General features: G+C 74.0%; 35 protein-coding genes. 3 read left to right on the forward strand and 32 right to left on the reverse strand.

Going from position 1 to position 41,439, the window contains the following annotated elements; translation table 11 throughout:
• Together K6U79_03555 and K6U79_03560 are read right to left on the reverse strand one after the other, a co-directional pair.
• The coding region (locus tag K6U79_03555) for an ATP-binding protein (protein ID MCL6521432.1) at positions 1 to 577 on the reverse strand (577 nt) is incomplete at its 3' end.
• A gap of 104 nt (positions 578 to 681) precedes the next feature.
• A complete protein-coding gene (locus tag K6U79_03560) occupies positions 682 to 3,528 on the reverse strand; it encodes an AAA family ATPase (protein ID MCL6521433.1) in 2,847 nt (948 codons plus the stop codon).
• A gap of 337 nt (positions 3,529 to 3,865) precedes the next feature.
• On the opposite strand from K6U79_03560, the gene K6U79_03565 reads away from it, so the two are divergent.
• Positions 3,866 to 4,489, forward strand: coding sequence for a methyltransferase domain-containing protein (locus tag K6U79_03565; GenBank protein ID MCL6521434.1), 624 nt, complete (start codon positions 3,866 to 3,868; stop codon positions 4,487 to 4,489).
• 85 nt (positions 4,490 to 4,574) lie between these two features.
• Here the strand turns inward: K6U79_03565 and K6U79_03570 are convergent, their stop codons facing one another.
• The 4 genes from K6U79_03570 to K6U79_03585 form a co-directional block, all read right to left on the reverse strand.
• On the reverse strand, positions 4,575 to 6,545 hold the full coding sequence (locus K6U79_03570; protein MCL6521435.1) for an EAL domain-containing protein: 1,971 nt from the start codon (positions 6,543 to 6,545) through the stop codon (positions 4,575 to 4,577).
• A gap of 16 nt (positions 6,546 to 6,561) precedes the next feature.
• Entirely contained in the window at positions 6,562 to 8,652 is a 2,091-nt protein-coding gene (locus tag K6U79_03575) for a methyl-accepting chemotaxis protein (protein ID MCL6521436.1), read from the reverse strand.
• A gap of 109 nt (positions 8,653 to 8,761) precedes the next feature.
• Positions 8,762 to 9,700 carry a DUF4097 family beta strand repeat-containing protein gene (locus K6U79_03580; GenBank protein ID MCL6521437.1) on the reverse strand — a complete coding sequence of 313 codons (939 nt, stop codon included), beginning with the start codon at positions 9,698 to 9,700 and terminating at the stop codon, positions 8,762 to 8,764.
• A gap of 49 nt (positions 9,701 to 9,749) precedes the next feature.
• Positions 9,750 to 11,000, reverse strand: a complete 1,251-nt coding sequence (locus K6U79_03585; GenBank protein MCL6521438.1) for an MFS transporter — start codon at positions 10,998 to 11,000, stop codon at positions 9,750 to 9,752.
• A 210-nt stretch (positions 11,001 to 11,210) separates the two neighbouring features.
• Here K6U79_03585 and K6U79_03590 point away from each other — a divergent pair, with 210 nt between their 5' ends.
• Positions 11,211 to 12,107 (forward strand): alpha/beta hydrolase, encoded by an 897-nt coding sequence (locus K6U79_03590; protein ID MCL6521439.1) that lies wholly within the window; start codon positions 11,211 to 11,213, stop codon positions 12,105 to 12,107.
• 13 nt (positions 12,108 to 12,120) lie between these two features.
• On the opposite strand, the gene asnB is transcribed toward K6U79_03590, so the two are convergent.
• The 12 genes from asnB to K6U79_03650 all read right to left on the reverse strand — a co-directional run bounded on the left by asnB (position 12,121) and on the right by K6U79_03650 (position 25,879).
• On the reverse strand, positions 12,121 to 14,145 hold the full coding sequence (asnB, locus tag K6U79_03595; GenBank protein MCL6521440.1) for an asparagine synthase (glutamine-hydrolyzing): 2,025 nt from the start codon (positions 14,143 to 14,145) through the stop codon (positions 12,121 to 12,123).
• Positions 14,146 to 14,386: 241 nt separating this feature from the next.
• Entirely contained in the window at positions 14,387 to 14,827 is a 441-nt protein-coding gene (locus tag K6U79_03600; GenBank protein ID MCL6521441.1) for a type II toxin-antitoxin system VapC family toxin, read from the reverse strand.
• On the reverse strand, positions 14,824 to 15,099 hold the full coding sequence (locus tag K6U79_03605; GenBank protein ID MCL6521442.1) for a type II toxin-antitoxin system prevent-host-death family antitoxin: 276 nt from the start codon (positions 15,097 to 15,099) through the stop codon (positions 14,824 to 14,826). The genes K6U79_03600 and K6U79_03605 overlap by 4 nt, the downstream gene beginning before the upstream one ends.
• A gap of 222 nt (positions 15,100 to 15,321) precedes the next feature.
• A complete protein-coding gene (locus tag K6U79_03610) occupies positions 15,322 to 16,350 on the reverse strand; it encodes an NAD(P)-dependent alcohol dehydrogenase (GenBank protein ID MCL6521443.1) in 1,029 nt (342 codons plus the stop codon).
• A 90-nt stretch (positions 16,351 to 16,440) separates the two neighbouring features.
• The gene (locus tag K6U79_03615) at positions 16,441 to 17,115 is read right to left on the reverse strand and encodes a bifunctional 4-hydroxy-2-oxoglutarate aldolase/2-dehydro-3-deoxy-phosphogluconate aldolase (GenBank protein ID MCL6521444.1); all 675 of its coding nucleotides are present in this window, start codon (positions 17,113 to 17,115) and stop codon (positions 16,441 to 16,443) included.
• Between the two features lie 28 nt (positions 17,116 to 17,143).
• The gene (locus K6U79_03620; GenBank protein MCL6521445.1) at positions 17,144 to 17,920 is read right to left on the reverse strand and encodes an IclR family transcriptional regulator; all 777 of its coding nucleotides are present in this window, start codon (positions 17,918 to 17,920) and stop codon (positions 17,144 to 17,146) included.
• A 50-nt stretch (positions 17,921 to 17,970) separates the two neighbouring features.
• A complete protein-coding gene (gene dgoD, locus K6U79_03625; protein ID MCL6521446.1) occupies positions 17,971 to 19,119 on the reverse strand; it encodes a galactonate dehydratase in 1,149 nt (382 codons plus the stop codon).
• Positions 19,120 to 19,152: 33 nt separating this feature from the next.
• Positions 19,153 to 20,103 carry a hypothetical protein gene (locus K6U79_03630; protein ID MCL6521447.1) on the reverse strand — a complete coding sequence of 317 codons (951 nt, stop codon included), beginning with the start codon at positions 20,101 to 20,103 and terminating at the stop codon, positions 19,153 to 19,155.
• An 89-nt stretch (positions 20,104 to 20,192) separates the two neighbouring features.
• Positions 20,193 to 21,404: a substrate-binding domain-containing protein gene (locus K6U79_03635; GenBank protein MCL6521448.1), complete on the reverse strand. Its 1,212-nt coding sequence runs from the start codon at positions 21,402 to 21,404 to the stop codon at positions 20,193 to 20,195.
• A gap of 42 nt (positions 21,405 to 21,446) precedes the next feature.
• Positions 21,447 to 22,322 (reverse strand): MBL fold metallo-hydrolase, encoded by an 876-nt coding sequence (locus tag K6U79_03640; GenBank protein ID MCL6521449.1) that lies wholly within the window; start codon positions 22,320 to 22,322, stop codon positions 21,447 to 21,449.
• Positions 22,323 to 22,337: 15 nt separating this feature from the next.
• Positions 22,338 to 23,291, reverse strand: coding sequence for an ABC transporter permease (locus K6U79_03645; protein MCL6521450.1), 954 nt, complete (start codon positions 23,289 to 23,291; stop codon positions 22,338 to 22,340).
• The gene (locus tag K6U79_03650) at positions 23,288 to 25,879 is read right to left on the reverse strand and encodes an ATP-binding cassette domain-containing protein (GenBank protein MCL6521451.1); all 2,592 of its coding nucleotides are present in this window, start codon (positions 25,877 to 25,879) and stop codon (positions 23,288 to 23,290) included. Before K6U79_03650 ends, K6U79_03645 begins: the two co-directional genes overlap by 4 nt.
• A gap of 249 nt (positions 25,880 to 26,128) precedes the next feature.
• On the opposite strand from K6U79_03650, the gene K6U79_03655 reads away from it, so the two are divergent.
• Positions 26,129 to 27,133 carry a glucose 1-dehydrogenase gene (locus tag K6U79_03655; protein ID MCL6521452.1) on the forward strand — a complete coding sequence of 335 codons (1,005 nt, stop codon included), beginning with the start codon at positions 26,129 to 26,131 and terminating at the stop codon, positions 27,131 to 27,133.
• Positions 27,134 to 27,380: 247 nt separating this feature from the next.
• Here the strand turns inward: K6U79_03655 and K6U79_03660 are convergent, their stop codons facing one another.
• The 14 genes from K6U79_03660 to K6U79_03725 form a co-directional block, all read right to left on the reverse strand.
• Entirely contained in the window at positions 27,381 to 27,596 is a 216-nt protein-coding gene (locus K6U79_03660) for a hypothetical protein (protein MCL6521453.1), read from the reverse strand.
• Between the two features lie 168 nt (positions 27,597 to 27,764).
• Positions 27,765 to 28,646: an IclR family transcriptional regulator gene (locus K6U79_03665; GenBank protein MCL6521454.1), complete on the reverse strand. Its 882-nt coding sequence runs from the start codon at positions 28,644 to 28,646 to the stop codon at positions 27,765 to 27,767.
• 17 nt (positions 28,647 to 28,663) lie between these two features.
• Positions 28,664 to 29,725 (reverse strand): zinc-binding dehydrogenase, encoded by a 1,062-nt coding sequence (locus tag K6U79_03670; protein MCL6521455.1) that lies wholly within the window; start codon positions 29,723 to 29,725, stop codon positions 28,664 to 28,666.
• Between the two features lie 29 nt (positions 29,726 to 29,754).
• Complete coding sequence (locus K6U79_03675) at positions 29,755 to 30,897, reverse strand: CapA family protein (GenBank protein MCL6521456.1); 1,143 nt, start codon at positions 30,895 to 30,897, stop codon at positions 29,755 to 29,757.
• An 18-nt stretch (positions 30,898 to 30,915) separates the two neighbouring features.
• Positions 30,916 to 31,830, reverse strand: a complete 915-nt coding sequence (locus tag K6U79_03680) for an ABC transporter permease (protein ID MCL6521457.1) — start codon at positions 31,828 to 31,830, stop codon at positions 30,916 to 30,918.
• A 43-nt stretch (positions 31,831 to 31,873) separates the two neighbouring features.
• Entirely contained in the window at positions 31,874 to 32,818 is a 945-nt protein-coding gene (locus K6U79_03685) for an ABC transporter permease (GenBank protein MCL6521458.1), read from the reverse strand.
• A gap of 57 nt (positions 32,819 to 32,875) precedes the next feature.
• Positions 32,876 to 34,558: an ABC transporter substrate-binding protein gene (locus K6U79_03690; protein MCL6521459.1), complete on the reverse strand. Its 1,683-nt coding sequence runs from the start codon at positions 34,556 to 34,558 to the stop codon at positions 32,876 to 32,878.
• Between the two features lie 60 nt (positions 34,559 to 34,618).
• Positions 34,619 to 35,839 (reverse strand): dipeptidase, encoded by a 1,221-nt coding sequence (locus K6U79_03695; GenBank protein ID MCL6521460.1) that lies wholly within the window; start codon positions 35,837 to 35,839, stop codon positions 34,619 to 34,621.
• A gap of 625 nt (positions 35,840 to 36,464) precedes the next feature.
• On the reverse strand, positions 36,465 to 36,857 hold the full coding sequence (locus tag K6U79_03700) for a restriction endonuclease (protein MCL6521461.1): 393 nt from the start codon (positions 36,855 to 36,857) through the stop codon (positions 36,465 to 36,467).
• A 363-nt stretch (positions 36,858 to 37,220) separates the two neighbouring features.
• The gene (locus K6U79_03705) at positions 37,221 to 38,174 is read right to left on the reverse strand and encodes a YeeE/YedE family protein (GenBank protein ID MCL6521462.1); all 954 of its coding nucleotides are present in this window, start codon (positions 38,172 to 38,174) and stop codon (positions 37,221 to 37,223) included.
• A 124-nt stretch (positions 38,175 to 38,298) separates the two neighbouring features.
• Positions 38,299 to 38,538: a hypothetical protein gene (locus K6U79_03710; protein MCL6521463.1), complete on the reverse strand. Its 240-nt coding sequence runs from the start codon at positions 38,536 to 38,538 to the stop codon at positions 38,299 to 38,301.
• Between the two features lie 302 nt (positions 38,539 to 38,840).
• Positions 38,841 to 40,064, reverse strand: a complete 1,224-nt coding sequence (locus tag K6U79_03715; protein MCL6521464.1) for a hypothetical protein — start codon at positions 40,062 to 40,064, stop codon at positions 38,841 to 38,843.
• Between the two features lie 36 nt (positions 40,065 to 40,100).
• Positions 40,101 to 40,565 carry a phage tail protein gene (locus K6U79_03720; GenBank protein MCL6521465.1) on the reverse strand — a complete coding sequence of 155 codons (465 nt, stop codon included), beginning with the start codon at positions 40,563 to 40,565 and terminating at the stop codon, positions 40,101 to 40,103.
• 121 nt (positions 40,566 to 40,686) lie between these two features.
• Positions 40,687 to 41,439 (reverse strand): MFS transporter (locus K6U79_03725; GenBank protein ID MCL6521466.1); only part of this gene is annotated, 753 nt, incomplete at its 5' end.

Raw genomic sequence — 41,439 nt, forward strand, 5'->3', positions numbered from 1 at the left:
CCGGCCAGAGCTCGGCGGGCGGCCGGCGACCGGCGAGCACGGCGCAGGTCCCCGGCCCCAGCCGCTCCAGGAAGCGCTCCCGGAAGAGCGGCTCTTCGCCGCCCAGGCGGTCGTAGTCGTCCACCAGGAGCGCCAGCCCCCGCTCCGCCGCCTCGCGCGCGGCGGCCGCCGCCAGCCGCTCCAGGCGCGTCTCGGGCGCTTCGCCCGGCGCGGGTGCCAGCGCCAGCGCCCGCTCCAGCCGGTCGAGCAGCAGCACCAGGGCGCCGCCCTCGCTCCCGGCCTCCGCCGCCAGGGTCAGCGGGCGGCAGGCCGCCTCCTCCGCCAGGCGCCGGCAGGCGTTCAGAAGAGCCGACTTGCCCGCGCCCGCCGGGCCGTGGACGTAGACCAGCGCGGGCCTGGCGCTCGCCTCCTCCAGGGCCGCGCGGACGGCGCGAAGCTCGCGCGTGCGGCCGACGAAGAGCGCCGCCTCCGACTCCCGCACCAGCTGCCCCAGGGTGAGCGTCCCCTCGGCCGGCGTCGCCCCCACCTCCCACCGGAGGCCGCCCGTGGCGGCCCGCGTCGGGGCCCATGCTGCCATGGCGCCCCCCGACCCGGCATCGGGAAGAGCCCGCATCCGCGACGCTCCGCGAGACGGACCGGGAGATGGGGGATTCTCCCCAACCCGCCCGCGGCGCCCGCCCCTCAGGCGCCCAGCCCGCTTCGCGTCGCCCAGAGCGCCAGCGCCGTCCGGTTGGGCAGGTCCAGCTTCTGGAAGATGTTGCGCAGATGGCGGTCGACCGTGCGCGGGGAGATGGCGAGGCGGGCGGCGATCTGGCGGTCGGTCAGGCCCTCGGCCACCAGCGCAGCCACCTCCGCCTCGCGTGCCGTCAGCCCGTTCGGCAACCCCCGCCCGGGGGCGAGGCCGTGGCGCGCCAGCTCCACCTCCGCCGCCGCCAGGGCACCGGCGGCCGGCGTCTCCGCCAGAAGCGCCCGGGCCGCCTCCAGGTCGGCCGCCGCGGTCGCCGCCGTCGCGGAGCGCCCCGCCAGGAGGGCGGCGCGCTCCAGCCGCACCAGGGCCGCCTGCAGGGGAAAGCGGCAGCGCTCCGCCCGCTCCATCGCCTCGGCCAGGGAGGCGGCCGCCACCCCCTCCTCGCCGCGCTCGCGGGCCAGACGGCCGACCAGGCGACCGGCGCGGACGAGCGTGTAGCTGGAGCCCGAGAGGCGGGCGTCCTCCAGCGCCTCCCGGGCCGCCCGCCAGGCGGCCTCCGCCTCGCCGCGGCGGCGGTGGTAGAGCGCCCGCGCCACGCGCACGTTGGCGCGGAAGAAGGCGGCCCGGGCCAGCGGCGGCCAGGCCTCGGCCGCCTCCAGCCACGCCAGCGCCCCCTCCTCGTCGCCCAGCGCCACGCAAAGCTCGGCGCGGAGCGCGTGGGCGAGGACCAGGAAGTTGTGGCTGACGGGCACGGGGTCTTCGGGGCGGAAGGGCGGCACCGACTCCAGCAGGGGTTGCGCAGCCGCGGCGTCGCCCAGGTCGAGCAGGATCCAGCCGGCGTACCAGCGGAGCGAGCCGCCGAAGCTCTCGGGGTGCTGCCGGGCGCACTCCAGCACGTCGCGCCGGGCGCCCGGCCAGTCGCCGCGGAAGTAGCGGTAGACGCCCGCCAGGCTGTAGCCCGGCGGCATCAGGCCGAGACCTCCGCGGGCGGCCAGCTCCTCCTCGAGCCGACCCAGCTCCCCCGCCACGGCGTCCACCGCGGTCGCCGGCATCGCGGGACCGACCAGCAGGAGCAGGAGCTGGTTGGCCTTGAGGCGTGCCGCGTTGCGGATGTCGCCCAGGCGCGCCGCCCGCTCCGCCGCCTCGCCGCACATGGCGGCCGCCCCGGCGAAGTCGTCCGAGGTGAAGGCCAGGATCATGCCCACGTTGAGCAGGTCGTGGCTGGCGCTGGGCCGCTCGCGCGCCGCCAGGCGGCGGAAGAGGCGTTCCGCCTCCTCGGCCTGGCCGCGGTGGGCGAGGACGCCGACGCAGGCCGCACCCGCCCGCGGGTAGCCGGCCACCTCGCCGAAGAGCTCCCGCTCCAGGCGCTCGAAGCGCGGGTCGCCGCGCAGCTCCTCCTGGGCGGCCATCACCGCCTCCGCCTCCTCCAGGGCGCCGCGCTCCTCGCGCACCACCGCCAGCCAGGCGAGCAGGTGGCGTGCCCAGACCTCCACCGCCCGGTCGCCCGCCTCGGTCGCCGCCGCCAGCGCCTGCCGGAGCGCCTCCGGCGCCCCCGGTCGGCCGCCGGCCTGCCGGCACCAGCCCAGCTTGAGGAGGAGCTCCGCACGGCCGGGGTCGCCCTCCGGCAGGAGGGCCAGCGCCTGCCCGTACCGCTCCTCGGCCTCGGCGGGAGCGCCCAGGCGCAGAGCGCGGTCGCCGGCACGAGCGAGGAAGCCCGGCGCGCGCGGGTCGCCGGCGCGCTGCAGGTGGAGGGCGAGCGCCTCCACCTCGTCCGGGGCCACCGCCTCCAGGGCGGCCGCGGCGCGGGCGTGCCAGCGCCGCCGGCGCGGCCCCGCCAGCCGGCCCAAGAGCGCCTCGCGGACCAGCGTGTGGGTGAAGGCGAAGCGCTCGCCGGCCGCGTCCAGCGGCTCGAGGAGACGGGCGTCGACCGCTTCCTCGAGCAGGCCGGCCAGCTCCTCCTCGCCCAGGTCGACCGTCCGTTCCAAGAGCGCGAGCGGAAAGTCGGCCCCCAGCACGGCCGCCGCCTCCAGCACCGCCTGCGCGGCGGGCGAGACGTCGGCCAGGCGGCGGTCGATGGACTGCCGGACGCTCGTCGGCAGCGGCTCCCCCTCGCCGGGCAGGGCGCCGCCCCGCACCACGGGCAGGAGCAGGTCGCGCAGAAAGAGCGGCAGCCCCTCGGTACGGCGGTGGAGCCGGCGCGCCAGCGCCTCGCTCTCCCCGCCGCCCAGGCCGAGCGCCTCCAGGAGCTCGGCCACCTCCTCCGGCCCCAGGCCGCCCAGGGCCATGCGCACGGCGCCGGCGCGCTCCACGTCGGGCAGCCAGCCCCAGAGCGGGTGGCCGCGGCGGACGGCCTCCGAGCGGACGGTGGCCAGGACCAGCGCCGGCAGCTCGCCCAGCAGCCCGGCCAGGTGGCGCGTCAGGTCGAGGGTGGCGGCGTCGGCCCAGTGGAGGTCCTCCACGAGGAGCAGGAGCGGCCGCTCGAAGCGGGCGAGCCAGCCGGCCAACGCCCGGGCGGTCTCGTAGGGGCTCCACGCGCCCGGCGCCGTGCCGAAGGGCGGAGGAAGCCCGGCCGGTTCCCGCTCCTCCTCCCGCGCCAGCGCGGCCACCAGCTCGCGCCAGGGGCCGAAGGGAGGCGTCTCGCCCGGTCCCGGGCAGCGGCCGGCCAGCGCCAGCGCCGGCCCGGCCTGCGCCATCAGCCGGCGCACCAGCGTCGACTTGCCCGCGCCGGCCTCCCCCTCCACCAGGACAAGGCGGCCGGCTCCCGCCTGCGCCTCCCGGAGCCGGTCCTGCAACTCCTCCAACTCGCGCCGGCGACCGACGAAGGGGATCGCCTGTTCCACGGCCGGATTTCCACCTCCCGCCCGCGGCGCGCCTCGCCCGCCGAGGAGACTCCGACGCCCGCCACCGACCGAGAGCCTTTCGCGAAAGGCCGTCCGGGCGTGCATGGGAGGATTCAACCGGCCGGGGAGGGGCGGCGGGGTGGAGCTTGCGCTTTTGCGAGAGCATTCTCGTCATGGTGCCCCTTTCCTTCTTTGCCAGTCGAATACTTGTAAATTCGGGCTTGCGGAACGATCGCGTCCCTTGGAGAGCGGCGCCGATCGCGGTCTGCGCCCTCGGCGGTCTCTGCCCTCGGAAGAAGGCGCCCTCCGTCGTATGCTCGCCCGGGGGAGGGAGAGGATGAGCACCGGCAGTTTCGACCGCGTGGCCCCCCTCTACGACCGCGTCAGCGGCCTGGGGCCCTTCCGCTCCCTCTACGAGGCGGTGGCCGCGCAGGTGCGCTGCGCCCCGGGGGAGCGACTGCTGGACGTGGGCTGCGGCAACGGCCGCCTGCTGGCGCTCCTCGGGCGGAGGCAGCCGGCCTGCCGCTACTGGGGCGTCGACCCCTCGCCGGGGATGCTGGAGGCGGCCCGCCGCCGCCTGCCCGACGGGGCGGTGGAGTGGCGGGTGGGCGAGGCGGAGAGCCTCCCGTTCGAGGGGGCTTCCTTCGACTGGGTGGTGAGCACGCTCTCGCTCCACCACTGGAGCCGGCCCGAGGCGGGCGTGGCCGAGCTCGGGCGCCTGCTCCGACCGGGAGGCCGCCTGGTGCTGGCGGACATGGCGGTGGAGAGCGGCTGGCAGCGGCTGGCCTTCCGGATCGGCCACTGGTTCGAGCCGGCCGACGAGCTGCGCTGGATCGCCCAGGCGGATCTCGAGCGCTGGCTTGCCGCCGCCGGTCTGGAGAGCGTGGCCAGCCCGGTGCTGCCCGGGCTGGCGGGGCGTTTCCTCTTCGTGCGGGTGGCGGAGCGGCGCGGGGAGGCGTAGGGGCGGGGCGAAGGCGGCGGGCGGCCAGGCCGTACCGCCGCCCGCCCCGGCCCCGGCCCCGGCGCCCTCTCCCGGCCGGCCGCGTTCAGGGCTCGTCCGCCCTGGCGAGATAACGCTCGGCGAACTCCGCCGCCCCGAGCGGCAGGCTGAAGAGAAAGCCCTGATAGAGGTCGCACTCGGACTCCTGCAGGACCGCCAGTTGCGTCTGGCGTTCCACGCCCTCCGCCACCATCTCCAGCTCCATGGCGTGGGCCAGCCGACCGATGGCCAGGAGGACGGCCGCGTCGTCGGCCCGGACGTCGATCTCGCGCACGAACATCTGGTCCACCTTGACGCCGTCCACCGTCAGCTCGCGCAAGACGGCCAGCGAGTTGTAGCCCTCGCCGAAGTCGTCGACCAGGATGCGCACGCCTGCCTGGTGGAGCGTCCTCAGCTTCTCCGCGGTCTCCTCCTGGTTCCGGATGAGCGCCGTCTCCGTGATCTCCACCGCCAGCCAGGCCGGCGGGACGTCCCAGCGGGCCAGGGTCGAGAGAAAGCGCTCCACGAAGTCGGCGCGCTGCATTTCGGCCGGGGAGACGTTGACCGCCACCGGCAGCGGCAGCCGCCCCTCCTCGCGCCAGCGGGCGATCTGCCGGCAGACTTCCTGGAGGACGAAGCTGCCGATCTTGTGGATCAGGCCCACTTCCTCCGCCACGGGGATGAACTCGGCGGGCGGGATGTTCCCGAGCTCGGGGTGCCGCCAGCGGACGAGCGCCTCGGCGCTGACCACGCGCCCGCTCTCCAGGTCCACCTGGGGCTGGTATTCCACGTAGAACTCCCGCTCCGGGTCGCGCAGGACCCTGCGCAGCTCGCTCTCCAGGCGCAGCCGGTCCCAGGCCCGCTGGGTCAGGTAGGGCATGTGGACGTGGTAGCGGTTCTTCCCCTGCCGCTTCGCCTCGTAGAGGGCGGCGTCGGCGTTCTTCAGGAGCGCTTCGGCCGTCTCGCCGGCGGCGGGGTAGAGGGCGATGCCCACGCTCGCCGTCAGGGAGAACTGGTAGCCGTCCCAGGCGACGGGCTCGCCCAGCCGCCGGACGATGCGCAGCGCCACGGCCTCGGCGTTCTCCACCGCGGAGAGGCGGGGGAGCACCACCACGAACTCGTCGCCGCCGAAGCGCGCCACCGTCTCGTCGCCCCGCACGCAGCCCTCCAGGCGGCGCGCCACCGCCGCCAGCACGGCGTCGCCCGCCTCATGTCCCAACGCGTCGTTGACCAGCTTGAAGTTGTCCAGGTCCACGTACATCACCGCCAGGAGCCCTCTCCGGGCGCGCGCCTCCCGGATGGCTTCGGCCAGGCGCTCCTCCAGCTCCCGGCGGTTGGCCAGCCCGGTCAGCGGGTCGCGCCGGGCCAGTCGCTCCGCCTGCTCCACGGCCGCCTTCAGCGCGCTGACGTCGCTGGCGATGCAGAAGGCCCCGATGGCCCGGCCGGAGTGGTAGATGGGGACGAAGCGCGTGAGGAGGCTCACCTCCCGCCCCTCCGGGTGACGCGCGGCCAGCTCCAGCGGGGCCACCGGATGCAGGAAGGCTTCACGGAAACGCCTGGTGGCCTCGGGGATCTGCGCTTCGGGGAACCACGACCAGCCGCGCGCCCCCAGGAGCTCCGCCCGCGGCCGCCCCAGGATCTCCTCGGCGGCCCGGTTGACCGCCACCACCCGTCCTCCGAGGTCGAGGATGGCCGCCGCGTCGACGGTGTGGTCGAAGAGCGCCCGGAAGGCCTCCCGCTGGAAGGCGAGGCTTGTGAGCCGCAGGCGGTCGACGTGGGTGAAGTAGAGAACGAGGCCGAAGAGTCCGGGAGTGTCCACCACCAGGAGCCAGAGCATCCGCCAGCTCGCCTCGGAGAGCGGGCGCACCTGGGCGACCTGGCCGCGGATCCAGGGTCCGAGATAGGTGTAGCCCACCAGCTCCGTCAGAACGGCGCCGGCGGCCAGCGCGAGGAAGCGGAGCAGGTAGAGGCCCCACGGCCGGAAGGCGCCCCTCCTTTCCTCCGCCAGCGAAGCCAGCAGGTCGGTGTCGCTCGCCACAGCCTCTCGTGCCCCCTCAGGCCGCGGCGGAGCCGGTCGCGCCCGCGCGCCGCCGCGCCGGCTCGGAGCGCGCCTCTTCGCGCGCGCGGCCCTCCTGCCGGTCGATCCGGAAACGGCCCACGTGCTCCTCCAGCGCCTGGGCCAGACGGGCCAGCTCCTGCGCCCGCTGCTGTACGGTGGAGCTCGACGCCTCCAGCTCCTCCACCGCGGCGGAGACCTCCTCGGCGGAGGCGGCCGTCTCCTGGGCGGTGGCGGCCAGGCTCTCCACGCGCGAGCTCACCTCGCGCGCCGAGGCCGCCATCTCCTCGGCCGCCGAGGCGTTCTCCTCGGTGGTGCCCGACAGCTCCTCCATGGCCTTGGAGACCGAGCGCGCCTCCTCGGCCGCCCGCCGGGTCCCTTCGGTCATCCTGCCCACGGCTTGGACCGTCCCCTCCACCGCCCGGAGGATGCGGCCCAGCGCCTCGCCCGCCTCGTCGATCCGCGCCGTGCTCTCCTCCACCCGGCCGCTGTTCGTCTCCATGATGGCCACGGCCTCCTGGACGGCCGCGGTGATGGAGCCCAGGAGCGACGCGATCTCCTCCGTGGAGCGGGCCGACTGCTGGGCCAGCGAGCGGATCTCCTGGGCCACCACGGAGAAGCCGCGCCCGTGCTCCCCGGCCCGCGCCGCCTCGATGGCGGCGTTGAGCGCCAGGAGGTTGGTCCGGTCGGCGATCTCGGAGACCGCCTGCACGATGTCGCCGATCCGTTTGGATCGCTCGCCCAGCGCCCGCACCGTCTCGGCCGCCTCGTTGGAGCCGGAGCGGATCTCGGGGAAGCGGGCGAGCACCGCGCCGATGGCGCTGGCTCCCTGCCGCGTGGCGTCCAGCGCGCCCTGCGATATCTCCAGCACGTGCTCGCCCTCCCGGGCCACGGAGTCCACCTGCTGCATCAGCTGCGCCAGCGAACGCGAGGCCGTCTCCACCTGGCCCGCCTGCCACTCCGCCCCGCGCGCCACCTGGTCGACGGCCTGCCCCACCTGGGCCACCGCCGCGCCCGCCTCCTCGGAGTCCGCAGCCTGCTGGCTGGCGGCCTGGGCGACCTGCTGGACCGCCTGGCTGATCTGGGCCGTGGCCTGGGCTGCCTCGCTGCTGGAGAGCGCCAGCTCTCCCGAGAGGCGGCGGACGTCCCGGCTCGAGGCCCGCAAGGCGCTCACCAGGCCGCGCAGGTTGTGCAGCATGCGGTTGAAGGAGAGGGCCAGCTCGCCCGTCTCGTCGCGCGCACGAAGCTCGATCTCCCGCGCGGTCAGATCGCCTGCGGCCACGCGGGCGGCCGCCTCGGCCACGGCCCGGACGGGCGCGGAGAGCGCGCGGGAGAGGATGAGGCCGAAAAGGAGCGCCAGCAGCGCCGCGGCCACGGTGACGGCGAGCGCGGTGGTCCGCGCCGCGGCGGCCGCCGCCTCGCTCGCCCGCTGCCTCGCCTCAGCCTGGCTGCGGGCGAGCCCGACCAGGCGGTTCACGTCGGCCTTGACCGCCTCCCGCTGCTGGTAGAGGGCGCTCCCCGTCCCCACCAGCGCGGCGCCGTCCGCGCCGGCGGCCTCCGCCTGCGCGAGCACGCCGGCCACGGTCGCCTCGTACGCCCGGTCCGCCTTCTCCAGCGCCGCCAGCGCCGACTCCTCCGCCGCGGAGAGGACCAGCCCCTGCAACCGCCCCTCCACCTGCCGGATCGACTGCTCCGCCGGGGCCACCTGCGCGCGGACCTGCGTGTCCCGCGTCAGCACGTAGGTGACCGCAAAGCGCTGCAGGTCGCCCTGCAGCCCCTGCAGCTGCTCCGCCAGCTGGAGCGTGGCGTCGCTATGCGTCACCACCCGCTGGTAGCCGCCGATGGCGCCGTCCAGCCGGTCGAGGATGACCAGGTTGCCCGCCAGCACCAGCAGCGCCATCGCCAGGAAGCCGCCCAGCAGCTTGACGAAGAGCGGGATCCGCAGCTGCCGGCCGCTTCCGGCCGCCTGCCGCCCCGGCCGGGCCTGCGCCTTCTCCGGCGCGGGGGCGGGCTCCTCGAGGCTGGAAAAATCTACCCCCCCCCCCCGTTGCCACTTGCTTCCATACGCTCTTCTTCCATTGTCATCCACCTTCGCTCCCCGTATTCGAAGGTTTTCGCCATGGCTTATCGCGCGTGGTTGGCCTGGATTTATGGAGGGGCGGCCCCGGCTGCGGGGCCGCCCCGGCGGGGGGCAGACTTCAGAGCTCGTCCAGCAGCCGCTCCGCCTCCTCCGGGTCGATCTCGCCCCGGGCCAGCGCCTCGAGCACGGCGCGGGCGTCGGGGTAGCGGCGGCCCGGCGCGGGCGGCTCGGGCCCCGCCGCCGGCGCCTTACCCGGCTGGCCGAAGAGGCGGACGCGGCCGGCACCGGTGCTCAGGCGGATCCAGCCGCTCCCCGGGCCCAGCTCGTCCACCGAGTAGAGGCCCACGCCGCCGCGCCGGGTGAAACGGATCCCGGCCGTGCCCTCCACGCTGCCCGCGCCGGTGCGCACCTCGAGGCGGCCGCCGCGGACGCCGTCCAGGTAGAGGCTGACGTCGCCGAAGCCCGAATGCACCTCGATGCGTGCCTCGCCGTCGCTCTCGGGCCGCAGCTCCACCTGCCCGGCGCCGCTGCGGAGCGAGGCCTCCCGGCCCACGCGCGCCGCGAACGCCACGTCGCCCGCCCCCGAGCGGATCTCCGCCTGCTCGAGGAAGCCCCCCCGCACCCGTACGTCGCCAGCCCCGCTGTGCACCAGGAGGCGCCCGCGGTGGCCCTCCACCGTCACGTCGCCCGCCCCGCTGTCGACGCGCAGCTCGCCCGAGCAGGCGCGGACGTGCACGTCGCCGGCCTTCACCTCCACCCGCCCGGAGCCGCCCAGCCCGGCCACCTCCACCTCGCCCGTCGCCTGGACGTCCCACCGCTCCAGCCCCGGCGGCGCGGTCACCTGGAGCCTCGCCCCGGCGTCGGCCGCAAGCCAGCTCCTCCAGCGCACCGGCATCTCGATGCGGAGCCGCTCGCCCTCCCGGTCCACCCGCGCCTCCGGCGGCAGCTCCAGGCGCCAGCCGTCGCCCGCCTCGAGGCGGAGCGCCGCCAGGCGCCCCCGGATCTCCAGCGCGCGCACGCCCTCGAAGTCGCCGCGCCCTTCCTCTCGCTCCGCCACCCGCGCCTCACCCCTTCCCGAACGTCCCGCCCCATCCCGGCCGGCCGCGTCACGAGGAGGCGGCCCGGCCCGCCTCCTCCCCGCCCGCCCGCGGCGCCCAGCGCTCCACCTCCAGCAGCTCCGGCGCCGCCAGAAGCGACAGGAGGACGACGAGAAGCGCCAGCAAGGCGGCTCCGGAGAAGATCCAGGGGAGCGCCAGGCGGTCGCCGAGAAGGCCGCCCAGCATCTCTCCCAGCGGCGTCAGCGCCATGACCAGCGTGGAGAGGAGGCCCAAGACGCGCCCCAGCATGGCGGGCGGCACCCTCCACTGGAGGAGCGTGGTCACCGACACGTTCACCCCGGCGTTGAGGAGGCCGATGCCGAAGAGGAACAGGGCGTCCAACCCCGCGCTCCGGCTCCAGCCCAGCCCGGCCAGGAGGAGCGCCTGCAGGAGGACGGAGCCGATCAGCCGCCGCCCCCGCGGCTCCAGCCGCAGGAGGCCGAGGAGGAGACCGCCCGCCAGCGCGCCCGCCGAGAAGGCGGCGCCCAGCGTCCCCAGCACCTGCGGCCCGGCCTGGAAGAGGCGCCGGACCACCACCGGCAGGAGGACGAAGGCGCCGTTGAAGGCCAGGTTGAGAAAGGTGGCGACGGCCAGCAGGCCGACCAGCGGCCTCTCGCCGGCCACCCAGCCGAGCCCCTCGCCGAAGTCGCGGAGAAAGCCGCGCCTCGCCCCTCCGCCGCCCGCCACGCGGACGCTCCCCAGGCTTCCCGCCAGGAGGAAGCCCAGCGCCGAGCAGGCGTAGCTGCCGGCGTCGGCCGCCGCCGCCGACCAGGGCCCCCAGGCGCCCGCCAGCCAGCCGCCCAGCGCCGGCCCGGCCACGCGCCCCAGGTTCTGCGCCGTCCAGACGAGGCTGTTGGCCCGGGGGAGCTGCGGCGCGGGGACCACCTCGGGCCAGAGCGCGCCCATGGCGGGGTTGAAGAAGGCGAAGCCGGCCGCGTCCAGCATCAGCAGGAAGTAGACCAGCGCCACCGGCGCCCTCCCCGCCAGGAGGACGGCCGCCAGCGCCACCATGACCAGGCCCCGTGCGCCCTCCAGGGCGACGAGGTAGCGCCGGCGCGGGAGGCGGTCGGCGACGACGTCGCCCGGCGCGGCCAGCGCGGCCATGACCAGCGCCTGGGCCGCCTCCGCCCCCGAGGCGCCCGAACCGGTCACCGAGACCAGGTTGGCCAGCCCCAGAAGGAGGAAGGCCCGGTTCCGCCGGAGCGGTCCTCCCCCCGCCTCGCGCCGCTCCCCGCCACCCGCCGCGCCACCGTCTGCCATGGCCCCGCCCTCCTTTGCCATCATTGATCGTGATATGCGAGAAGTCAATGTTCCATTTGATATTCGCTATTTGTCGTCGCAACGAGATGGGCGTCGGAGGCGGGCCGCGGGGCTGGCGGCCGGCCGGCCAGGAGCGACGCCCCCGCCGACGAAGTAGGGCCGAGCGGCCGGCCGCTGCAGCGGAGCCGGCCGCGCGGGGAGGTGGTGGGCATGGCCAGCGCGGAGAGCCAGGCCATGCGGCAGATGCTGCTCCGGCAGAGGGAAGCCGCGCGGAGGGCGGCGCCCCCCTCCGTGGAGGAGCAGCGCAGGCAGCTGGACGCCATGGGCGGCCTGCTTCCTCTGGCGCCGGACGTGGTCGTCCGCCGGGCCGAGAGCGGCGGCGTTCCCGGCGAGTGGATCGACGCGCCGGGCGCGCGGGCGGATCGCGTCCTCCTCTACCTGCACGGGGGCGCCTACTCCATGGGCGGGCCCGCCTCGCACCGCAGCCTGGTGGCCCGCCTGGCGCGCGCCGCGGCCGCGCGCGGTCTGCTGGTCGACTACCGGCTGGCGCCGGAGCACCGCTTCCCGGCGGCGGTGGAGGACGCGGTGGCGGCCTATCGCGGCCTGCTGGCCGCCGGCCTGGAGCCCGGGCGGATCGTCCTGGCCGGCGACTCGGCCGGGGGCGGGCTGGCCGTGGCCACGCTGGTCGCCCTGCGCGAGGCGGGCCAGCCGCTGCCGGCGGGGGCGGCGCTCCTCTCGCCCTGGACCGACCTGGCGGGAACGGGCGAGACGCTCAGGACGCGGGCGGAGCGCGATCCCTGGATCGATCCGTCGGGCATCGGCGGGGCGGCCCGGCTCTACCTGGGCGAGGAAGACCCGCGCCACCCGCTGGCCTCGCCGCTCTACGCCGAGCTGGGCGGGCTGCCGCCGCTCCTCATCCACGTGGGCGAGGACGAGGTGCTGCTGGACGACGCCCGCCGCCTGGCCGAGCGCGCCCGCGCCGCGGGCGTGGAGGTGACGCTCCGCGTCTGGCCGGAGATGTGGCACGTCTTCCAGGCCTTCCCCATGCCCGAGGCGGAGGAGGCCATCGCCGAGATCGGCCGCTTCGTCCAGGCGCGGACGCCGTGAGCCGCTCCGCTTCCTAGGGTTGGAGCCCGGCCGGCGGCGTCCCGCCCGCCGCCGGCGCCGCCTCCGCCAGCGCCGCGCGGCCGGCGGCGGGCCGGTCGATCCAGCGGCGGAACCAGAGCTCCAGCATGAGCAGCGCGAAGAGCTGCCGGGCGGCCAGACCGTCGGCGCGCGAGGCGGCCGGGGCGGCGCCCGGGCCGCCCGCGGCCCGGCGGAGGAGGCGCTCCACCTCCTGCCGCCGGAAAAGGCCGCGCTCGGCCAGGCGGCGCGAGAGGAGGAGCTCCTCGGCCAGGGGGCGGAGCTCCTCGCGCAGGAGACGCGCCACCGGCGCGGTGAAGCCCAGCTTCCTGCGCTCCGCCGGCCCCGGGGGCAGCCGATCCGCCAGAGCACGGCGCAGGATGTACTTGAACGAGCGGCCGCGCACCTTGAGGCGGGCGGGGATGCGCGCCGCCAGCTCGACCACGCGGTCGTCGAGGAAGGGCACGCGGAGCTCGACGGAGTGGGCCATGGTCAGCTTGTCCGCCTTGAGGAGCGTATCCCCGGGGAGCATGCAGGTGACGTCCATCTCCAGCATCCGCGCCAGCGGGTCGGCCGCGGCGCCACCCGCCGCCGGCGGGCGCGGCTCCCGGCCGAGTTCCGGCCCGGCGCGCAGACCGGGCTCCAGGAGGCGCTCCCGCGCCGCCTCATCGAAGAGGCCGCCCACGCAGAGGTACCAGGCGTCCACCGGCAGGAGCGCCCGGCGCAGCCAGTTCCGCCCCGGGAGCGGCGCGGGCCAGCGCTCCGCCCAGCCCGCCAGGCGCGCCCGCAGGCCTGGCGGCAGGCCGGCCAGGAGCCTCCCGGCCGCCGCCGCCCGGTAGACCGCATAGCCGCCGAAGAGCTCGTCGGCGCCCTCGCCCGAGAGGAGGACGCGACCGTGGCGGTGGACTTCCTGGCTGATCCGCTCCAGGGGGAAGACGGTGGGATCGCCCAGCGGCTCCTCCAGTGCGTCGACGACGGCCTCCAGGCGGTCGGGCAGCTCCGCCGTCTCCACCACCACCTCGTGGTGGCGGGTGCCGTAGCGCCGGGCCGTGGCGCGCGCCTCGTCCAGCTCCCAGAAGCCGGGCAGCGGCTCGCCCCGGCGCGCGAAGCCGAGCGAGAAGGTGTCCAGCGGCCGGGAGGCGCGGGAGGCCGCCAGCGCCAGGAGGGCGGCCGAGTCGAGACCGCCGCTGAGGAGGAGGCCGACGGGGACGTCGGCCTGGAGGTGGAGCTCCACCGCCTCGGCCAGCGTGGCCTCGAGGAGGCGGGCGGCCTCCGCCTCCCCCTCCGGGCCGGAGGCGGGCGCGGCGCCGGCGACGGCCGCCGCCTCCTCCCCCGCCCCCGCACCGCCGGGCCAGCTCCAGTAGCGCCCCCCGCGGGCGCGGCCGCGCCGGACCACCAGGTAGTGGCCCGGCTCCAGGCGGCGGATGCCGCGGAAGAAGGTGGCCGCGCCGGGGACGAAGCGGTAGGCGAGGTAGGCCTCCAGCGCGGCCAGGTCGGGTCTGGCCTCCAGGCCGGGCAGCGTGAGGAGGGCGCGGATCTCGGAGGCGAAGGCGAAGCCGCCGCCGGGGAGGGCGGCGACGTAGAGCGGCTTGATGCCGAGCCGGTCGCGGGCGAGCAGGAGCTGGCGGCGCCGCCGGTCCCAGACGGCCAGGGCGAACATGCCGCGCAGGCGGCGGAGGGCGGCCACACCCTCCTCCTCGTAGAGGTGGGCGATCACCTCCACGTCGCTGCGCGAGCGGAAGCGGTGTCCGCGCTCCTCCAGAGCGCGGCGGAGCTCGAGGTGGTTGTAGATCTCGCCGTTGCAGACGACCGCCACCGAGCCGTCCTCGCCGGAGAGCGGCTGGCGGCCGCCCTCGGGGTCGAGGATGGCGAGGCGGGTGAAGCCGAGGCCCATCCCGTGCTCCACCAGGAGCCGCTCCTCGTCGGGGCCGCGGTGCGCCATCTGCCGGCACATGCCGGCCAGCCAGGCGGCGGGTGGCCGCTCGCGGGGGTCGGGGGGCTGGAGGCCGCAGATGCCGCACAAGCCGGTTCGCTCGCTCCTCCCGGCGACCCGGGGGGGCCGCCGCGGAAATTTCTGCCGGAGACAACCGGGCATAAGGATACCGCGAGCGGACGGCGGGAAAGAACCTGCCGCACGCGAGGGAGCGGGCGACGCGAAGAGGCCCGCGGCGTCGCCCGCCATCCGAGGAGCAGCGGCGCGATCGGAGACGAGGACCACCTCCGGCGCCAGGCGCCACTCCGAGCCCTCCCAGGCGGCCTCGTGGTCAGTCGTTCAACCCAGAACCCACGACGTCGAAGCCCAGCGCTTCCGCAGCCCGCGCCAGCCGCTCGTCCCGCGCCGCGAAGGTCATGGGGCTGGAGTGCTGCCGGGCCAGCCACAGGGCCGATGCCAGGTGGACGGCGTCCATCCCGCCGAGCCCATGCTCCTCGGCCAGATCCCCGGCGATACGGGCCACCGCGCCCGTCGCCGGAAGGACGAACAGCGCCTCCCAGTCGGCCAGCAGGGCGGCCTTGATCCGGCTCAACGCACTCTCCGAGAGATCGCCCTCCCGATGGCGGCGTGCCATCGCACTCCGAATCTCGGCGTAGGCGATCGCGCTCGTGGCCGCCACGTCAGCCTCCTCCACGAGACGGCGGACTCGGGCCGACCCGGGCTCCAGGACATAGAGCTTGACCAGAGCGCTGGAATCGAGGTAGGCGATCATTCGGACCTCTCTTCACGAACGGCCTCGGAGAGCGAACGGGCCTCCGACAGCCTGGGAGCGACCGCCTCGGCCAAGCCCCGCGGCTTCCCCCCTTGCCATTCGGCCCCGATCCGCTCGGCCAGTGCCCGCAGCTCCGCCGCGACCCCACCCACCGGACCCAGCTGGGCCAGCGGCTTCCCGCGATCGGTCACCAGGAAGACCCCGCCCTTCGCCGCCCGGGAGAGAAACTGGCTGAGATGACTCTTCAGGTACCGGACGCCCACCCGTTCCACGGCGACCACCTCTTGTGGCCCCATCTTACGACAGATGTAGTCCCGTCCTTTGCGCTCGCCCTCGGCCGCGTGCGCACCGGCAGGAGACGGCCGCCAGGGGCACCGCATCTCCCCGCCCGTCCTGCCGGGGCGAGAGCAGCGCGCCTGCCCGATGCCCGCAACCGCAGATGCCGCTACCCCACGGCCAGATAGAAAGGGCCTCTGCCGGTCTGCCGGCCGGGGTCAGGCCCCCGGCACCAGCACCGCCCGTCCCTCGACGCGGCCGTGGGCCAGGTCGTCGAAGGCCTGGTTCATCTCCTCGAAGCGGACGCGGCGGACGCGCGGACGGGCGACGCCGCGGCGCGCCAGCTCCAGCACCTCGCTCAGCTCCAGCAGGCTCCCCCAGCTGCTGGTGGTCAGCTCGGCCTCATTGAGCAGGCCGGCGCTGAACTCCAGCTTGCCGCCGGCGAGGCCGACCACCACCACGCGCGCCTGGTGGCCGGCCATGGACCAGGCCTGGGCCAGGGTCGAGTCCGAGCCGACGAAGTCGATGACGCCCTGCGCGCCCTCCCCGCCGGTCAGCTCGCGCACCCGGGCCACCGGATCCTCCTCGCGCCCGTGGATCACGTGGTCGGCGCCCAGCTCGCGGGCGATCTCCAGCTTGCGCGGGTCGACGTCGACGGCCACCACCGTGCAGCTCGGGGTGAGCGCCCGGGCGTACTGGACGCCGAACTGGCCGAGGCCGCCGACGCCGATGACGACCACCGTGCTCCCCGGATAGAGGCGGGGCAAGAGCTTCTTCACCGCGCGGTAGGGCGTCAGGCCGGCGTCGGTGAGCGGCGCCGCCTCCGCCGGGTCGAGGCCCTGGAGCGGCAAGAGGTAGCGGTAGGTGGGCACCAGCAGGTAGTCGGCGTAGCCGCCGGGCCGGCCGATGCCGACCCACTGGCGCACGTCGGTCAGCTGCTCCTGCCCCGACCAGGCGAAGCGGTCGGGCCGCTCGCTCCAGCCGCCATAGACGGCCACCGCCTCGCCCGGGCGGAGGCTCTCGGGCACCGTCTCGCCCACCGCCTCCACCCAGCCGGCGTTCTCGTGGCCCAGGGTGAAGGGGAAGCCGGGCAGGATGGGGATCTCGCCGCTCATCAGGTGCAGGTCGGAGTGGCAGAGGCCGGAGCCGCCGATGCGGACGAGCACCTGCTCGCCGCGCGGCTCCGGCACCGGTACCTCGCGGATCTCGAGGGGCTTCTTGTACTCCACCAGCTGTGCGGCACGCATGGTCCGGGCCAAGGCCGGCACCTCCTTACAAGGGGTTCTGGAGCGCCGGGAGCGGCGGGGATCCCCGCCGCCCCTCTTCGACACCCGTCGCTATTCTCCCCGCTCCCCGGGGGAGGCCGCCCCGCCCGGCCCGGCCTGCGCCCGCGCCGCCTCGGCGGCCGCGCGCACCGCCTCCGCCGCCGCGCGCACGTCGCCGGCCTGCGCCAGCGCCCCGCCCAGGCCCAGTGCCAGCGCCCCGGCCTCGAACCAGGCGGGCGCCGCCTCCGGGACGACGCCGCCGGTGGGGAGGAAGTCGACCCCGGGGAAGGGCTCGCGCAACGCCTTCAAGCCCGCCGGCCCGAGGGCGCCGGCGGGGAAGAGCTTGACCAGGCGGAGCCCCGCCGCCAGGACGGCCGCCAGCTCGCCCGGCGTCATCACCCCGGGCACGTAGAGGACGCCGGCCGCGCGGGCCGTCTCCAGCACCGCCGGCGTGAAGACCGGGCTGAGCAGGAAGCGCGCCCCCGCCGCCACCGCCTTCTCCGCCTGGGCCGCCTCCAGCACGGTGCCCGCCCCCACCAGCAGGCGGGGGTGGCGGCGCGCCAGCTCCGCGAGGACGGCGTCGGCCTCCGGAGTGTTAAAGGAAACCTCGATGACGCCCAGGCCCGCCTCCGCCCAGGCCAGCGCCCGCTCCAGGGCGGCGCCGGCGCTGGCCGCGCGGACGATGGCGACCAGGCGCTCCTCCCGGATCCGGCGGAGGACCGCCTCCCGCTCCGCTTCCTGCTCCATCTCGCTTGGCCGGCCCCCTTCCGGCCGGCTAGAGGACCCCGCGGATCTCCCGGCTGAGGGCGGCGCAGTGCTCCCGCACCAGCCGGCCCACCTCCTCCACGCGCTCGTCGGGCATGCGGAAGAGGGGGGCGGCGACGCTGATGGCGCCCACCGGGCCGTCCGAGCCGAGGATGGCGCCGCCGACGCAGCGCAGGAACTCCTCGTGCTCGGCGTTGTCGATGGTGTAGCCGCGCTCCAGCGAGCGGGCAAGGTCCGCCTCCAGCTGCTCGCGGGAGGCCAGCGTGTTGGGCGTGTAGGCGCGCAGCTCCAGGCTCTCCAGGATCCTCTCGCGCTGCTTCGGCTCCATCCAGGCCAGGAGCGCCTTGCCCACGCCGGTGCAGTAGAGCGGGGCCGTCTTGCCGACCTTGGAGTACATGCGGATGCTGTGGACGCTCTCGTACTTCATGGCGTACATGACCTGGTTCCGGTGGAGTACGCCCAGGTGGACGGTCTCCCCCGTCTCGCGCCAGATGGCCTCCAGGTGCGGCTTGGCCACGTCGCGCAGGCGGAGGGAGGCGAGGGCGCTGGCGCTCACCTCCAGCAGCCCCAGCCCCAGCTTGTAGTTGCCCGTGCCCTCGTCGACGGTCACCCACGACTCCTCGCGCAGCGTGGCCAAGAGCCGGTAGACGCTGGACTTGGGCAGGCCCAGGCTGCGCGCCAGCTCGGTCAGCGGGGCGCCCTCCTCCCGCTGGCCGAGGAGCTTGAGGAGCTGCACCGCCCGCAGGACGGAGCGGATCTGGGCGGCCTCCTGGTAGCTCGTCGCCATGCCGCCGCGACCTCCCGTGGGGGGCGACCGCCTCGCCGACGCCTCCCCGGCTACCATTCCGCCACGCTCCCGTCGGGCAGGCGCCAGACCGGGTTGTGCCAGCGGAGCGCGGGCGAGGCGGAGGCGCGGATGGCTTCCTCGCGCAGCTCGATGCCCAGGCCGGGCCCCTCGGGGAGCGCGATGGTGCCGTCCGTGGGGACGAGCCAGGACGCGTCGGCGAGGTAGGTCTCCAAATCTGCTTCCATATTGTAGTGGATGCCGAGGCTCTCCTCCTGGATGAAGGCGTTGGGCGTCGAGGCGTCCACCTGGAGCGCCGCGGCCAAAGCCACCGGCCCCAGCGGGCAGTGGGGCGCCACCGCCACGTCGTAGGCCTCGGCCATGGCGGCGATCTTGCGCACCTCCCAGATGCCGCCGGCGTGCGAGACGTCGGGCTGGATGACGGCCACGCCGCCCGCCGCCAGCAGGTCGCGGAACTGCCAGCGCGTGTAGAGGCGCTCGCCGGTGGCCAGGGGGATGCGCGTCTTCCGCGCCAGCTCGGGCAGCGCGAAGGCGTGCTCGGGGAGGACCGGCTCCTCGACGAAGAGCGGCTCCAGCTCCTCCAGCGCCGCCAGCAGCCGCACGGCCTCGGCCTGGTGGACGCGGCCGTGGAAGTCGAGCGCCACGTCCACCTCCCAGCCCACCGCCTCGCGCACGGCGCGGACACGGCGGACCACCTCGCGCACCAGCGCCGGCGACTCCAGGTAGGCGGTCTCCGCCGTGGCGTTCATCTTGATCGCCCGGTAGCCCATGGCCACGCGCTGGCGCGCCTGGTCGGCGGCCTCCTCGGGGCGGTCGCCGCCCACCCAGGCGTAAACCTTCATGCGCTCGCGGACGCGCCCGCCCAGGAGCTCGTAGACCGGCACGCCCAGGGCGCGCGCCTTGATGTCCCAGAGCGCCTGCTCGATGCCCGAGAGGGCGCTGGTCAGGACCGGCCCGCCGCGGTAGAAGCCGCCCCGGTAGAGGACCTGGAAGAGGTCCTCCACCCGGCGGGGGTCGCTGCCCAGCACGTACTCCATCAGCTCCTCCACCGCGCGCGCCACGGTGGAGGCACGCCCCTCCACGATGGGCTCGCCCCAGCCCACCAGGCCGTCGTCCGTCTCCAGCCTCAGGAAGAGCCACCGGGGCGGAACCGGGAAGAGCTCCGCGCGCGCCACCCGCATCCGCTCACCACCTCCCCCTCTCCGTCTGCGCCCTCAGCGCTGCAGCGCCGGGCCGCGCAGGAGCGCCTCCAGCTCCTCCCGGTAGGGCGCCCCCTCGAAGTCGCCGCCCGTGCGCACGGCCATGGCGCCGGCCAGGTGCCCCGCCTCCACCGCCTCGCGCCAGGAGGCGCCGCCCAGGCGCCAGGCGGTGACGGCGGCGGCGAAGGCGTCGCCCGCCCCGAAGGGGCTGACCGGCCGCCTGGCGTAGACCGGCTCCACCCGCTCCACCGCCCCGTCCGGCGTGCGGATCTCCGTCGGCCGGCGACCGCGCCGCAGGACGAGGACCGTCCCGTGGCGGGCGGCCAGCCCGGCCAGCTCCTCCACCTCCAGGCCCAGGGCGCGGACCTCCTCCTCGGTGGCGAAGAAGGTGGCCGCGCGCGGCAGGGCGTAGGCCAGGATCTCGCGCCAGCGCTCCGGCCCGCCCAGGCGCAGGCGGACGTTCAGGTCGAAGCTGCGCCACTCCAGCTGCCGCCCCTCCTCCAGGAGCTGGGCGGCCGCCTGGTCGAGGCCGTCCTGGCGGCAGAGGGAGATGCCCGTCACGTGGAAGCCGCGCGCCCCGACGAGCGCCTCGCGCAGGCGGGCGCCGCCGCGGTAGAAGCCGCCGGCGCTTCCTCTGCGCAGGTAGAGGACCGAGGGCTCGCCGTCGAGGCCGGGCAGGTCCTTCACCATCAGCCCCGTGGGCCGCTCGGGGTCGCTCTCCACCCCCGCCACGTCCACCCCCTCGGCCCGGGCCGCCCGGAGCACCCGCCGGCCGAAGGGGTCGGCGCCCACCGCCCCCAGGAAGCGGGCGGGCACGCCCAGGCGGACCAGCCCGACGGCGTAGTTGAGCTCGGCGCCCACCACGTGGAGCGCCAGGCTGGACGCGTCCTCCACGCGGGAGTCGCCGGCGTCCAGGGCGACCAGCGCCTCGCCGACCGTGACCACTGCTGCAACGGGTTCCGACACGCTCGCTCCCCCTCGCGCCGGGCGCCCCGCGGGGACCGCCCGGCGGGCGCCGGGCCGCGGGCGCTCGCTCCCGCGGCCCGGCCCCCTGCTCAGCGCGATCCCTGGATCAGGTTGTCATAGACCCACTGGACGTCGAACTTGGCGTCGGCCACCGCCGAGACCGGGGTGCCCTTGTACTCGGCCAGCTTGTCCTTGGTGATGACCAGCGGCTGGAGCCAGAGCTGGTGGTTGACCTTCTCGCCCTTCAGGATGAACTGGGCGACGTAGAAGGCCAGCTCGCCCACCTGCGGGAAGGTGGAGTAGGACCAGGTGGAGTCGAAGTACTTGTCCCGGTTCTGCCACCACCACTGCAGGAAGGCGCCCCGGTTGTCGCCCACCATCAGCGGCACCGGCCGCCCGGCCGCCTGGAAGGCCTGGACCACGCCGTAGTTGCCGCCGTTGATGAGGACCGCGTCCACCTTGGGCAGGTTGGGCAAGAGGCCGGCCACCGCCGACTGCGCGGTGGCGTCGTCCCAGTTGCCGTAGACGGTGCCGACCACGTGGATGTCCGGGTACTGCTTGAGCACCTCCATCCAGCCCTGGTACTCGCCGTCGTCGATGGAGGTGCCGGCCAGGCCGCGGACCACCAGCACGTTCCCCTTGCCGTTCAGCTGCTTGACGATGTAGTCGGCCAGCATCTTGCCGAAGTCGACGAAGTTCCAGTTGAGCACGTAGGCCTCGGGCGCGGTCACCGGCGTGTCGAAGTTGACCACGGGGATGCCCGCCTGGGTCGCCTTGGCGATGACCGCGTTGAGACCGGTGCTGGAGGAGGCGTCGACCAGGATCACGTCGACCTTCTTGAGGATCAGGTCGTTGATCTGGGCGATCTGCTGCGTCGTGCTGTTGCCGGCGTAGGTGTAGATGACCTTGCCGATCTGGTGGCACTGGATGGCCCGGTCGATGGCGCGGGTCATGTCATCCTGCATGGTCTTGCGCCAGCTGTTGCCCAGGAAGGCGAAGGAGACGCCCACCGTGGCGCTGGGCGCGTTGAAGCCGAAGGGGTTCTGGCACTCCCCGCCCGTGCTGCTGCCGCCGCTGCCGCTGCCGCCAGCGGAGCCGCCGCTGCTCCCCGAGCCGCCCGAGGCGGTGGAGGTGCCGGCGGAGGAGCCGGAGGTGGCGCTGGTGGCGCCGCCGCCGGTGCCGGAGCTGCTCTTCGTCGACGGGCTGCCGCCGCAGGCGGCGGTCAGGCCGACCAGCGCCAGCACCGTCAGGCCGGCCAGAAGCCGCCGCAAGAGCGCACCCTGCACGATTCGTCGCAACATCCCTCGACCTCTCCTTCCGAGATCTGGTCCAGCGAGATCTGGTCAAGCGTGGGACCGCTGGGCGCCGAAAGCTCCCGATCGCGTCGCTGCCTCCGCCGCTCTCCGCTCCCCCCCTTCGCCCGCCGCCTCCCCGTCGAAGGCGAGCAGCGTCCGCTCGCCGCGCACCGGCAGGAGGAGCGCGGGCCCCCCCTGCACGGCCACCGCGCGGGCCAGGCGGCCCACGTCGCCCTCGTTGCCGCGGAAGGCCTCGTAGTGCATGGGGACGAGCAGGCGGACGCCCGCCTCCAGGGCGAGCCGGGCGGCCTCCCGCTCGTCCATGTTGCCGACGATGCCGGCGGCCTCCCGGTAGGCGTCGCGGCCGTTGACCGGCAGCAGCGCCACGTCGGCGCCGAGGCCGGCCACCGCCTCGGCCAGGCCGGGGTAGACCAGGCCGTCGCCCGCGTGGAAGAGGCGGACGCCGCCCGCCTCGACCACGTAGCCCAGGAAGCGCGCCCGCTCCGGCGGGCCGCCGAAGTCGTAGGCGCCGGACCAGCCGGGGCCGCCCACCCCGTGCAGGGCGGGCAGCGCGCGGAGGCGGAAGCCCCCCACCTCCCGCCACGCCCCCGGGGCGACGCCCTCCACCCGCTCGGCCGGCAGGCCGCCGGCCAGCGCCAGCGGGCGGACCGGCTCGGGCACCAGCACCCGCGGCCGGCCCCCCGCCTCCAGCAGCGCGCGCAGGAAGGGCAGGTCCAGGTGGTCGTCGTGCTCGTGCGTCGCCAGCACCACGTCCACGCCGGCCAGCCGCGCCGCCTCCACCGGGGGCGGGTAGAGCCGCCCGGGGTGGTCGGAGAGGAAGGGGTCGACGAGAAGCTTCCTCCCGCCCGGCTCCTCCAGGAGGAAGCCGGCCTGTCCCAGCCAGGTCAGCCACAGGAAACGCATCGCCCGGACCCCCCTTCACCCCGCCCTGCGCAGCGCGAGGACGAGGATGATCATGGCGCCCTCCAGCACGTTGCGGGCGCCGGCGCTCAGCCCGGTGGCCTGCATGCCCGTCTCCAGGAAGCGGAGCAGCACCGCCCCGCCGAAGACGCCCAGCGCCGTGCTCCGCCCGCCGGCGATGAGCGAGCCGCCCAGCACCACGGCGGCGATGGAGCCCAGCTGGTAGGGGCTGCCCATGCCCAGGAAGGCGCCGCCCGCGTAGGCGCCCAGCAGCACCCCGCCCAGCGAGGCGGCCAGCGAGGAGAGGACGTACGAGAGGAAGCGGACCCGCCCCACCCGGATCCCCGTCAGCTCCGCCGCCGCCTCGCTCTGCCCGCCGGCCTCCAGGTGCCGCCCGTAGCGCGTGTGCTGGAGGAGCAGCCCGGCCAGCGCCGTCAGGAGGAGCGAGAGCCAGAGCATGTCCGGCAGGCCGAGGAGTGAGCCGTGCACCCAGCGCGCCAGCGCCGGGCTGGGCGCGCCGCCCTGGCCGACGCCGTAGTAGAGCTGGATGAGCGAGTCGAGCATGAAGCCGGTGGCCAGCGTGGCCACCATGGCCGGCAGGCGGAGGCCGACCACCAGCGCGCCGTTGACCGCCCCCAGCAGCAGCCCGGCGCCCAGCGCCGCCCCCACGCCGGCCAGCATGGCCGCCCCGTCCCGCCCGTGCGCCACCGTCGCCTGGAGGATGGCGGCCAGCGTCACCATGCCCGAGACCGAGAGGTCGATGCCGCCCGCCCCGCCGGTGATGACCAGCATCTGGCCCAGCCCCACCACCACCAGGAAGCCGGCCAGCCCCAGGTTGGTGACCAGCGCCTCCCAGCTGAGGCGCTGCTGCAGCACCGCCGTCGCCAGGTAGGCGACCGCGCCGCCCGCCAGCGACCAGATCCAGGCCCAGCCGCGCAGGCGGCGCGTCACGGCCGCGGCGCGCGCGCTCATGCCTCCGCCTCCTTCCCCAGCGCCAGGCGGAGCGCCAGCACCGCCACCAGCGCCAGCCCCTCGATGAGCGAGGCGTAGTTGACGTTGACCGAGGCCAGGCCCAGGAGCGCCTCCAGCAGGCTGAAGAGGAGCGCGCCCAGGACGGCGCCCGCCGGCTCGACGCGCCCGCCGGAGAAGGAGCCGCCGCCCACGATGACGGCGGCGATGCCCAGGAGCGTCGCCGGCTGCGAGGCGAGCGCGTCGGCCGAGGAGGTGAGGGCGGTGACGGCGAGGCCGGCCAGCGTCGCCCAGAAGCCCGCCGCCGCATAGGCGGCCAGGCGCGCCGCCACCGCCGCCCGCACCGCACCCACGCGCAGCGCCAGGTGGTCGGCGTTCTCCCCCGCCGCGCGCAGGCGGACACCCAGGCGCGTGCGGAAGAGGAGGAGGGCGTTGGCCAGGGCGGCCAGCCCGCCCACCACCAGCGGCTCGGGGAGGAGCGGGAGGCTGGCGTTGCCCGCGGCCAGGAGCCAGGCGGGCGCGCTTCCTCCCGGCGTGGGCAGGATGACCAGGGCGACGCCCAGCCAGACGAAGGAAGCGCCCAGCGTCACCACGATGGCCGGCACGCGCCGGAGGGCGACCACCAGCCCCTGGGCGACGTAGAGGAGCCAGGCCAGGAGGAGCGCCGCCGCGCCCAGCGCCGGCCGCTGGACGAGCCAGGTGGCCGAGAGGGCGTTGACCAGGCCCATGTAGGCGCCCAGGCCGAGGTCGATGTCGCCCACGGCGATGACCATCAGCTCGCTGGCCGCGGCCAGGAGGACGGGCGTGAAGGAGCTGACGAGCACCGGGAGCCCTGCCGGCAGGAGCGCCGAGGGCTCCACCAGCGCGATGCCCGCCGTCACCAGCAGCACCGCCACCGCCGCCAGCAGCCAGCCCGCCTCGCCCAGCCGGAGCCGGAGCCGGCCGCCGCCCAGCGCCCCGGCCGCCGGGCGATCGCGCCCTTCCGCCCGGGCCGGCGCGCCGGTCCCGCCCGCGCCGCCCCCTTGGCCCGCGCCGGAGCCGGCGAAGGAGGCGGCGACGATGTTGGCGCGGGTGACCTCCCCGCCCGCCAGCTCGCGCACCAGCCGCCCCTCGCGCATGACGTAGACGCGGTCGCAGACCTCCATCTCGTCGTCGTCGCTGCTGGTCCAGACGACGGCCTTCCCCTGCTCCGCCAGGCCGCGCAGGAGGCGGTAGAACTCCTGCTTGGTTGCCGCGTCGACGCCGCGCGTGGGGTCGTCCAGGAGGAGGATCTCGGGCTCGGCCGCCAGCGCCCGGGCGATGAGCGCCTTCTGCTGGTTGCCGCCGCTCAGCGAGGTGACGGGCTCGTCGGGCTCGGCGGCGCGGATGGCGAGCCGCTCCGCCCACGCGCCGTAGAGCCGCCGCTCGCGCGCCGGCAGGACGAAGGGGCCCCAGGAAGCCCCGCCCAGGCTCCCCACGGTCACGTTGCGCAGGGTGCTCCAGAGGGCGAAGATCCCGCTCCCCCGCCGGTCCCCGCTGACCCAGGCGACCCGCCTCCCCCCGCCGGCGCCGCCGCGCTGGCGGGCGTGGCGGAGAAGCTCGCGCAGGAGCCGCGTCTGGCCTTGGCCGGCGAGGCCCGAGAGACCGACGATCTCGCCGGCGCGCACCTGCAGGGAGAGCTCGCCGGCCGCCGCGCCCTGCGGGCGGAAGTCGATGAGGAGCGGCCGCCCCTCCTCCCCCGCGCGCGAGGGGGCGGGGGAGGGCGCCGCCGGCTCGCCCGGCGCCGCTTCCTCCGCCGCCTCGGTGCGGCCGCCCATGGCCTCCACCAGGGCGGCACGGGTGAAGGCGTCGCGCGGGCCGCGCCGGACCACCTCGCCGTCGCGCAGGACCGTGATCTCGTCGCAGAAGGCGAAGACCTCGTCGAGCCGGTGGGTGATGAGGACGACGCCGACGCCGCGGTCGCGGAGGCGCTCCATGAGGCGGCCGAGCCGCTCCACCTCCTCCCGCCCCAGGGCGGCCGTGGGCTCGTCCAGGACGAGGAGGCGGAGGCCGGGCCGGCTGGCGGCCAGGGCGATCTCCAGCATCTGGCGCCGGGCCAGCGTCAGCCGCTCGACGCGCGCCTCGGGCGCGATGCCGCTGCCGGGGAAGACCTCCTCCAGGGCGGAGGCCGCGGCGCGCCGGGCGGCGGCCCGCCAGCCGCCGGCCTCGCGGGGCGCGCGTTCTGCGCCCGGGCCGGCCGGCTCCAGTGCGAAGTGCTCGTAGACGCGGAGGTTGGGGAAGACGGGGACTTCCTGGTGCGCGATGGCGATGCCCCAGGCGCGGGCCTTGCGGGCGTCCCAGGCGGCGGCCGGGAAGGTGCGGCCGTCGACCGCCACTTGCCCGCTGTCGGCGGGCAGCTCGCCGGTGAGGATGCGCATGAGCGTCGTCTTGCCCGCGCCGTTGGCGCCGAGCAGGCCGTGGACCCGCCCCGCGCGCAGCGCCAGGTCGACGCCGCGCAGGACCCGGTGGCCCCCGAAGCGCTTCTCGACGCCGCGCACCTCGACGAGGAGCTCGTTCAGGAGCTCGCCGGGCGCGGCCGTCCCCGCGGCTGCCGGCCCCTGCCGATCGTTCACGGACTTCCCTCCCGGGATGCAGGCCGGTGGTGTTCCGTATAGCAGAACTCTGTTCTGTGTGCTGAACTGCGCACATGCTAACATCCGGCACCACAGGGTGCAAGAAGGCCGGATGCGGAGCGGCGCCTACGGGGGGCGGGATCTTCCTCCAGGCTTCACGGCCTGCGAAGGCAATCGGGCCCGGGTCACTCCCCCTCCACCGGCGAGGGACGTCGTCGCCAGGAGGAGGCGGGCCTCCGCGGCCCGGCCATGGCAGGCCGACGCCCCGAGCTGTGCGGGCAGAGCGGACCGGGCGAAAGGAGAAGTAGTGTGCAGATCGAAACTCTTTGTCACATAGCGGATCCTCGGTGGTTGGCCTGTTTTGCGGATATCCGTTGTTTTTATGTCGCGCTCCTGGACATTCGGGCGCCGCACGGATCCATTCAACCGGAAAGGAGGTCGGTTCGGGCAACGGGCGGGACCGGTCGGCGCCCCGCTGGAGGGAGAACTCCATGGGCCAGAGACTGGGCGGTAAAGTGGCACTCGATCACCGGGGCAGCGAGCGGCATCGGTGCGGCGACGGCTCGTCTCTTCGCGCGCGAGGGAGCCAAGGTCGTCGTGGCCGACGTGATGGTGGAGCAGGGCGAGAAGGTCGTCTCCGAGATCCGGTCGGACGGGGGTGAAGCCACTTTCGTCCGCTGCGACGTGACGAACCCCGACGACGTCAAGGCCGCCATCGATCTCGCCGTTCGAACCTACGGCCGCCTGGATGTCCTGCACAACAACGCGGGGATCGAAGGGCCGCAGGCGGAGACCGCCAACTACCCGGAGTCCGACTTCGAACGCGTGATCAACGTCAACCTGAAGGGTGTCTACTTCGGTCTCAAGTACGGAGTTCAGGCCATGCTGGCAAACGGTGGCGGGTCGATCATCAACACCGCATCCGTGGCCGGCCTGGTCGGCTTCCCCGGGCTTCTGGCCTATAACGCCTCCAAAGGCGCCGTGATCCAGATGACCCGGACGGCGGCCCTTGAATACGCCAAGCAGGGGATACGGATCAATGCGATCGCGCCCGGGGTGATCGAAACCCCGATGGTCCAGCGCCTCCTCGCCGTTCAACCGGAGGCCTATGACTCCTTCCTCGCCCTGGAACCGATCGGTCGCTTCGCAACGCCGGAGGAGGTCGCCCAGGTGGCACTCTTTCTGGCGTCGGACGACTCCTCATTCGTGACGGGGTCGGTCAGCATCGTCGACGGCGGCCTGACCGCCATGTAACTGCGCCCGCACGATGTGGACGCAGAGCGAGGGCGGTTGCGAAACCGCCCTCGCTCCGCACCGGTTTCTGCCGTCGTCACAGGGAAGCCGGCCCCCAGGCGGTTCGAGCAAGCCCGGTTGCAGACGCCGGCCGGGCTCCGATCCGGGTAGAGGGCGCTCCGGGTGGGGGCGGCGGCGCCGAAGGCGGGTGCCCGGGCGCGGCTCGCGCCGGGGCGGGCACCGTCCCGGCCCGCCACCCCACCCTCGGCTAGAACCGGACGGTCTTCTCCCAGACCGGCGGGGCGCCGCGTTGCCGCCGGAGGAGGAGGCGCCACCAGCCGGCCGCCAGCACCGCCGTCCACAGCTGCGAGTAGGTGAAGTACATGGCCAAGCCGGCCACGACATTGGGCACGCTGGTCAGGTCGTCCAGCACCATGGCCGCCCAGATCTGGTGGACATAGAGGAGGACCGCCAACCAGAGCACCAGGAGGGGAACCGCATCGCTTCCGCCCCACGGGCAGCCGTATGGCAGCTCCACCTGGCTCGGGGGGAGATACTCGCCGCCGCCCCCTCCCGGCCGCCCGGGAAGAAAAGGCCGGGCCCCCCTGCGGGGCGCCCGGCGCCAACGCCCGTCGCCGAGGGGCCGGTGGCGCTACGGCGAGGCCGGAGAGAGAGGCTCCTCGCGCGAACCGGGATCCAGGGGGTCGGTCTCCTGAAGGACGAAGACGATATCACGGGCCGTCGCGCGCAGCTCCGCGAGGAGCGGGCGGGTACGCGCCTCGTCCCAGCGGGTCCGCGGGCCAGCGACCGCGACGGCGCCGATGAGGCGGCCCGCCCGGTCCAGGAGGGGGACCCCCAGGCTGAAGGCCCCCGGTTCGTACTCGCCCAGGGAGAGCACGTAGCCTTCCCGTTCGATGCGCGCCAACTCCAGCCACAACTCCTCCAGGTCGGTGCCGCTCGCCCGGATTTCCGCCGCATGGGTCTCGAGGTACAGGCGGATCTCCGGCTCCGGGAGGTAGGCGAGGAGGACGCGCGCCGGCGCACCCACGTGCAACGGCTGCGTGCCGCCCAGCTCGGGTACCACGCGCAGCGGGTGGGGGGAAGGGACGGCGTCCACGTAGACGCACTGGCCGTTTCGCGCGACCGTCAACACGGCCGTCTCGCCGCACTTCTCCACCAGGCGGTTCAGGTACGGCCTCGCCGCGGTGCGCAGGTCGGAGGCGCGCGCCGTCCGGGCCGCCAGCGTCCAGAGGCGCTCGCCCGCCCGGTACATGCCGTCCGGCTGGCTGTGGTCCACGAACCCGTAATGGGAGAGCGTGGCCAGGATCCGGATGAGGACGGTCTTGTTCATCCCGAGCGCGCGGGCCAGCTGTGTGACGCCCCAGTGGTCCCGGGAGGCGACCGCATCCAGCACCTGGAGCGCCCGACCGACCGTCTGCAGCAGCTCGCCGCCCGATCCCCGGGAGGCCACCGGTCCCGAGGGGCTCCGCTTCCTCCCGGAAGCGCCCGTCCCTGTCCGCTCCGCTCCGGCCACGGCTCACCCTCCCCGGCTCAAGAGACGCGAATGACGATCTTGCCGACGTGCCTTCGTTCCTCGATCTCGCGCTCGGCCCGGGCGATCTCCTCCAGGGGATAGACCGCATGGATCACGGGATGCAGGAGACCCGCCCAGACCATTCGGGTCACGGCCAGAAAGTCCTCCCAGTTGCCCATGGGGGCGCCCAGGATCCGGCGATGCCACTGGTAGACCTCGCGCACGCTCAGGTGCAGGTCGTCTCCGCCGGTCGCCCCCGAAAGCACCACCCGTCCCCCCATGCCCAGGCACCGCAGCGTGGCCGGCAAAGTGGGACCGCCCACGGCGTCCAGGGCGAGATCGACCCCCTCGCCGCCGGTCCATGCGCGGACCTCCACCTCCCAGTCCGCGCGCGAGTCGAAGGCGACGCTGGCTCCCAGCTCCAGCAGGCGCCGCCGTTTCTCCTCCGAGCCGGCCGTGACGGCCACCGTCGCCCCCGCTGCCAGCGCGATCTGCAGCTGCGCCACCCCGAGACCGCCTGACGCGCCCACCACAAGAACCCGTTCGCCCGGGCGAAGGCGGCCCACGGTGATCACGCCGCGCCAGGCGGTGGTGTAGACCGCCGGGACGGCCGCCGCAACCTCGGGCGCGACGCCTTCGGGAACCGCGACGACGTTCCTCGCCGGGACGGCGACATACTCGGCCAGCCCTCCCCAGCGGTGTTCCCCGATGATGGCGTACCGCGGGCACATGGTCGGCTCGCCGCGCCGGCAGTACCTGCACTGGCCGCAGCTGATGCCGGGGTAGACGAGAACCCGCTGGCCCGGCGCGGGCAGGGATGTCTCCGGTCCGTCCGGCGGCCCGAAGGCGGCCACCCGGCCGACGATATCCACGCCCGAGACATGCGGCAGGCGGATGGGCGGCACGCCCGGGCCGCTGAGCCCCTGGCGGGCGAAGATGTCCAGGTGGTTGAGCGCCACGGCCTCCACGCGGAGGAGGATCTCGCCCGGCCCCGGCCGGGGGACGGCCACCTCCTCGAGGCGCAGGACCTCGGGGCCGCCATGCCGGCGGATGACCACCGCCCGCATGCTCCGGGGCACGGCCTCGCCGGTCGCGGGCCGCTCCGCTCTCAGATCCCGCCCTCCCATTCCAGGCACCCCTCTTCCACGCGGACTCGGGCACCCATCCGGCGCGAAAACGCCTCGAGCCGCCGGGCGATCCGGTCCGCCTCGTCCGGGGCCACCCGAACAGCCTCCCCGCGACGATTCAGCCTCGCCGGCACCAGGCGGAGGCGCCGGATGCGCAGCCTTGCTCCCGCGGAGGCCGCGAGCTCGATCCAGGCGAGGCTGCTCTCCTCGTTCTCCGGCAGGCGAACGGGGGCATAGAGCGCCGCCGAGGCCTCTGGCTCGCCGCCTGCCGGCCCCTCGAGCGCGCTCTCCATGCCGCCCGGAAGGTACTCCGGGTGAAACAGGAAGTTCCCCAGGCTGTACAGCACCGGAACACCCTCGATCTCGCCCAGCCCATACGGCGCATGGGGGTGGTGGCCCACGATCAGGTCGGCCCCCGCCGCCACCGCGCGCGCAGCGACGCGCAGCTGGTACTCCGCCACGGTCCCCTGGAAGGCCGAGCTCCACTGGGGCGGCACGCCCCAGTGGAGCGAGAGGATGACGAACTCCGCCTCCCGGCGGGCCCGGGCGAGACTCTCCTCCATGCGGCGCAGATCGGCCTCGACGGGCTCGGTGTGCACCCAGGGCGGCGTGCCGGGCTGCTCGTCCAGCAGGGCGGCATCCGCCTCCCAGCGGGTGCGCACCTTGATCCCGGCGATCCCCGGCCGTCCTTCGGCCGCCTGAAAGCCGGGCGGGACGGTGCAGGCCCACGCGACCAGGGCGACGCTCTTCCCCCCCGCCGCCAGCCTCACCGGCCTGGCCGCCTCGGTCCAGTCCATCCCGGCCCCGCCGAACCGGATACCCCTCTCCGCGAGGCGGCGGCGCGTCGTGACGAGCGCTTCGGCTCCCCAGTCCATGGTGTGGTTGTTGGCCAGCGAGACGGCGTCCAGCCCCAGCTCCGCGAGCCAGTCGGCCGCCTGCGACGGGAGGCGCAGCCGGATCAGCTTGTCCGCGGGCACGCCGGGGCCCTCGACGATCGGGCCCTCCAGGTTGGCCAGCCGGAGGTCCGCGGCCCGGAAGAGGTCGAGCCAGACCTCCCCGGAGGGCCTCTCCAGGGGGGCGACGTCCCCCACCGCCACGATCTTCAACGTCTCCTCGCGCTCCATCGGAGGCCTCCCGCCCTTTCAGCGCCGGATGCGGGGATCCAGGGCGTCCCGCAGCCCGTCGCCCAGGAAGTTGTAGGCCAGAACCACCAGCGTCACGGCGAGTCCGGGGAGGACGGCCAGCCGCGGGGCCGTCCAGACGTACTGCTGGGCGTTCTGCAGCATGTTGCCCCAGCTGGCGGTGGGCAGCTGGATGCCCAGGCCCAGATAGCTCAGCGCGCTCTCGGTCAGGATCGCCCAGGCGACGCCGAGGGTGGCCGAGACGATGAGCGAGGGCGCCACCTGGGGCAGCAGGTGCCGCGCCAGCACCCGGCCGTCGGAAGCTCCCAGGGCCCTGGCCGCCTCCACGAACTCCTGCTCCTTCAGGCGCAGGGTCTCGCCATAGATCACCCTGGCCACCTGCATCCAGCTGGAGACGCCGATCACCAGGGCAACCATCAGCGGCGTCCTGCCGAGCACGGTGAGGGCGACGAGGGCGAAGAAGAAGCTGGGGATCGCCATCATCGCGTCCGTCAGGCGCATCAGCAGGGCGTCCAGCCAGCCCCGGTAGTAGGCCGCGACCAGGCCGACAACCAGACCGGCCACCAGCGAGAAGAGCATCGCCAGGAAGCCCACCGCCAGCGTCACCTGGCCGCCGTGCAGGAGGCGGCTCAGCTCGTCACGGCCGAGCTCGTCCGTGCCCAGCGGGTGCACCGCGCTGCTTCCCGCCAGGGTGTGCAGCGGGTCGGTGGCGTTCGGGTCGACCCGCCAGAAGAAGGGCCCCGCGAAGACGGCCAGATGGGCGAGCAGCAGAAAGACCAGCGAGAGCGCCGCCAGCCGCTGGCGGAGCAGCCGGCCAAGGAAGCCCCGCCGCTTCGACTCCGCCTCTTCCTCGCGAATCAGGACGGGTTCGTCCGGCAGCGGCAACCCGTTCTCGGCAACCCGACTCGACACCATCCCACCTCCCTGCCCGCCCGTGCCCGCGCCGCTTCTAGCCATCTCAGGCGATCCGGATGCGCGGATCGACCCAGGAGTGGACGACGTCGACCAGGAGGCTGACGCCCACCACGATGGCCGTAACCACCACCGTGATCCCCATCACGAGCGAATAGTCCCGCTGGGCGGCCGCCTGCACGGCCAGCGAGCCCATGCCCGGCCAGCCGAAGACGCTCTCGGTGATCACCGCCCCTCCGAGAAGCCTCGGCACCAGCACGCCCAGGGTGGAGATGACCGGAACCAGGGCGTTCCTGAGCGCATGGACGTAGATCACCCTCAGCTCGGCCATGCCCTTGGCCCGCGCCGTCCGCACGAAGTCCTGTCCGATGACCTCCAGCATGGCCGAGCGGGTGAACCGGACCACGGAGGGCAGGGTGGTGCTGGAGAGGACGATGACGGGCAGCACCAGGTGCGCCAGGCGGTCGCCGATCCCCCCGCCCCCGTCGGACGAGGCTCCCGAGGCGGGCAACCAGGCCAGTTCCACGGAGAAGAGGAGGATCAGCATGATCCCGAGCCAGAAGGCGGGAACGCTCAGGCCCAGCACACTGGCGAAGCCGATGCCCTGGTCCGCCAGCCCGTTGCGCCGCAACGCCGACACCACCCCCAGCGCGACGCCCAGGAGACAGGAGAGGGCCAAGGTGGCCGTGCTGAGAAGCAGCGTGTTGGGGAACCGCTGGCCGATCAGCTTGGCCACCGGCTGGTCCGCCGAGAGCGAGAGGCCGAGATTGCCCCGCAGGAGCCCGGCCAGCCACTCCGCATAGCGCACGGCGACGGGCTTGTCGAGGCCGTAGCGGACCATGATCGCCTGCCGCTCCTGGGCGGTCATGTCCATCCGCATGGCCGCCGCCGGCCCGCCCGGCGCCAGGTTGACGAGAAAGAAGGTCACCGCCGTCACGATCAGGAGAACCGCCAGGCTCTCCGCCAACCTCCGCAACAGGAACCGCGCCATCGCTCACCGCACCCCCAGGCGGCCGCGGCGCCCCCCGGCGCCGCGGCCGCCGCCACCCTACTTGGACAGCCACCACTCGTTGACGTACTCCATCGCGTCCCGGAGCCCCAGGTCGGGTACGCCGTGGAGGCGGACGTTCCGCACCTGGACTTCCTGCGGGAACCAGAGGAAGACGTACGGGAGCGTCTGCGCCATGTACTGCTGCAGCCGCCGGTAGACCTCAACCCGTGCCTGGGGATCGCTCGTCTGCTCGCCCGCCACCAGGAGCTGGTCGAGCTTCGCGTCCTTGTACCCGGGGATGTTGTTCCCCTTCCCCGCGGCACTGGAGATAAAGAACGGCAGCACGTCGGGATCCGCGGGATAGACCCACCAGTTGATGGTCGCGTCGTAGCTGCGCTGGACCACATCCTTCTGGATGAAGGCGTTCCACTCCATCGAGTTCAGCTGGGCGTCGATGCCCACCTTGCGCAGGTATTGCTGGACCAGCTGGCTGACCGGGAGGACGTCGCCCTTCAGGCCCACGTCCAGCACAAAGTGGAACGGTTTGCCATCCTTCACCAACACCCCGTCCGCGTTGGTCTGCGTCCAGCCCGCCTCGGCCAGCAGCTGCCTGGCCTTGGCCGGATCGTACGGGTAGAGACCGGCCAGCGACGGGTCGTAGTACTTCTTCAACGCGGGCGAGATGGGAGCGTTGGCCACCGTGGCGTACCCCTTTTCCACGGAAGCGATGATGGCCTTCCGGTCGATGGCGTAGAGGATCGCCTGGCGCACGCGCACGTCCGTGAAGAGGGGATTCGCCTGGTTGAGCGCGAGCCAGTAGAACTGCACCTGCGTCTCCGGGCGGATGACCAGGTTTTTCGCGGCCTTGACCCGGTCCACGGCCGACTTGTCGTCCAGCGTGAAGATGGTGATCTCGTTGCTCAAGGCCTGCGCCAACTGCGCGTTGGGATCGGGCAGGATCTTGAACACCAGCTTGTCCAGATGCGGAGCTCCGCCGAAGTAGTCGGGATTCCGGACCAGCACCACGTCCTGCCCCGGCGTATAGCTCTGGAGCATGAAGGGGCCGGTGCCCACCGGATGCTCCTTGTTGAACGAGGCCAGTGTCCACGGGTCCTTGCCCTCGAAGATGTGCTTGGGCAGGATGCCGGCGTTGTAGGCCAGATAGGCAGGCAGCGCGGCGAACGGTCTGTTCAGGTGAAAGACGACCGTCGAGGGGTCCACCGCGACGACGTCCTTCACCGCCTTGAAATACGAGGCACCGTTGGCCGCAAGCTTGGGGTTGAGCACGATCTGGTCGAACGTGAAGGCCACGTCGTCGGCCGTGAACGGCTGCCCGTCATGCCATTGGACGCCCTGGCGCAGGTGGAACGTCCAGCTCAACCCGTCCTTCGACGGCTCCCACGACGTCGCAAGGTCGGGTGCGGGGCTCAGGTCCTTTCCGGGCTTGGTGAGCCCGTCAAACAGGACGCGGTTGACGAAGACGGACTCCACGTAGGCGTTCGGGTGCCACGGGTTGAACGTGGGGTCCGCGACGATGGGAATGGTGACCGTGCCCCCGTTCTGGGGCGCTCCCGAACCGGCGGCCGTCCCCTGCCCCGACCCGCCCGCGTTCGATGCACCTCCGGAACCGCCGCAGCCTGCCAGCGCGACCGTCAGGGCCAGGGCTGCCGAGAGCAGCCCGACCCACCGCCTCCATCTCTCGCGGGCGACCCTCCCGCGGACCCGTCCCGATCCCCTCACGAACGACCCCCCCTTTGGCCGACCAGCGGCCCCAAGACTCTGGCGACCGACCGACCCGGCTCAGCGAGCCCAGGTCTGCTCGAAAACCCGGAGCATGTTGCGGCCGAGGACCTTGCCGATCTCCTTGTCCGAATACCCGTGGCTGACCAGCCACCGCGTGATGTTGGGGAAGCACTCCGACGGGTTCTCCAGCCCGCGGACGTATTCGACTTCGCGGAAGTCCTCACCGGAATGGGTCTGGCTGATGGACAGCTGGTTCGCGAACGCCCGGTGGAGACCGACGTGGTCGCCGAAGAGCGTATCCGGGCCGAAGGCCACGTGGTCGATGCCCACGAGGTTTGCGATGTATTCGAAATGTTCCATGAACGAGTCGATGGAATGCTCGGGATGGTTGCGGGTCAGCGTCGTGTGCGGCGCGGCCTCGATGCCGATCACGCCGCCCTTTTCGGCGCAGGCCTTCAGGACCTCGTCGGGCTTCATCCTGCTGGTGTTCCAGAGGGTGCGAGCTCCCACGTGGGTGATCAGGACCGGTTTCTCGCTGGCCTCGATCACGTCCAGCGCCGTCCGGTCCCCGCAGTGCGCCACGTCGATGGTCATCCCCAGGCGGTTCATGCGGCGAACCACCTGGCGCCCGAAGACCGTCAGGCCGCCGTCCCGCGCCTCGCGCAGGCCCGACCCCAGGGCGTTGGACTCCGAATAGGTGATCCCCATCACCCGGATGCCCAAGCCGTAGAGCACGTCGACCCGGTCCACCTCGTTCTCGATGGCCGTCGCCGCTTCCAGCGACGGCACCAGCGCGATGCGCCCCTCCTCCCGCGCGCGGTAGAGGTCCGGCAGCGTTCCTGCGACATAGACCATGTCCTGGTGTGCGATGTCGCTGAAACGCATGCCGATATCGTGAATGATGTCCGTCCATTTCCATCCGGCCCGTGACGTGATCACGGCCGTGCCGTCCATGAAGTTCTCCAGGAGCACATCGATGCCGGAGACGCTCAATCCCTCGTACCCCGTCCAGTCGCGGCCATGCCGGCGATATTCGAAGATCTCGCTCACATCCTCCGGCACGATGAACGCGTGGTCGTGGGCGGAGACGACGGTGTTCTCCTCCAGCAGCCGTTGCACGCGCTGCTCCTGCTCCTCGGTGACCGGCACCGTGTAGGCGGGCACGCGACCGATCTCGCGGGCCAGCTTGAACTCCCTGTAGTCCACGCCGGGCTCCAGATACTGGAACGACCTGTAGCCGGTATAGCGCTTTTGCTTCAATCGGCTCGCCTCCGTCAACCCTTCTGGTTCGCTTATCGGACCTATGGTCCGATTTGTCGCAAACGCTTCGACGCTCGTTGCCGAACTCCTCTCCCGCGGCCGACTCTCCGGGCGGATCCGGCCGCGGCCGGCATCCCCGCCTGCGCGCACCCGGCCGGAGCGGCCAAGGCGGCACCCGAGAGTGGCCGCCTCCGCGACGACGCAGACGAGTGCTCTCCCGCCGAGGCCGGTGCCTCTCGGGGCGCGGCGACGGCCCGAGGCCCGGGCGAGACCGCCTGCCGGCGCCCGGACCGCGATGCCTGATGCAGGGGCGCGACGATACGCCCGCCTCGTCCCGCGCCACGGACTGCGATATCCAAGCCGGACGGTCCATCTCGGCCCTGGTCTGAGCGGGATCCGCTTGGGGGGAACCGCAAGGCAACCCGCTTCCTCCGTTGTCGATGCAGGGCGGGAGCGGAAAGAGCTCGAGGATGGGAGGTAAGGGGTGGCAAGCCGAACGGGTGGCCTTGGGCGGCCAGGGTGTGCATCGTGCGGCGGGCCCGGCGGCCGGAAGGCGACTCGGCCGTCGACCGGGGAGGCCCTCTAGGTACCCGAGTCGCCCGCCGCTGGCCGCACCGGCAAGGCCGCTCGGTCCGACGTCGGATCAGAGCTCATCGAAGAAGCACGAGTCGACGCGGCAGATCGGGGAGCGGGCGATCTCCGCCACCCCCACGCCGTGCCGGATCATCAGGCGGGCCATGGTCTCGCCGTCGACGAGAACGACGCGGTGGGTCACGCTCTCCACGAAGCGCCGCGCGGAGTCGGTGAAGCGCGACGTGGTGAGAAAGACGCCCTTACTGGCGTGATGGCCGGCCAGGCTGCCCACGAAGTTGCGCAGCGGTTCGGCGCCGACCGGGGCCTGCCAGCGCTTGGCTTGGACGTAGACCCGCTCCGGGCCGAGCGGGTCCTGGCGGACCACCCCGTCCACCCCCTGGTCGCCCGTCCCGCCGAGGGCCTGCGCCGCCTCCTCGTACGAGCCGCCGTAGCCCATGGCCACCAGGAGGCGCAGGACCGGCCGTTCGAAGGCCGCGGGCGAATATCCCGGATCCGCCGGAGAAGCTCGCCCGCCGCCTCCCCCAAGTGCTCCCCGTGCGCCGCCTCCATGCGCTCCTCGGCCGAGAGGGAGCGCTCGGGCCGCCCCTCCCCCGCGCGGTCTCCGTGCCGGCCTCTTTCCGCCGCCCGCTTCCACTCCCGGAAGTCCGGATACCGCCTCAGGAAGGCCTCCGTCGCCGTCTCGCCCGACGCCCATGCGGCCCGGCCGCGCTCCGTCACCCGGAACGACCGCCACAACGAGCAGGACCATGGGGCCGGCCCGTGCTCGTTCCAGGCCTCTGCCTCCCGGCCGCCGCGCCCGTGGCGCTCAGGCCGCGTAGCCGAAGAGCGGTCGCAGTTTGACGCCGAGCCGGCTGCCCAGCAGGGCGAACGCGAACCAGACCCAGCCGTGAAGGCTGAACGAGGCGACCCCGCTGACGAAGGCGCCAATGTTGCAACCGAAGGCGAGCCGGGCGCCCCAACCCATCAGCACGCCGCCCAGCACCGCCCCCGCAGCCGTGCGGACCCGCACGCGCCGCAGGTAGGGCCGCGGGAACCGGCCGGCAACCGCAGCCGCCAACAACGCCCCCAGGATGGCGCCGAGATCCATCACCGTCGTGACGTCCGCCCAGACGGACGTCCGGAGCGCCTGGGCGTTGGCCGGAATGCGCCAGTAGGCCCAGGCCCCAGGAGAGCCGCCCAGGGCGCCGAAGGCCTTGGCGGCGAGGAGGGCGAAGGCGGAGGTGATCCCCCAGGGGCGCCCCGCCACCAGCAGCGTCAGGAAGTTGGCCACGGCCAGACCGGCGGCGCCCGCCGCCAGCGACCAGCCTGCGCGACCGGCCATCTTCCCGCTTCCCGGCAGGACCAGAATGCGGACCGCCTCGCCATACCGGCGCCGCTCCAGAACAAGGGTGAGAGCCGCCACCCCGCCCGCCAGCACCAGCTGGACGGCGACCGCGCCCGCCGGCCCCAGCGAGTGCAGCAGCAGCACCGCCGGAAGGTGGGGGGCCGCCATCCACCGGTCCCAGCGGTAGGTCCCCAGGAGCGAGCCGGCCAGGAAGCCGCCCAGGGTCAGCAACCCCCGCACGTCGCCTCCGCCCGTGTGGTAGAGCGTACCGGAGGCGCAGGCGTCCGCCGTCTGCATGCCCAGTCCGAAGGCGAAGGAACCGACCAGGAGCGCCACTCCCAGCGGGGTCGCGTAGCCGCTGACCGCCCGGCCGAAGGCCTGACCCGAGAGGAGGAGGGGAAGGAAGAGGAGCGAGGTCAGCACCACCAGGAGCATCTGCGCCCGGATGGCCGCGCCGCGTCGCTCGAGACGGATGGAAACGAGGCGGCGCAGGAACGTCGAGCGGGTGGCGGAGTCTCGCCAGCCCGGGCCCGGGTACCCGGACCGCCCAAGGCTGGCGCTACTCCTTCACCCCGACCACCCAACCCGCCCCTTGCGGCGTCACCAGCAGGCGGTCGCCCGGGCCCAGGCAGGGGACGCGGCTCATCGCGTGGGTGTTCTCGACGGTCAGCACACCGCCGCGGACAAGGTCGATCACGTCCGTGCAGTGGCTGAGCCCTTCCGCGTCCGGCGCGCAGTTGAAGTCGGCGCGGACCACGCCCTCCTCGCTTCCGCTCAGCGTGCCGTCGAGGATCCTCAACACGTACCTCCCGTCCGCACCGTTACGCTGCCAATCCGAGACGACGGGTTCGGTCGGCCCGGTGGCCGGCCGGCTCTGGGTCCACGCCCAGGCCGCCAGGCCGATCGCGAACGCCAGCGTGACGAAAAGGACGGCCCATCTGCGCTGCAACGGCGTCTCCCCCTGTTCCGGCCCATGCCTTCGGGCGCCGGCGTGCCGCATCGGCCGGCCGTCAACCCCAGTCTAGCAGTCTCACTCCCGTCGCCACCGCCAGGAGGGGCAAGGAAGCAGCCGCAGCCCGCGCGGCTCTTCCCCTTCCCTCGTCAGCCCTGCGCGGGCGGCGCCGCCGGCTGCCACGTGCGCCCCCCGTCCCGGGTGCGCAGGAGGAGCGTCGCGCCGGCTCCTTCCTGCGGATCGGGAAGCAGCGCCCAGCCCGTGGACGGGTCGACGAAGTCCAGCTGCTGGACGCCGGCCAGGCTCCGATCCGGGTGGACGGCGCTCCAGGTGCGGCCGCCGTCGTCCGTCCGGTAGAGCGTCGTCCCGTCGGTGACGACGGCCTCTCGGGCGTCGATCAGGTGGAACTGGGGCGGCCCCTCCGCGGAGGCCGCCAGCCGGACGGGGGTCGAAGGCGCCCAGGTGGCGCCGCCGTCCTCCGTGGCGTATAGGACGAGGAGGCGGTTCTCGAAGAGGACGGGCAGCACGCCCCGGCCGCCGGAGGCGAAGAGCGGCGGGTAGCTGGTGGCGGCGCCGCCGTCGGCGCTCAGGCCGGCGGGTACCGGCAGCGGCTGGCGCGACCAGCTCTGGCCGCCGTCCGCGGTGCGGTAGAGGAGGATGCCCCGCCCCGCCCAGACGCCGGTGAGCCAGGCGTGGCGGGCGTCGGCGAAGGCCGCGCCGCTCTTGATGCCGGCGAAGACGGAGAGGCCGGGCCCGCCGGTGGCGCCCGGGTGGGCGCCGACCACCTCCTGCCAGCTGGCGCCGCCGTCGCGGGAGAGGAGGAGCGTCACCGCCTCGCTTCCTGCGCCCGCGCCCTGGTGGAGGAGGATCCAGCCCGTCCGCCGGTCGACGAAGCGGACCTGCGCGAAGCCGGCCATGCCGAGCGGGCTCGCCGTCCAGCTCCGGCCCCCGTCCTCGGTCCGGTAGAGGACGACCGGCCGGCCGGGGTCCCGGGGCTGGGAGACCACCCAGGCGTGGCTGGCGTCGAGGAAGGCGCCGTCCCAGCCCGTCACCCCCGCCCCGGCGCCGGCCGGCGTCACGTCCCACCAGGAGGCGCCGCCGTCCGCGGTGCGGAGGATCATGCTGCCGGCGACGGCCCAGCCGCGGAGAGCGTCGACGAAGCGGACCTGCAGGAGATCCCGGATGCGGAGCGGCTCGGCCGCGCCTCCCCCGGGGACGGCGGACGTTGCGCTCCCCGGCGAGGAGCCCGGCGGCCGCTTCGATCCCGCCGGCGCGCGGCTCGCCGGACCGGTGGCGCAGCCCGCCGCGAGCCAGACGGCCAACAGGAGGAGGCCCGCCCTCCGCACCAGGAAGCCCCGCCTCGCCCTCGCCATCCCCCGTCTCCTTTCCTCCCCGCACCGGCGCCCGCCTCAATACTCGCCTTTGATCACAAAGAAGGAGCCACGAACGGTGCCCGCCAGGTTGGACTTCTGCTTTGCAAACTTGAACTTACCCTCGAGTTCCCTGGGCACCTCCATCCCCTCGGAGAGCTTGAATCCGACCGCGCGACCCTTGGGGTCATCGACCGCATACATCACGTTGGCGACAAGGCCATCCTCGTAGAACACGTAGGCCCAGCGGATGTTCTCCACCTGAAACCGCGACGTCTCCAAGGGTTTGGCGGAGAGCTCGATGCCGCGCTCTTCCTTCAGGATCCGGTGCACGTAATCCACCGTCTCCCGGCTTTCGCTCGCGGGTACGACCGTGAAGACGTGATTGTATTTCTTCATGAAGTAACGGGCCTCGTTGGCGCGCAGTCCCGCCAGCGCCTGCGCAACCGGCGAGGATTCCAGGCCGACCGTGGAGACATTTCGAAAGTCGACGACGTAGGCCATGTCCGATCCCCCTTTTGGCTCTTCGGCTGGTACCGCTTCCTTCAACGAGGAATCCGCCCGTGCCGAGCAGGCGTTCCGCCCTCGCGCTACCGAACCGCGCTCCTCTTTTCAGGGCGTTCTTTCACGCCCCGCTCGAGACCGCGCTGGCGAGATCATCCTCGACCGGCGCGGCCAGCGTGAGCCCCGCGAGCAGCGTCAGCGCGCCCAGGACGGGCCAGAGGAGGGTCAGCGGCAGCGCGATCATGAGGGCGCCGGCCACCGCCACGCCCAGCGGCACGGTCGCGGTGTTCAGGGCGCCGGCGATGCCGATCGTCCGGCCCAGCATGCCTTGCGGGACGGTGCCGAGGAACCAGGCGGTCGAGGCGCCGGTGGCCACGCTGGCCGCAAGCCCCGTGGCGACGATGGCCGCGACGTCCCAGGCGGCGTTCGGCCACGCCCCCACCGCGGCGAAGGCGAGGCCGGCGAAGGTCACCCCGGCGGCGATGAGGCTCCTCGTGCTCCAGCGCGCCGAGAGCCGGCCCAGAAGCAGCCCGCCCGCCACCATGCCGGCGAAGAAGCCGGCGTAGATCACGCCGAGGAGCGATCCGCTGCCGCCCAGGGGCCCCTTGACCCAGGCGGTCAGGAGCAGATCGGTCGGCGCCAGGGCGAAGTTGGCCACGACCGTCGCCAGGAGCACGCGGCGCAGCATGCGGGAGCGGAAGACGAGGCGGAAGCCCGCCAGCCACTCCGCCAGGAGGCCGCCCTTGCCGCGGGCCGTCGCCCCTTCCTCGCGCGGAAGACGGAGCAGGACGAGGCTCGCGACGTAGACGAGGAAGGAGATCCCGTCCAGGAGGAAGAGGAGCGGCGCGCCCACCAGGTCGAGGAGGAGGCCGCC

The organism is Bacillota bacterium (genome assembly GCA_023511835.1).
GTDB lineage: Bacteria > Bacillota > Sulfobacillia > JAIMAT01 > JAIMAT01 > JAIMAT01.

Bases quoted from the DNA above. Each gene is read 5' to 3' on its own strand.
- K6U79_03640 (MCL6521449.1), bottom strand. From the start codon at position 22,322: ATGCGTTTCCTGTGGCTGACCTGGCTGGGACAGGCCGGCTTCCTCCTG.
- K6U79_03685 (MCL6521458.1), bottom strand. From the start codon at position 32,818: ATGGCGCGGTTCCTGTTGCGGAGGTTGGCGGAGAGCCTGGCGGTTCTC.
- K6U79_03715 (MCL6521464.1), bottom strand. From the start codon at position 40,064: ATGGCGAGGGCGAGGCGGGGCTTCCTGGTGCGGAGGGCGGGCCTCCTC.
- K6U79_03680 (MCL6521457.1), bottom strand. From the start codon at position 31,830: ATGGTGTCGAGTCGGGTTGCCGAGAACGGGTTGCCGCTGCCGGACGAA.
- K6U79_03705 (MCL6521462.1), bottom strand. From the start codon at position 38,174: ATGCTCCTGGTGGTGCTGACCTCGCTCCTCTTCCTTCCCCTCCTCCTC.
- K6U79_03635 (MCL6521448.1), bottom strand. From the start codon at position 21,404: ATGTTGCGACGAATCGTGCAGGGTGCGCTCTTGCGGCGGCTTCTGGCC.
- K6U79_03590 (MCL6521439.1), top strand. From the start codon at position 11,211: ATGGCCAGCGCGGAGAGCCAGGCCATGCGGCAGATGCTGCTCCGGCAG.
- K6U79_03600 (MCL6521441.1), bottom strand. From the start codon at position 14,827: ATGATCGCCTACCTCGATTCCAGCGCTCTGGTCAAGCTCTATGTCCTG.
- dgoD (MCL6521446.1), bottom strand. From the start codon at position 19,119: ATGCGGGTGGCGCGCGCGGAGCTCTTCCCGGTTCCGCCCCGGTGGCTC.
- K6U79_03585 (MCL6521438.1), bottom strand. From the start codon at position 11,000: ATGGCAGACGGTGGCGCGGCGGGTGGCGGGGAGCGGCGCGAGGCGGGG.
- K6U79_03565 (MCL6521434.1), top strand. From the start codon at position 3,866: ATGAGCACCGGCAGTTTCGACCGCGTGGCCCCCCTCTACGACCGCGTC.
- K6U79_03615 (MCL6521444.1), bottom strand. From the start codon at position 17,115: ATGGAGCAGGAAGCGGAGCGGGAGGCGGTCCTCCGCCGGATCCGGGAG.
- K6U79_03720 (MCL6521465.1), bottom strand. From the start codon at position 40,565: ATGGCCTACGTCGTCGACTTTCGAAATGTCTCCACGGTCGGCCTGGAA.
- K6U79_03610 (MCL6521443.1), bottom strand. From the start codon at position 16,350: ATGCGTGCCGCACAGCTGGTGGAGTACAAGAAGCCCCTCGAGATCCGC.
- K6U79_03655 (MCL6521452.1), top strand. From the start codon at position 26,129: ATGGCAGGCCGACGCCCCGAGCTGTGCGGGCAGAGCGGACCGGGCGAA.
- K6U79_03645 (MCL6521450.1), bottom strand. From the start codon at position 23,291: ATGAGCGCGCGCGCCGCGGCCGTGACGCGCCGCCTGCGCGGCTGGGCC.
- K6U79_03620 (MCL6521445.1), bottom strand. From the start codon at position 17,920: ATGGCGACGAGCTACCAGGAGGCCGCCCAGATCCGCTCCGTCCTGCGG.
- K6U79_03675 (MCL6521456.1), bottom strand. From the start codon at position 30,897: ATGGAGCGCGAGGAGACGTTGAAGATCGTGGCGGTGGGGGACGTCGCC.